At 53.6% G+C, this 43,882-nt stretch carries 37 protein-coding genes and 1 pseudogene (1 of these 38 cut by a window edge); 17 read left to right on the plus strand and 21 right to left on the minus strand.

The window, feature by feature from the left end:
- The 4 genes in view from CYQ09_RS00850 to arsB are tightly spaced (at most 24 nt apart) and all read left to right on the plus strand, a layout consistent with a single transcriptional unit that may run on beyond the window.
- Positions 1-469 carry the 3' portion of a helix-turn-helix domain-containing protein gene (locus tag CYQ09_RS00850; RefSeq protein ID WP_106743518.1) on the plus strand. The gene continues 356 nt to the left of window position 1, outside the view, so the window shows 469 of its 825 coding nt (coding positions 357-825); the start codon falls outside the window, past its left edge; it ends in the stop codon at positions 467-469.
- Positions 470-493: 24 nt separating this feature from the next.
- Entirely contained in the window at positions 494-1,492 is a 999-nt protein-coding gene (locus CYQ09_RS00855) for an ArsJ-associated glyceraldehyde-3-phosphate dehydrogenase (protein ID WP_106743519.1), read from the plus strand.
- Positions 1,489-2,754: an organoarsenical effux MFS transporter ArsJ gene (gene arsJ, locus CYQ09_RS00860; RefSeq protein ID WP_106743520.1), complete on the plus strand. Its 1,266-nt coding sequence runs from the start codon at positions 1,489-1,491 to the stop codon at positions 2,752-2,754. The genes CYQ09_RS00855 and arsJ overlap by 4 nt, the downstream gene beginning before the upstream one ends.
- The gene (arsB, locus tag CYQ09_RS00865) at positions 2,751-3,761 is read left to right on the plus strand and encodes an ACR3 family arsenite efflux transporter (protein ID WP_106743521.1); all 1,011 of its coding nucleotides are present in this window, start codon (positions 2,751-2,753) and stop codon (positions 3,759-3,761) included. Before arsJ ends, arsB begins: the two co-directional genes overlap by 4 nt.
- 12 nt (positions 3,762-3,773) lie before the next feature.
- On the opposite strand, the gene CYQ09_RS00870 is transcribed toward arsB, so the two are convergent.
- The 14 genes from CYQ09_RS00870 to CYQ09_RS00935 form a co-directional block, all read right to left on the minus strand.
- Positions 3,774-4,868: a polysaccharide biosynthesis/export family protein gene (locus CYQ09_RS00870; RefSeq protein WP_106743522.1), complete on the minus strand. Its 1,095-nt coding sequence runs from the start codon at positions 4,866-4,868 to the stop codon at positions 3,774-3,776.
- Between the two features lie 13 nt (positions 4,869-4,881).
- Positions 4,882-6,303, minus strand: coding sequence for a type VI secretion system-associated protein TagF (gene tagF / locus CYQ09_RS00875; RefSeq protein ID WP_106743523.1), 1,422 nt, complete (start codon positions 6,301-6,303; stop codon positions 4,882-4,884).
- Between the two features lie 3 nt (positions 6,304-6,306).
- Complete coding sequence (gene tssM / locus CYQ09_RS00880) at positions 6,307-9,777, minus strand: type VI secretion system membrane subunit TssM (protein WP_106743524.1); 3,471 nt, start codon at positions 9,775-9,777, stop codon at positions 6,307-6,309.
- On the minus strand, positions 9,774-11,258 hold the full coding sequence (gene tssL / locus CYQ09_RS00885) for a type VI secretion system protein TssL, long form (protein WP_106743525.1): 1,485 nt from the start codon (positions 11,256-11,258) through the stop codon (positions 9,774-9,776). The genes tssM and tssL overlap by 4 nt, the downstream gene beginning before the upstream one ends.
- Positions 11,255-12,592, minus strand: coding sequence for a type VI secretion system baseplate subunit TssK (gene tssK / locus CYQ09_RS00890; RefSeq protein ID WP_106743526.1), 1,338 nt, complete (start codon positions 12,590-12,592; stop codon positions 11,255-11,257). The genes tssL and tssK overlap by 4 nt, the downstream gene beginning before the upstream one ends.
- Positions 12,592-13,848: a hypothetical protein gene (locus tag CYQ09_RS00895; protein WP_106743527.1), complete on the minus strand. Its 1,257-nt coding sequence runs from the start codon at positions 13,846-13,848 to the stop codon at positions 12,592-12,594. Before CYQ09_RS00895 ends, tssK begins: the two co-directional genes overlap by 1 nt.
- Positions 13,845-14,858 carry a type VI secretion system baseplate subunit TssG gene (tssG, locus tag CYQ09_RS00900; protein WP_106743528.1) on the minus strand — a complete coding sequence of 338 codons (1,014 nt, stop codon included), beginning with the start codon at positions 14,856-14,858 and terminating at the stop codon, positions 13,845-13,847. The genes CYQ09_RS00895 and tssG overlap by 4 nt, the downstream gene beginning before the upstream one ends.
- Complete coding sequence (tssF, locus tag CYQ09_RS00905) at positions 14,855-16,642, minus strand: type VI secretion system baseplate subunit TssF (RefSeq protein ID WP_162617514.1); 1,788 nt, start codon at positions 16,640-16,642, stop codon at positions 14,855-14,857. Before tssF ends, tssG begins: the two co-directional genes overlap by 4 nt.
- Positions 16,635-17,138: a type VI secretion system baseplate subunit TssE gene (gene tssE / locus CYQ09_RS00910; RefSeq protein WP_106743530.1), complete on the minus strand. Its 504-nt coding sequence runs from the start codon at positions 17,136-17,138 to the stop codon at positions 16,635-16,637. Before tssE ends, tssF begins: the two co-directional genes overlap by 8 nt.
- The gene (locus CYQ09_RS00915; RefSeq protein WP_106743531.1) at positions 17,138-17,941 is read right to left on the minus strand and encodes a type VI secretion system accessory protein TagJ; all 804 of its coding nucleotides are present in this window, start codon (positions 17,939-17,941) and stop codon (positions 17,138-17,140) included. The genes tssE and CYQ09_RS00915 overlap by 1 nt, the downstream gene beginning before the upstream one ends.
- Complete coding sequence (gene tssC / locus CYQ09_RS00920) at positions 17,938-19,347, minus strand: type VI secretion system contractile sheath large subunit (RefSeq protein ID WP_239495813.1); 1,410 nt, start codon at positions 19,345-19,347, stop codon at positions 17,938-17,940. The genes CYQ09_RS00915 and tssC (CYQ09_RS00920) overlap by 4 nt, the downstream gene beginning before the upstream one ends.
- A gap of 2 nt (positions 19,348-19,349) precedes the next feature.
- Positions 19,350-20,834 (minus strand): type VI secretion system contractile sheath large subunit, encoded by a 1,485-nt coding sequence (tssC, locus tag CYQ09_RS00925; protein ID WP_106743532.1) that lies wholly within the window; start codon positions 20,832-20,834, stop codon positions 19,350-19,352.
- Positions 20,834-21,337: a type VI secretion system contractile sheath small subunit gene (gene tssB / locus CYQ09_RS00930; protein WP_106743533.1), complete on the minus strand. Its 504-nt coding sequence runs from the start codon at positions 21,335-21,337 to the stop codon at positions 20,834-20,836. Before tssB ends, tssC (CYQ09_RS00925) begins: the two co-directional genes overlap by 1 nt.
- A 100-nt stretch (positions 21,338-21,437) precedes the next feature.
- Entirely contained in the window at positions 21,438-22,508 is a 1,071-nt protein-coding gene (locus CYQ09_RS00935; RefSeq protein ID WP_106743534.1) for an ImpA family type VI secretion system protein, read from the minus strand.
- A 208-nt stretch (positions 22,509-22,716) separates the two neighbouring features.
- On the opposite strand from CYQ09_RS00935, the gene tssH reads away from it, so the two are divergent.
- The 6 genes and pseudogenes from tssH to CYQ09_RS00965 all read left to right on the plus strand — a co-directional run.
- Positions 22,717-25,332 (plus strand): type VI secretion system ATPase TssH, encoded by a 2,616-nt coding sequence (gene tssH, locus CYQ09_RS00940; protein WP_106743535.1) that lies wholly within the window; start codon positions 22,717-22,719, stop codon positions 25,330-25,332.
- Positions 25,333-25,368: 36 nt separating this feature from the next.
- Entirely contained in the window at positions 25,369-25,845 is a 477-nt protein-coding gene (locus CYQ09_RS00945; RefSeq protein ID WP_106743536.1) for an Hcp family type VI secretion system effector, read from the plus strand.
- A 115-nt stretch (positions 25,846-25,960) separates the two neighbouring features.
- Positions 25,961-26,791 (plus strand): hypothetical protein, encoded by an 831-nt coding sequence (locus tag CYQ09_RS18210; protein ID WP_162617515.1) that lies wholly within the window; start codon positions 25,961-25,963, stop codon positions 26,789-26,791.
- Positions 26,792-26,979: 188 nt separating this feature from the next.
- Positions 26,980-29,070 carry a type VI secretion system Vgr family protein gene (locus tag CYQ09_RS00955; protein WP_106743538.1) on the plus strand — a complete coding sequence of 697 codons (2,091 nt, stop codon included), beginning with the start codon at positions 26,980-26,982 and terminating at the stop codon, positions 29,068-29,070.
- Complete coding sequence (locus CYQ09_RS00960) at positions 29,070-29,327, plus strand: PAAR domain-containing protein (protein WP_106743539.1); 258 nt, start codon at positions 29,070-29,072, stop codon at positions 29,325-29,327. Before CYQ09_RS00955 ends, CYQ09_RS00960 begins: the two co-directional genes overlap by 1 nt.
- A gap of 165 nt (positions 29,328-29,492) precedes the next feature.
- Positions 29,493-29,645 (plus strand): annotated as a pseudogene (locus CYQ09_RS00965) (Tn3 family transposase); the annotation flags it as partial.
- A gap of 184 nt (positions 29,646-29,829) precedes the next feature.
- Here the strand turns inward: CYQ09_RS00965 and ribB are convergent.
- From ribB to CYQ09_RS00995, 6 genes are all read right to left on the minus strand, one after another.
- Entirely contained in the window at positions 29,830-30,465 is a 636-nt protein-coding gene (ribB, locus tag CYQ09_RS00970; RefSeq protein WP_106743563.1) for a 3,4-dihydroxy-2-butanone-4-phosphate synthase, read from the minus strand.
- 14 nt (positions 30,466-30,479) lie between these two features.
- Entirely contained in the window at positions 30,480-30,965 is a 486-nt protein-coding gene (locus tag CYQ09_RS00975) for a flavin reductase family protein (RefSeq protein ID WP_106743540.1), read from the minus strand.
- Positions 30,952-32,232 carry an amidase gene (locus CYQ09_RS00980; protein ID WP_106743541.1) on the minus strand — a complete coding sequence of 427 codons (1,281 nt, stop codon included), beginning with the start codon at positions 32,230-32,232 and terminating at the stop codon, positions 30,952-30,954. Before CYQ09_RS00980 ends, CYQ09_RS00975 begins: the two co-directional genes overlap by 14 nt.
- Positions 32,223-33,683 (minus strand): amidase, encoded by a 1,461-nt coding sequence (locus CYQ09_RS00985; RefSeq protein WP_162617516.1) that lies wholly within the window; start codon positions 33,681-33,683, stop codon positions 32,223-32,225. The genes CYQ09_RS00980 and CYQ09_RS00985 overlap by 10 nt, the downstream gene beginning before the upstream one ends.
- Positions 33,683-34,768, minus strand: a complete 1,086-nt coding sequence (gene rutA / locus CYQ09_RS00990; RefSeq protein WP_106743543.1) for a pyrimidine utilization protein A — start codon at positions 34,766-34,768, stop codon at positions 33,683-33,685. The genes CYQ09_RS00985 and rutA overlap by 1 nt, the downstream gene beginning before the upstream one ends.
- A gap of 165 nt (positions 34,769-34,933) precedes the next feature.
- Positions 34,934-35,674 (minus strand): GntR family transcriptional regulator, encoded by a 741-nt coding sequence (locus tag CYQ09_RS00995; RefSeq protein ID WP_162617517.1) that lies wholly within the window; start codon positions 35,672-35,674, stop codon positions 34,934-34,936.
- Between the two features lie 73 nt (positions 35,675-35,747).
- Here CYQ09_RS00995 and CYQ09_RS01000 point away from each other — a divergent pair, with 73 nt between their 5' ends.
- The 7 genes from CYQ09_RS01000 (at position 35,748) to CYQ09_RS01025 (ending at position 42,876) form a co-directional block, all read left to right on the plus strand.
- A complete protein-coding gene (locus tag CYQ09_RS01000; protein ID WP_162617518.1) occupies positions 35,748-36,992 on the plus strand; it encodes an MFS transporter in 1,245 nt (414 codons plus the stop codon).
- Positions 36,993-37,129: 137 nt separating this feature from the next.
- Positions 37,130-38,212, plus strand: coding sequence for a sugar ABC transporter substrate-binding protein (locus CYQ09_RS01005; protein WP_106743545.1), 1,083 nt, complete (start codon positions 37,130-37,132; stop codon positions 38,210-38,212).
- A 3-nt stretch (positions 38,213-38,215) separates the two neighbouring features.
- Complete coding sequence (locus tag CYQ09_RS01010; RefSeq protein ID WP_106743546.1) at positions 38,216-39,817, plus strand: sugar ABC transporter ATP-binding protein; 1,602 nt, start codon at positions 38,216-38,218, stop codon at positions 39,815-39,817.
- Positions 39,814-40,812, plus strand: a complete 999-nt coding sequence (locus tag CYQ09_RS01015; protein ID WP_106743547.1) for an ABC transporter permease — start codon at positions 39,814-39,816, stop codon at positions 40,810-40,812. Before CYQ09_RS01010 ends, CYQ09_RS01015 begins: the two co-directional genes overlap by 4 nt.
- Complete coding sequence (locus tag CYQ09_RS18215; protein ID WP_162617519.1) at positions 40,812-40,979, plus strand: hypothetical protein; 168 nt, start codon at positions 40,812-40,814, stop codon at positions 40,977-40,979. The genes CYQ09_RS01015 and CYQ09_RS18215 overlap by 1 nt, the downstream gene beginning before the upstream one ends.
- Positions 40,976-42,262, plus strand: a complete 1,287-nt coding sequence (locus tag CYQ09_RS01020) for an amidase (RefSeq protein ID WP_106743548.1) — start codon at positions 40,976-40,978, stop codon at positions 42,260-42,262. The genes CYQ09_RS18215 and CYQ09_RS01020 overlap by 4 nt, the downstream gene beginning before the upstream one ends.
- A gap of 14 nt (positions 42,263-42,276) precedes the next feature.
- Positions 42,277-42,876, plus strand: a complete 600-nt coding sequence (locus CYQ09_RS01025) for a malonic semialdehyde reductase (RefSeq protein WP_106743549.1) — start codon at positions 42,277-42,279, stop codon at positions 42,874-42,876.
- A gap of 53 nt (positions 42,877-42,929) precedes the next feature.
- On the opposite strand, the gene CYQ09_RS01030 is transcribed toward CYQ09_RS01025, so the two are convergent.
- Positions 42,930-43,556 carry an isochorismatase family protein gene (locus tag CYQ09_RS01030; RefSeq protein WP_106743550.1) on the minus strand — a complete coding sequence of 209 codons (627 nt, stop codon included), beginning with the start codon at positions 43,554-43,556 and terminating at the stop codon, positions 42,930-42,932.
- Positions 43,557-43,882: the final 326 nt, after the last annotated feature.

Genomic DNA, 43,882 nt, shown 5'->3' on the forward strand with positions numbered 1-43,882 from the left:
TTTATTCGTGTGTACCGGCAATTCGGCGCGTTCGATCTTTGCTGAAACCATCCTGCGGGATATGGCAGGGGATCGATTTACGGCCTACTCGGCAGGTACAATGCATCGCTCTGATCTGAACCCGCTGGCAGTTGAAATGCTGCAGTCAAAGGGGCACGATGTATCGCTTTTGCGGTCCAAAAATGTATCAGAGTTTCAGGGCGCTAATGCGCCAAACATGGATTTCGTATTTACCGTCTGCGATCATGCGGCGAACGAAGAATGTCCCACGTGGCCGGGGCAACCTGTTTCTGGGCATTGGGGTATGCCAGACCCCGTTAAGGCAGAGGGAACAGATGCAGAAAAGCGTCTTGCATTCCACCAAACCTACGGCGCGCTGCATAACCGGATTCAGGCATTTACCGCGTTGTCTTTCGCTTTGTTGGATCGTGCCACGTTACAAAAGAATGTTGATGAAATTGGCAAATAAGCCATTAGACAGGAATAATCAGTTATGACCACTTACGCCCTAAACGGCCTTGGCCGCATTGGTAAACTTGCGCTGCGCCCACTATTAGAAGCTGGCGCAGAGATCGCGTTTATCAATGACGCCGTCGGCGACCCAGAGATGCACGCGCATCTGCTGGAATTCGATTCCATCCACGGGCGCTGGCCTGCGACCTTTGAAACCCAAACGGATGCAATTTGCATCGACGGGAAGTCCATCCCTGTCACGAGCACCCGCAAGCTAGATGATTTGCCGCTGGATGGCGTAGACGTGGTGATTGATTGCACTGGTGCTTTTAAGACTGAAGCAGCGCTAGCCCCCTATTTCGCGGCGGGTGTGAAAAAGGTTGTCGTTTCAGCCCCAGTCAAAGATGGGCCAACGGCAAACATCGTGTTTGGCGTGAATGATGACATCTATGACCCCGACACCCATCAGATTGTAACTGCTGCTAGCTGCACAACGAACTGTTTGGCCCCCGTGGTAAAGGTGCTTCTTGAAGGGATCGGGATTAAGCATGGCTCAATCACGACCATCCATGACGTGACGAACACGCAAACAATTGTCGATCGCCCGGCAAAGGATTTGCGCCGTGCGCGGTCTGCGTTGACGAACCTTATCCCCACGACAACGGGGTCGGCTACCGCGATTACGCTGATCTATCCTGAACTGGCGGGTAAGCTAAATGGTCACGCCGTTCGTGTGCCGCTGCTAAATGCATCTATCACCGATTGCGTCTTTGAAATGGCCCGCGAAACAAGCGTTGAAGAAGTCAACGCATTGTTCAAAGCGGCCGCCGAGGGCGAATTGCAGGGTATTCTAGGCTATGAAGAACGTCCGTTGGTGTCGTGTGATTACACAAACGACACACGCAGCTCTATCATTGATGCACCGTCAACGATGGTCGTGAACGGTACGCAGCTAAAAGTCTATGCATGGTATGATAACGAATACGGCTATGCGCATCGGTTGGTTGATGTGGCTTTGATGGTGGGTGGAAAACTGTGACACGCCCAACTGGATTTACGGCATATATCACCGTGACCGCGGCCTATTGGGCCTTTATGTTAACTGATGGCGCATTGCGTATGTTGGTGCTGTTACATTTCCACACCTTGGGCTTTTCACCAGTTCAACTGGCCTATCTGTTTGTGCTGTATGAAATCGCTGGTGTCGTAACGAACCTGTCGGCAGGTTGGATCGCCGCGCGATTTGGTTTGACGTCTACGCTTTATGCCGGGCTTACCTTGCAGATTATCGCGTTATTGGCGCTGACCCAACTGAACCCGCTGTGGGGTGTTAGCGTCTCGGTGGTGTTTGTCATGTTGGTGCAGGGATTGTCTGGCGTGGCAAAAGACCTCGCAAAGATGAGCTCTAAAAGCGCGGTGAAGATCCTCGCCCCCAGCGAAGGCGGCGGGCTGTTTCGCTGGGTCGCTCTTTTAACCGGCTCCAAAAATGCGGTCAAAGGCTGCGGCTTTTTGCTGGGCGCGGTTTTGCTGGCAGTCTTGGGGTTCGTGCCATCTGTGCTGGCGATGGCGGCGATCCTTTTTGCCATCCTCATCGGGGTGATTGTGGGAATGCCTGCCGGGCTACCTGTTGGGCGTAAAGACGCGAAATTCTCTGAAGTGTTTTCGAAGAACCGCAACATCAATTGGCTCAGCGCGGCGCGGCTTTTTTTGTTTGGGGCGCGTGATGTTTGGTTTGTCGTTGGTATCCCAATCTATTTCTATGCGGTTCTGTCTGACGGCAGCGAAGCCGGGAATCGCACAGCGTTCTTTATGATTGGCACCTTTATGGCGGTCTGGACAATTCTTTACGGGATCGTTCAGGGCTGGGCGCCACGCATTTTGAATGCATCTGCACGGACAGAGGCGGGGATGCTCGGGCAAGCGAAACGATGGGTTGCTATGCTGATTGTTGTGCCAGCATTGCTTGCTGGGTTGGTATTGGTTTCGGCCGAACCGTCCAATATTTTGACCGCAACAATTGTGCTGGGGCTTTTGATTTTTGGCGGAATCTTCGCTGTGAATTCGGCGTTGCATTCTTTTTTGATCCTCAACTTCACAGATGCAAAGCGTGTCACAATGGATGTGGGGTTTTACTATATGGCGAACGCGGCAGGTCGTTTGGTCGGAACTGTACTATCTGGGCTGACGTATCAATTGGGCGGGCTTGCGCTGTGCCTTGCGACCGCGGCAGTGATGATTTGCTTAAGCTGGGTCGGTGTGTCCCAGCTTAGAACCCAAGAAGGACAAGAGATCCCAGAATGAATATTTTCGAAAAATACCTGTCCGTTTGGATCGCATTGGCGATGGGGGCGGGTATCCTTTTGGGGAATATCGCCCCTGGTTTGGTTAGTGCAATCGCAGCGGCCGAATTCGCCAGCGTCAATCTGGTCGTTGCGGTGCTGATCTGGGCGATGGTCTATCCGATGATGGTTGGCGTTGATCCACGATCATTGCGCGACGTGGCAAAGCAGCCCCGGGGGTTGCTGATTACGCTTATCGTGAATTGGCTGATCAAACCTTTCACAATGGCCGCTTTCGCCGTTTTATTTTTTCAATACATCTTTGCACCGTGGATCCCGCGCGAAGACGCAATGCAGTATATTGCCGGGCTAATTTTGCTAGGCGCTGCGCCTTGCACAGCGATGGTCTTCGTTTGGTCACAGCTCACACGTGGTGACGCGACTTATACGCTGTTACAGGTGTCGGTGAATGACCTGATTATGGTCATCGCATTTGCCCCAATCGTCGCCTTTTTGCTAGGCGTCACAGACATCACCGTGCCTTGGTCGACCTTGGTGCTTTCGGTTCTGTTGTTCATCGCACTGCCGCTTGCCGCTGGGATTTTAACCCGGCGACGCCTTGGGTCAGAGCCCGCAATCGAAACGTTTCAGGCCCGTGTAAAGCCCTATTCGGTCGTTGGATTGATCGTAACGGTCATGATCCTATTTGGATTACAGGGCCAAGTTATTGTTTCAAAACCTTTTATCATCGTGCTGATCGCAGTGCCCATCATCTTGCAAAGCTATGGCATCTTTGCGATCGCCTATGCCGCAGCCTTTGCAATGAAGGTGCCACACCGCATCGCGGCACCTTGCGCGCTGATCGGCACGTCGAACTTTTTCGAACTCGCCGTAGCCGTCGCGATTAGCCTGTTTGGCCTGAACTCGGGCGCAGCCCTCGCAACCGTGGTAGGGGTCTTGGTCGAAGTACCTGTTATGCTAACCCTTGTTGCATTCGCTAACCGAACACGCACAAAATTCGCACCTTAAAACGCCGCCCACTTAGGGTTGCGGTATGGCAGGAATTTCAGGCGGGCGCGAAAATATCTGAAAATACTTTGAGAAATTCGCCAGCGGCGCGTTTCCGACGTAAATTGCGTCACCGTCACGTAGCTGGAAACGGTTTGCGCGCAAACGCTCTGCGGGGTTGGAATAATCCACACGGAATATCACGTCACCGTATACGGTTCGGTGTTCCCCATTTTCAGATTTAAGCAGAAAGGATTCACCCGTCGGCTGCCTGCGAAACACAAACAATGACTTTGGGTTGGCGCGGCTGTCTTGCAAGCCACCTGCTTGGGCGACCGCGCCAGCCAACGTCAGCGCGCCTTCGACGAAATCAAACGTCCCAGTAGAGCCAAGCGCGCCATCGGCCACGAAACTTGCGTCACCACCGCCGACAATAAGCGTATCGCCCGGTAGTAACGGGATGTTTCGGCTGTCTTGGCTGATAACATTGGAAAGCATTTCTTGGCCACGGCGACCTTGACGTAATACGGTCACAACTGTGGCGTCAGGATCACTGGATGCCCCGCCAGCGTTTGCAAGGCCATCAAGGACATTTTCGCCCCGAGACGTCAACGTGAACACACCAGCAGATGCCACAGCACCTTGGACAGTATAGGTGTCGCGTTCCATCCGCGAAATACTAACTGTTGCATAGGGATCAACAGCAGTTTCGCGTAGCTTGTTGGTGATCAGGTTTTGCGCCGCGCTGACCGATTTTCCAGCGACATTGATTGTTCCCGCAAAGGGAAGCGCCACAAGACCGCTTTGGGATACAGTAAAATCGCCTAAGGGTAGTGTCGCGCTTTCACTGGCGTTGAACAGCCCAGAATTGCCGGTGCCAAAAGCAGTTACGCTGATCGTGTCACCGGGTTTGATGATACCGGGGACATAGCTTTGCGTTCCCAAAGACTGAAACCCTGTGCCTGCGTGGGGCGTTCCAAGCGCGCGTACGACGCCTTCGTTCAGTTGCAGAATTGGCGTGTCGCTTTGGCGTGCTTGGTGAATAACCTGCGACGTTTTTGGTCCATCAGCAGGCGCACAAGCGGCAAGGCCAATGCAGGCAGAGATAAAAGCAATTCTAATGGTCATATGTTTGGCCTTACTATTCTTCCTCAGACGACGCGCCAATCTGGCCACCGTCCTTCAATTTACGGTTAAGGATGACAACTAAAGCGGCAACATCAAGCGTTGCCCCCGCAATAATCGCGTCCTGTGCTAAATGATCTGCTGCTTGTTGTGCGGATGGCGCATCCTGCAAAACGCGCATAATTTCGGTTTCCGTTGTGACGGATATCAGACCCGGAGAACATAGCAGATATCTGTCCCCGGGCTTTGCTTCTCCTAGCTGGCTTTCAAGGGATAGTTGACGTGTAGCACCGACAGCGCGGGTGATTACCTGTGGTAAAAGCGGATCAATATGATCGCGTGTCAGCAATGATAGATGCCCGTCACGCAACAGGTAACAGCGTACATTTCCACACCACAGGATCGCATGACGACTGCCTTGCACCAATAACGTAGCGCAAGACGTGGCAAAAACGTCACCACTGTGCAAACCACGCGCGCAAAGCATGGCGTTAGCACGGCCTAGTTTGCCTTTTGCTTCGGCAATGAGATCGGTTAGCGAAAATGGCTCGGCAATCGTTTCAAGCGTGCTGCGGACTGTCTCTACAGTACCGCGCAGACCGGGATGCGACCCAATACCGCTGATTAGGCTGAGTGCTTGGTGGTCTTCGCCAATAGCAGCCGCATCAGTCAAAACCGCGCTACGCGTACCCTTAAGCGCGGAAGCCGCACATTCGATATCCAACAAGACATGAGACGAGCCTTGCTCTTGGGGGGGCGTTTCAGATGTCTGGCTGGTATCGGCTATCGCTTGCGGTGTTTCTTGGGTAGCCGTGTTTGGCTTGTCTTCGGTCGATGCCTCGGCGGACAAGAAAACCGTGTGAAACTCTTCTGGGGCAGGTAAATCATCAAAGCCTGCAACAGGCCGATTTTCAGCCCACCAAAGACTACGGGATGAATCCGTTTCGTGTGAACGTAGGTTAGGTTGGTACCAATGTTCCGCACTCAAGGCCGCAAGCTCAGCATCGAATGCGTCACGCTGAAAGTCTGGTGATAAGGTTGATAGCGCAAGCGCTTCGGCCTGTACAAACCATCCCTCGATTTGGCGGGGCAAATTGCTGAGCGGGCCACGATGATCGGTTAATGATACGGCTAAAATTAACGGGAAATAGCGCCCGACGCGGTCTACGCTGGGCATCATTACCATTGCAACGGCATCAGGGCACACAACATCTGCCGCGGCGACACCGCGCCATACCGGGGCCACCAAAAATGCATCTAACCAACCGCGGCCCAACGCGCGTTGGCTTTCACGCACGCTATGGCGCGTCCAGCTATCAAGCGCGTCAACGAAGGTCCGCGATAGATTACATTGCACAAAATCCCCATGCGTCGGGATTTTACCGAAATAGCCGGACCCAATCAAAGAAGGTCTATTTTCTGATGCCCCGCGTCCCAAACTCTAGTCCAACATTGTCTGGGGGCATGCAAATTCGGCAATCGCAGGAAGCCGGAACGGGTTATTCACACTTCCTGCGGTTACGCGAAACGCTACCTGACGGTTATCAACCGTGAAAGCTGCATCAAATTCGTTGTCCGAAACGGTGGAAATACGGGCCAAGTCAAACAGACGGAAGGGGGACCATTCACCCCCGGTACTCAGCGCGTCTTCGCGATTTCCAGGCAGGATGGTGATACGCGACGTTGACGCGGAATCGCCCGGCCATGCAAGCGATCGTTTTTCCGCGCGGTCTAAGCCATGTACCGAATTTCCACCGCCAATTTCTACGAGCGCAATGCGAGAATTTGGGTCAAGCGACAGCAGATCAAAGGTGACATTCACACGCGGTTTGGTTTCCCCACTTGGGAAAAATGCGGTCCGAATTGCAGCCGCGCGTTGGAACTGTTGCAACGCGACCGAACTTTCTCCAGATGTTCCCAGCCCCCCGTTCCACGTCCATGGATCTGTCGAGACATTAACAAAACTAGCAAGATTTTGATCGAAGAAAGTCTGAAATAGTCCCGCTGGGCCAAACATACGCGTAAAGTCATTCAACGTGACTTCGGCCACTCCTTGGGGATGAAAAGGATAGCGCCCTGTCACCGCACGACGACATTCAATTGCACCTTCTGCCGCCCATAGCTGAGACACCTGACGACGCGCGCGGTTCATTGCGGTGCCCGCCAAATCCGTCGCAAAGCCAACGGTCCACGCATCGACCGGTGCAGGCAAGGTCCGCCCTACGGTCACGAGTTGCTGCACCGCCACATTTAACTGACTATCTGCCGCAAACACTTCGGTTGCGCGCGCGTCTGTCGCGCTAACGCGGCCTAACTGTTGTGCAATGTCATCCAAAAGCGGGGCAATTTGATCGCCATCTTCTTCGTTTTCTGCATTTGCTAATGATCGGCGCAGTTGACGAAATGGATCAGGCGCGGCCAACGGGTCAAACGCAAGATCACTCGCGCGGACCAAAGACGTCATTGGTGCATCGCTCTGGCCAAGAGCACCTGTCAAATTGGTTGCCGTGGATATTTCGCTGGCTAATCGACCAATCGGATCAGCCTGCGACGCCAGCAACGCCACCAAGTCCGATGCATCTGCCAAACCGTTTGGAGGCGTAATTTTCAGGTCGGACACCAGCGCGCGCCACTCCCCTTCGAATTCGGTCCAGTACAGTTGAACTGCGTCGCGCGTAATATCGCTGACGCTGGTGATACGCGGGGCGTTTGGGCCACGCACCCAGTCTTCGTTCGAAGCGATTTCAGCCAGTGTTCCGACGAATGGCAAGACAACTGTGTGATAACCTTCGCGCGTATAAAGCCCTGCGATGCCATCCCCAATAGGAACACCTGATGATCGTACAAATGCCGATGACCCAGCCGGACCAAGCGCAACAGCAGGTGACCAAACACCTAAATCACGCGCGGTTTTGCGGGTCGCAAGCAGATCCAACGTACGCTGTGCGGGGCTGCGATTGGCGATAATTTCACGCGTGTCAGAAACAAGCGCATCATCGATGGCCATCACAGGCAATTCACCAATTTCGAGCATGGCACTCATGTGGCGCATCAATTCGGTGCGTGTTCTTGATCGGCCTGAACCGGGGTAAATATCTGCAAAAATTGTCTCGGCTTGGGCAAGTAACGCATCCGGGTCAATTGGCCCTAGACCCGCCAGTGACAAGTAATGTTTGAGCGTCTCAAAGGCGTCAGCTTCACTTAGGTCCGGCGTTTTCAACCGATCCTGAAGGGCAACCATATAGCGCGGCATCAGATACGCACCAAGCGCCTCGGCGTAAACTTCGCTATGGCGTGCCACGATACGGCGTTCTTGTCCTAACCCCATACCAACCCGCCAAATTGGGGCGTCATCTGCCTGCATATCGAAAGAGGCGGGAGCCTGTTTGATCAAGTTAAGCGCTGGTAGAACGCGCAAAAAATCAGGGTCTGCAACGGCAGTAACGGGGATGTTTACAGCACGATCATCGTATTGCGCCAGCACGTTTTCGGCCTGAACAAGCGCCCGAGAATTGAACATATAGGACCCAATCCATGATCCCGCGAGCAAAACGGCACCCACGCCGACAACACCATATGCAATACCCGTTGCAATACGTTTACGCCGACTAGACCGGCGATCACGTGACACCAAAGCGGCTTCGCCCAAAATCACATTGCCAAACAATCGATTTACGAAAAAGCTACGGTTCATGGAACGGGCAGGTGCGACTGCATTGCGTTGCGCATCTATTTCTTGGGTCGCAGATGCAAAATAGACGCCTCGGATCATCGGCTCGGCGACGTTTGCATTCCCCGAGGCGAGCTCTTCAATAATTTCACGTAAGCTATCGTGCAATGCGGCGACTTGGGCCGGAAAACGAAAGATTGCGCCACGCCGCGCGATGTCGGTTTCCTGTTGTAAGCGTTCCAAAAGCAAACCAGCTAGGCGATCTTGAAGCGCGCGAAACTCGCGGCTGAATATTTCAGGCAACGTTCCGGGTGTGGTCGTTTCCCAATCAAACGTCATGCCCCAAACCTGTTCGCGCGACTGACCGCCAAGCTCTTCGAAAAACTGCGAAAACCCGTTCAGTTTGTCAGCTTTTGTTAGGACAACATAAACCGGAATACGTGCACCCAGTGTTTCATCAATTTCTGACAACCGTTGACGGATAGCACGGGTTTCGCGCAACCGCTCGTCTGGGTCCTGCATCAGCAAGTCAGTTAAAGACAATGTAAGGATGATGCCATTGATCGGTTGCGCGCGACGGTGTTTGCGCAACATTGCAAGAAACCCTAAAAACCCTTTGTGGTCGCGTTCACGTTGGCTGTCTTGCGTGGTGTAGCGGCCCGCAGTGTCGATCAAAATCGCCCGATCCGTGAACCACCAATTGCAGTTGCGCGTACCGCCGACGCCCTGCACAGGTTCGGCACCCATCGCATCCCCCAAAGGAAACTTTAGCCCTGAATTGGTCAGCAGCGTGGTCTTACCAGCACCCGGCGGACCCATCATCAGGTACCATGGAAATTCGTAAGCATACCCCATGCGGCGGCGCGCGACCTTGCGCATCAATACCATCGCCGCCTGCAGGCGCGTTTGCAGCTGGGCGATATCTTCGCGGGTTTCAGATGCTGCACGTTCTTCTTCGGTTTGTACCGCATCATCTTCTAGCGCTTTGTCGGCGCGGCGGTTACGAAACCACGATACAAGCGTCCAAACCAGCCAGATGAATAAAACCACACCGATAGCGGTCAGACGTTGCCCTACTGTCGTCAGCGGGGCGAAGTCGCCAATCGCCAGCTTTGGGCCGAAAATCCAGATCACGGCACAGATTGCGCCGACCCAGATCAAGGATAGAAAACGCCGCCCCAAAACGCTGGTGTAGCTGTCCAGCGTCGAACGCAAATTGGTCCACATGCCAAGAGGATTCATGGTTGCGTCTCCGGTGTGTTGGTTTGTGGATCAGCGGAAAAATCGTCCGCGTCGCCTTGGCTGAACAAAGATGGTGGTACAGCTTGGCCAGCCCCCCGCACGATAATTTCTGTACGGCGGTTTGCTTCGCGACCTTGGGCTGTATCATTATCGCCGATTGGCCGGGTGTCTGCCTCGCCGCGGACCTCGATCCGGTCGCTTCCGATATAGCTAGCCAAAATATCGCGCACTGCGCTTGCGCGGGCGTTAGACAAATGAAAGTTCGATGGAAATGGGGCTGAACGGATTGGTTGGTTATCGGTGTGACCCAGAACAGTCACGTCAAAATTCTCGGCCGTTAGGGCTTGTCCAATCCGATCAAAAATAGGCAGCGATTCATCGTTGATCCGAGCTCCACCAACGTCAAATGTTCCATTGTTTTTCACACGTACAAGCACTGCATCGCCATTGCGAAACACCCGAACAAGGCCTTCGTCGATCTCAGGTTGAAGGAATGACAGAAAAATTTCGATAGGCGGAATTGTTGGCGCGACAGGTGTAGGGATAGGATCAGGCGTCGGCACGACAATCGCTGGTTCAACGGGCGGGGGGGCTTCTTTGACAGGTTCTGGAATGAATAATGTTGGCGTGCCATTCGGCGGCAGCGTCGCCATACGTGCCAGCGTTGTATCAGACGCGCGTCCCAACAACACCGAAAACACCAAAAACAGCAGCGCCAACGCAAGCACAAGCAAGCCAGTGATTAGCCAGAATCGCACGTCAGATCGCAAAGGCGCGTGTGCGGCTTCTTCACCACGCCAATTAGGTGACAAATCGCGGTCAACAGCGCCGAATTGACCGCGGAGCACCCGGTAAAGACTGTCACGCGTGTGGGCTAATTCCATTCCACCACGGGCGGACACCCGCGTACGTCCCTCGAACCCAAGCGACAGGCATAGGTAAATCAGCAACAAAAGATCCCGGTTCGCACCCGCGTTTGTTTGAAAATGCGCAAGCAATTCAAAAACTTTATCACCGCCGGTCACATCATGATGGAAGGTCGAAACCAATCCTTCGACAGCCCAGCCTTCGCCCCACGGGCGGTTGCGGATTACATCGTCAAGTGTGGCACACACAACGTAGTGGGCCGCGCGTGCCTGTTCAGGTGAAATTCCATCAGCGCTTAGTTTGGTTTCATAGGCTTTGACCGCGCGAATTGTATCACGCCGCAGCTCTGTCATTTCGGGGGCTGCTTCGCGTTCACGCAAGGCATGCGCAAGATTTAGCAGCGGTGACGCCTCTGCCACCATCAATGGGACATCATCCCCGTCAATGCGAAAACCGCTAAGGATATCAGGTACAGATAGCGCAGAAACCGTTTTTAGCTCGGGTACTGGCTCGAGACTGGTTTCGACAACAAACGGATCATGGCGGCGTTTCCCCGGTGTGGGCAAAACGATGCGGCCAGGTTCAGTGTTGGAAGGATCCTTAGGGGGTTTCACGCGCGAATTCCCCAAAGTTCAAGTTCAAGACCCGGAAAATCTGATGAAAAGTGCAGCGCTATCGTGCCGGATGCAACAATTTCGCGCCACATCTCGCCTGTGGTATCCAGTTCAAAATAGGTGTTGCCACTGCGAAACGGCAACTGGCGCGGGGCGACGGGCATTGGGCGCACATCAACGCCGGGCAAGGCCACATTGACCAATTCTGAAATACGTTCGACGGGCCCAACTTTGATTTGATTTGGCAACAGACGACGCAGTTTTTCGGCTGTAATGCTCGAACGGACAGCCAATACCAAACCAGCGTCTGTCTTAAGGCCAGAATCCGAAATCATCCCAACACGGACACCATGGCGGCGTTCCTCAAGCGGAATAAGAACCGCGCTTTGATCCAAGACTGCCGACAAAGCGCGCCGCAACTCTGTCATGACCGGAACAAATGTCGCCGCAGGGTCAGCATGGCGATATTCGGGTAACTCTGCAGGCAAGCGGGATGTTGCGGTAAAGGTCGCCAGCTCTCCAGCAAGCGAAATCAAGGCGCGATAGGCCGTTTCAGGATGAATTTGTGCCGCCTGCGCCGCTAAATGGGCAATTGTTGGCGTGGTCCGGTTCAATGCCTGTAGCATTAAATAGTCGCCAAGTTCTGCTGACCCCCGCAAAGACGGATCACCAGTTCGCCGTGCAATCGCTTCGGATCGGTGGCGCAGTAACCCAAGTAATTCATTCAAAAATCCGCTTAAATGTGGCGAGGCACCGACATTCATAACCGGTGGTATCATCTCATCGTCAAGAACAACCGCGAGGTCGGATCGCACTTCAATCACGTGCGCCAGCTTAATCGTTTCCAATCCGGCAAGTTCTTCGTTGCTATGACGCAACCCAAGATCCATGCGCCCGATTTCGATGGCCGCGTTGAACGACGTGTCGGCATTGGCATCATCAGCATCAAGGTCTTCGCGCGTCATGCGTACCCCCGTGGCACCGCCCGCTGGGGCGAACTCGGCGGCACCGGGGCGCAGCATCGGCAGCGTAAGGTGAATGTCTAAATCCGACATTCCTTCGGTTAGCTTTATCGGTGCGGGAAGATCACACTGATCAGGTGCGGAAAACGGTGTCCCGTCTGGTAGAATCCCTTTGATCGACGAAAGACCAAACCGCCCAATCCCCAATGCCGCTTTGTCGATAGACATTTCAAGAATGCCCCAAGGATAAGGTGCCAAGGGGCGCGTTGCGTCGCGCACCAACTGATCAGTCCAACGATCAGACTGCTGAAAGTGCTGCACCCTAAGGAACATACCTTCTGTCCAGGCAACGCGGTTCCGGATTTTTGCCATCAGATATCTTCCCGTGTGTCTTCGATGTTGGCCGCAAGTGTTTCGCGCAAAGTGCCGAGGTTCAGCGGTGAATTGTCTTCTGTCCAGCGCCGCATGTTTTCATCCCACGCGGCGGCCTTTGGGCGTAAACGTTCCGACATCGCGCTTTTGCTGGCGACGGCGGCGCGAATATTGTCTGGATCAAGCCTATCGCGTGCGTGTGTGATGGTCGCTAGTAGGGTCTCAAAAACCGCGGTTTGTCGGGCCAAAGTGGCGTCAATCCGCCGTGATAGCCCAAGGCAGATGTCGCCTTGTAAATCTGACAAGATTGCGCCCGGATCCATTGTAACTTGATCGCGCGCTTGCGCCGTTTGGGGCGTTACATCAAAATCGTTCAATATGCGATTAAGGTTGCGTTCCATCTCGGCTAGCCCGGCCAAGGTAGCGGCAAGCGCCGTACCCGCATTTGCAAGTTGAATTTCGTCAGGCGCGTCGACTTCGCCGTCATAAAGACCTGCAGCTTCGCGCAGAATACGCGCGTCAGGTTGAGATTGTACTGGATCTGGCCTGTGATCCGTTTGGTTCATGTTTACCGATTGGCGGTTGGGCGCGCCCTGTTCCGCCCGATTTGCCGTATCGCTTGCAGGCACGTTCCAGTCATCTGGAAGCATCTTATGCGATGTATCGAAAGGATCGGAAGTGTTCGCCCCAAACGGGTTTGTGAAAGCGGGATTAGGAACCAAGGGATCAGACGCAGAAGAGTCCCCACCATACGCCCCCAAACGGTCCCAATCGGGACGGCTGCGGTTCGGCGCGGCGGTAAAGCTGTCTAACCATTCCTCACCAGTACGCCCCGGCAATGGGCCAGAGGCCGCGTCGCCACCGGGACTAACGTCTGATAAGATTGCACTGATTGTTGGCTGAGTTGTATCACGATAGGCATCCGCACCCCCCGAAAGATTGGGCATTACATCTGCCTGTGCGATATGCGCCGTCAATAAATGCGGACCAATTTCGATTTCTGCACCTTGATGAAGCGGCAGTTCTGCACCTACATTGAGAGACTGACCATTGACGCTGACATGGCCAAAACCTTCGATCAAAAATTGATCGTTGTCACTGCGCACAAAGGCGTCGCCTTGCATGGCGCTAAGCTCTGCGGTCAAGCGCCAAGTGTTGCCCGCGCCGGTCCCAATTGAAAACTGGGTAGTCCCATCAATCACCCGTGATGTTCCCGCCGCATGACCCGAGCGCAACGTTAAAGTAAGCGTTTTCATACTTTGCCCCCCAGTGATGTTGTACTGTGCCGGGGTGATGACCCAATAACTGCATCACCACTGTGATCCATAACCGGCGCACTGCGCGCCCAAGAGTTCCAGCCCAAACGCGGTGCTGGTCCATCACCACCAAGCTGAGTTTCAGGTACATCCCGACGGTCGAGTATGATTTGAATGTCGTAGTCTAACACCGGTCCGACATAGAATTTGACCAAACGGCGTAATCGATCAAGCCGAGGCTGCCCTTCTTCGAGGGTGACAAAATCCGCATAGCGGACCGGGCCGATCACCAGTCGCACCTGACCTGCCCTGTCGGGCACTTGGGTGCCCGCACCGGATGTAATGCCCAATTGTGTGCTGCCATCCATGCGTGATTGTTCGGCAAGAGGCAGCATGCGCCAGCGTAAATGGAACTGCTCTATCTTCACGGGTAGTCCGGTTTCTGCGCCTACCAACGCGCTCAGGCCTTCTGCGCTTCGGGTTTGTTGGGCAAACAGCCCGGCATAACGCAATATTTCATCGCCGGGCAGGGGGGATAGGTCTGTAATCTTAGCTGTACCAAGCCCCAACATGCTTCGCATCATCGTGAGGATACGCGGCGCGGCCTGGTCGCTAAACGACCATTGCAGCTGTCTGGCAACATCGTATTTTTCGACTGTCGCAACAAACAGATGTGTCAGCCGATCCGTAAACGCATCGACAAACGCAGCAAGACCACCGGCACGCCTGCGCCGATCACGGGCAGCTATTTCATTGTAGACTGGCGGCAAAGGGGACAGCGGCCCGAATAACCCAACAATACTAGTGTCCAAAACGACAGCTTGGTCCGTCTCGGTGGCACTACTGATTGCAGCATGTGACAGGCGGCGTTCAGGGGCTGATACGATAACCAATGCACGCTCGCTTTGCTTTGCCGCGCGCTGTGCTACGCGGATACCGGTTGCGGCATCAAAGACCTTTGGGTTGGTCACAAGCGCGTGGATATCGCTGGTTGTTGTGTGTCCCGTCATACCAGCGCCCGATCCCCTGAACGCGCTGGAAAACAAGCGAGATCATCAGTGCGTCCTCTTAGCCGAAGTGTGAGACGGGTAAATGTATTTAGCGTGACGTATGCCCCCAAAAATCTGTCCAAAACCGCGCCAAACAGATGCGCCGCCCCATCGCCAATTTGATCGGGGTCAAAGGTGATCGTCACATCAACGCCGCTAACCATAACCGCCTGAATACGCGCAATACCGGGCGATGTCGTGACATCGACAATGGCGTCGATCATCTGGGATGTTTCACGGCTATCACCGGGATCATACAAACGTAGGATCGCACGCAGTGCCGCTGCACCATCTGTCTCTAGCGACAGATGATTAAGCGACATATGTGAAATCAACTGCCAAACACGATCAGGGTCCACATTACTACGTGGTGATAGCGTGATGGGGCGCAATGCAGTGACGCGGGTGACAATGTCCAGCGGCGCAGACAGCTTCAAATGTGGTTGCCCGCCTCCGAACGGAAGAGCACGGGGTAGGTCGCCATTGGTCGCAATGATATCGATGGCCGCCGTGCTTTTGGGGCGCGCCACGGGATCAGTGCGATGATCCACGAATGATATTGATGTCGCGCCGGGGCGCGTGTCGCCATTGGAACCATGACGCACAAGTTGATAGTAAATCCCACCTGCAGATTTGTTTGTTAACCGGTGAAAGAACGATTCAGCCGTTTGCGTTGCGCCGCCGTCATCTGCCAATGTAACATCGGTAATCGAATGAACTTGCCGTGTTTTGGGTCGCCTCGCATCGGCAAGCAGTGGCCACGTACTGCGTGTCCCGTCAAGCACGACAGGTTCCGTACGCGACGCAAATAAATTAACGACTGGGGTTGCGCCCAGCTTGACTGCGCCAAGATCGATCCGCCGTTCCATATCGCCGGGTGCACGGTCCAAATACACATAAACATCAAGTCTATCGCGTTGGATTGGACCCCTCTGTGATGTCCCGACATCAATATCAACAAAAAGAAACTTTTCTGGCAGGGCAAAGTATTCGGACAGTAACCGGTAACCCGGAAAAGACCGTTCTGGCGCAGGAAGTGCTGCTTCATCAGCGGTAAACCCCGTCGCACGCACTGCGGATTTGGGTAAAATACGCGGTGCGGTATCGCTGGAATGATCCGCAATAGCGACGCCCAAACAATGTTGTGTAAGCAGATGATAAAGATCATTCGCCTGCCGCCCACTGCCCAAATACAGCCGCAGTGTCGTCAGCCCAAGATCCACGATCTTTGCCTTACCCAGCGGCGCAAGTGTCAGCGCAAGACATCCCATTGGGTTACCATTGGGGAATGCGGGTGCCTCGATTGGGCGGTTCATCAAAGATACTTTGGTGATTTCTATCGGAGCAATCGCAACGTCCTGCGTTGTGCGAAACCGGCAGGTATCGCCTTCGATTGGGGCAGATTCAATTTCGGTACCACGTGGCACATATCGTATTTCCTGCGCGCCCGGGTCAGACGTGAAGTCGACAATCGTCATCGCGGGAAGCGGTGCCAGAAAATGCGGGTACAGCGTTTCAAGCAACCCTTCGCTAAGTTCCGGAAACCCATCATCCAGCTTTTGGCGAAGGCGGGCCGCGGTATAGGCGAAACTTTGGATCAGACGTTCAACGTGAGGGTCATCGCTGGTTTCCGGCGCAAGGCGCAAACGGCCTGCAATTTTAGGAAAGGCGTCAGCAAAGCGCGTGGCACGATTGCGCAACGCATCCAATTCATCCGTGTAGTGTTTCAGGAACCGATTAGCCACGCCCGCGCCCACTTACAACTTTGAAATGATGGGTTACTGGGTCAAGCCGTGTGTCAAAGACCATAGGTGGCAATCCGGGGCGTGCACGATAGCGGGCCGAAATGCGTAAACGCAGGCTCCGACGGTCGTCATCGGATTGGCTTGGCAACGACACAGATAGATCTTCAAGGCGGGGTTCGAACCGCGCGATACGATCTTGCAGCCGAGCAGCAAAGTTTTTGCGTTGCATGTCTGTGACTAAGCTCGCGTTGAAAAAATCCTCAACGCCGAAGGCAACTAAACTGTCAACAAGCGGAACCAAATCAGCAGGATGCGACGTTGGGCGACAGCGCGTATTCAGCAAAATGGACAGATCGCGGCGCAAACTTTCACGCAATCCATTGGACGTTTCGGCCTCTAAAACAGCCGGATCAGTGGCGCGTTCGGGTTCTGAATCGAGCAAGCGATCCAAAATAGAAGCGGCCTGTAGCGGCTGGTTGTGGGGCAAGCGAACCATCAGTCTTGCTGCGCCTCAAATGTGATAGTCTGCGCATCGAGACAGCCAAATACATCATCCCCGACAAGCCAACATCTTTGTCCTTGCCCCGCAGTGAGACCACCCGGAAGGTCACGAAAATCGGTGGTGCGGCCCAGTTGTTCGGCGGCCGTGATTGGCGCAGGATAAATCGCAGGAACGCGGATATCTGCCGCAGACCCGTCATGCAGCGTGACACGCGCCCGGCGTAATACGCCATCAATTGGCCGGGTGGCTGGTTGAAATTCCAGCTGCGCTATACGTTCAAAGTCGATCCACAGATAATGCCCACCGCCGGTCAAGGCCTCGATCGCATGCGGAAGCCGATCATCAAGATCACGAATGTCGTCAACAAAATCCCCATCCCATGATGCAGGCTGCGCACCTCTTGCCGTTTCCAACGCATCCAGCGCTGTTTTGGCCGCGTTGCCGTCACCGTCGCGCAAGGCAACGTTCACGCGTACAGCAAGCGTGGACAAAGACGATGGGCCATTCGGAAAAGTCGGCAGGGCACCGGTCGACCACCATTCTGTTCGCGCATGAAGCGCGCGCAGATGTTGACGAAATACACCTATCCCCAATGTTGCATCAGGTACTGCCGTCGCGGCAAGGCGGGCTTGGGTTTCTGCCCGGGATAGATCACCAAGGATCACAGATAGTTCGGCAAGGAACATTCGCGCTTCGGCATCTTGTGGGGCGATTTTCACACGAGCAAGCGCAATGTCTCTTGCTGCGGTCGGGTTATCATCGCGCAAGGCTATGGCAATATCATGGGCAAGTGTCATGCGGCGGGGCTCCGTAAACTATCGGGGGCTTCTGCCACCAAGTGAAAACTGGTTGATACGTCATCAAGCTGAAAGTGCGGTTGCAAACGAATAGTGCAGCCAAAACATCCCGGGCGGCCCGGCAGCGGGCGCACCGACACCCCCGCATCGCGCAACGGATATTGCGCCTTTAAATCTTCGCCCGCATCGTCGTTACCTAGGCAATAGCTACGCAACCAATTGTCCAACCGGTGTTCAAGAACAGAAGGGTCAGCAATGGTTCCCACCTCATCACGCATCATGACTTTCAGGTAGTGGGCAAACCGCGAGGTACAGAGCACATATTGTAACATTGCTGCCAGACGCGCATTTTGCGTCGCGATGGCGGTGTCATAGGTCCGTGGCGCGTGGACAGACGGCAGAGTGTTAAAGACCGGATCATGATCAAGATAAAGCGTAGACAGCGGAACAACACCCAACTGTACCATCCGTTCTTCTTGTGCACTGGTTAAACGGTAGCTGACTGGTGAGTACGCGGACAGACCATGCAGATCGGTGCCAAAATCCAACGGCTCAAGTCCTTCTACACGACCTCCGCCCGGCTGATCCTGATAGGCACCACGGATCGCGGCAAACCAACCGCTATCGCGATATGCGTCGACGATTGTCGCCGCCAAACCAAAGGCACCATTCAGTAAAATATGGTCAGAGAGGGCCGCATTCGGAACAAAGCCGCGGGGCATGTCGTAGCCGGGTTTGCGCGCCAGCACTAAATCGGGGGCAATAAGCCCAAAGAACCGTGTGTCTTCGGCCTGACGCAAAGCAACCCAACGCGCATAATTTGGGTCTTCTCTTAGGATCGACTGCGCATCAGACAGGTCGCTAATATCATCCAACTCGCTGATATCAGTAAGCCCTAAAATCTCGCCCCCAGCGCGTGCGATGACAGGGCAAAACGCTGCCGCGCCGACCGATGCTAGGCGACGCACGGTTTCGATCGGATCAGCAGACCCTGAATCGCATACATGCGATAACGTATAGTCGCAAAGCAGCATACCGAACGGCAGGCCACCCGGCATTCCGAATTCATTGTCGTACACCAAACGGTGCAAGTGGCTTTGGTCAAAATCAGCAGATCGTTCCAGATCACGCGCTACGACAGGCCACGTTGCATTCAGAACCCGAACGATCACCGTTTCATCAGGCCCTGTGCGTGACAACAACTGATACAAACCCCGCCATCGCGCTTCTAAGGCCATGTATTTTTGGTCACGGCAAACGGCATCAACCTGTTTGGACAATGCGTCGTCAATCAGTGCGATAATGCGATCAATCCGTGCGAAAAGAGCCCGTTGCCGCGTAGCGGAAACCCGGTCATCTGCCCCGGTCATATCTGACCGAGACAGCATGTTTGCACTTTCATGCATGTTTAGTTCTTCTCGGGAATCCGCGCGACCATCCGCAACGATGTGGTAAGCTCTTCCATCTGCAACCAAGGACGCATCCACGCCACAGCGTTATAGCTGCCGGGCTTACCTGGAATTTCCTCGACCGAAACACGTGCATCACGCAACGGATGCGAAGCGCGTGATTCTGGACCAGCTTTGTCGTTTGCGTTGACGTAGTTGTTGATCCAACGGTTCAGCCAATCTTCGCAGTCTTCGGCTTCCATGAAGGAACCAATTTTATCGCGGCCAATCACCTTGAGATAATGTGCAAACCGCGAGGTCGCCATCATGTAAGGCAAACGTGCCGAAATCGCGGCATTGGCCGTTGCTTCGGGTTGGTCGTATTTTTTGGCCTTGTGGGTTGTTTGCGCGCCAAAAAATACCGCGTAATCCGTGTTTTTGTAGTGGCACAGTGGTAAAAAGCCCATATTGCCCAGCTCAGAATCCCGGCGATCGGTGATGCCGATTTCTGTTGGGCATTTTATACCTGTATCGCCTTCGTCGGTAGAAAACAGGTGCGTTGGCAGACCTTCGACCTTACCGCCATTTTCAGTGCCACGAATTGCGGTACACCATCCGGTTTGGGTGAAGGCGTCGCTCATCCGGCCTGCCATGACGTAGGCCGCATTCATCCAGCAATAGTTGTTGTGCGGGATCTTATCGCCTTCAAAACCAAGCGCCTCGTTGTAGTCGAACTCATCAATGCGTTTGCTGTCATTACCGTAAGGCATCCGTGCCAGCACACGCGGCAATGTCAGCGTGACAAAGCGGCTGTCTTCGCTTTCGCGGAACCCACGCCATTTAGCATATTCGCTGCTGTCAAAAATTTTCGACAGATCGCGTGGCTTACTTAGCTCTGTATAGTCGTCAAAACCGAACAATTTAGGCGAAGCCGCAGAAATGAACGGCGCAAAGGAAGCAGCCGACACTTGTGACAGTCCGGTCAGCGTTTCGATATCGTCAAAGCTATTATCGAATTCATAGTCGCCAATCAGCGCACCAATAGGTTCGCCGCCGGGTGTGCCAAATTCATCTTCGTAAATAGACTTGAACAGCCGAGATTGATCAAATTCCACCGCCTTAGAAAGATCACGACCCAGTTCACGTTTGGATGCATTCAGAACACGAATTTTCAGGTTTGATCCCGTGTTGCTTCCGCGAACGAGATGCGCCAACCCGCGCCAAGACCCTTCGAGCTTTGAAAACTCGGGGGCTTGCATCACAACGGCAAGTTGGCCAGAAATTTTTGCGTCGATCGCTTCGATGGCTTTGGTCAAAGTCACCGTAAGGTTGCGGTCATAGGTGACGGTCCCAGCCAACGCGGCGTCCGTCAGGGTGCGCATCAGATCAGCGGCGCGGTCAGGTTCTGTCTGACGGGTCGCGCCAATGACTTGATCAAGAAGACCAACCTCTGCGTCTTTGGTGATCGTGGATTCAGCTTCCTGATTTTGGGTTTCGATAGCCATTATTCCGCCTCCCCAGTCTTCAGTTCTTCAACCATGCGGCGTACGGCGTCATTGTCTTGCAAGATTTCTTCGAGCAGAGTTTCCAGTTCTTCAGAGCGATCAGCCTTGGTCAGCAAATCACGTAGTTGGTTGCGGCTTTCCAGCAGCGCCTTAAGCGCAGGTACCTGTTCTACAACGCTTGCAGGGTCAAAATCGGACAACGATTTGAACTCTAGATCGACAGCCAAATCGCTGCCATCATCGCTCAGTGTATTTTCAACCTTTAAGTTAAGACCGGGCGTCATGCGCTCCATGACCTGATCAAAGTTATCTTTGTCGATTTGAACAAATTTACGTTCGCCAAACGAAGGAAGTGGCTTTGTCGGGTCACCTGAAAAGTCACCAAGAACACCGATGACAAAGGGCAATTCCTTTTCGACCATCGCACCTTCAGTTTCGACTTCATATTTGATGTGGACGCGAGGCTTGCGCACCTTATCGAGCTTGTCGTGAATACTTGCCAATGTCCGGCTCCCCTAATTTCAACTCTGAATTGTTAACAATACATGTAGTACATGAACCAGTTTCGCGACGGCTGCGCATGCGAATTCAGAATACTATTGCTTATTCGGCGGAATCTGGCGCATCGGGTGTGTCCTTGATCCCTGCGGTTGTCAGGAAAGACACTCTGGCATTTTCGTCTGGGATTAATTCCGTCAACAACGTCATGAAATCCATCCGGCCACGCCGTACCAGAGTCTCTATTGTATGTGACATTGGCGAATGCGGTTCAGTACGGCGGAAAAATCGCGCTACATCACTCAATGTTCGAAGCGCATCTTCGCGGGTTTCAATCCGACCTGCGGTTGGCGTTCCGGCGCCCGTAGCTGCGGGGTTCCCCGATTCCGTAACATCGTCGGTTGCTGGATCGTCGGCCGCTGTTGGCACATCCGAAAGGCCAGATAGGCGGCGAATCGTACGGGCGGTATCATCAAGCAAGTCGATGATTCGTGCGAATGGCGGCGCATCAGCCCCCCGTAACTCAGTCAGCACCGCGTTCAGGCCCGCAAATGCAGTACAGGTAGCAACCACATTTCCCAGATACGCTAACATCGCAGTATCACCCGCTGTCGACATCGCGGCTTGCACCGCTTCGGTCTTTCCAGCCGTTTCAACATCCCAAATTGTGTGACTGCCATATTCGAAATCTGGCACAAGCGGCAACAGCCGTAGCGGCTGAATCAAGGTCCCCTCACGCCCCAATCCATTCAATCCACCAAGCGATTCAAAGGTGTCATCCTCTACATCCTCTGGTTGGGGATGCAGATCGTTGCCCCACATTTTTACCATTTCAGAAACAGCGTTCACCGCAGCAGATAGGCCAGTGTACCCGCGCGTACGCGCCGTCGCTTCGATCAGCCAGACTGCCACTTCCACATCAAGCGCATGATCCGAGAGGATCTCTCGTGATAGATCGTGTACTTCGCCCCACTCGGCCGGCGCTGCCATAATAATGTGCCCATCTTCGCCTGGAATCTCTTGCGCGCGCTCTGCTGCGCGCGCCTTTGATCGGGCATCTCGAAGGCTGCGGTAAACCGCCTGAATCCCCGGATTTATGCGCGGATTTTCGCCAAGATTTTCGGAGAAATTGTAAGGCACTGTATTGGTTGAATTATTACTTTGCGAACTTGTCATGGTTGTGTCTCTTTAGCTGTCTATCCGGGTGTCACAACGGCATATTTAGGAGTTGAGACATGCCCTTACAGGTATTTCGGACCTCTTCAAGAAACGCAACCGGTTGCATCTTGGACCATCATTTGAAACCTAATGAAGAGTGATTTGTTATAGTCCGGTGAGTGTCATTTTAGCGCTGCACTGGGGATTTTCCTAGGCGGGTTTTGCAGTGACGACCATTGATCTCCATACATTGTTCAAGCGTCTTTCTGAAAGTGCGAGCGCCGCAATTGAAGGCGCGGCCGCATTGGCTGTTCGACACACCCACAGCACCGTAGAGCTAGAGCATTTCATCGCGAGCCTCGCGAAGAATGACGCATTTGCACAGATCATTTCGGACAGTGGTGTGAACCCAGCAGAGGTCGCAGGCGAAGCTATGACATGCGTTCAAGGCTTCATGCGCGGGTCATCCGGCGCACCATCGCTTTCACAACCACTAATTGCATTAGCGCGTGAATCTTGGCTAAGTTCGTCTTTGCGGTTCGGTCAAAATCAGGTCGGGCCAGCGTCAATTCTACTGACGATGATTTCTGAAACTGAACCACGCTCAATCTTGCGCCGCGCTGTGCCGTCATTGTTGAAAATGTCCACAAGTAACCTCGAGGCCGCGATTGAAGAAACCGCACCTGCAGCGGAATCTGGTGAGCCAAATCACCAGCGCCGCGCAGCTGGCGACGAAGATTTTTTAGCAGAGTACGCCGTTGATTTAACCCAACAGGCCCGAGACGGAAAAATCGATACGATCGTCGGACGTGATGCTGAGCTTCGGCAAATGGTCGACATTTTGGTGCGCCGCCGCCAAAATAACCCGATCCTTGTCGGGGAAGCGGGTGTTGGGAAAACAGCCATCGTCGAGGCATTTGCACTGGCCATCGTGAATGGTGACGTGCCTGCGCGGCTAACTGATGTTGCGCTTCATGTTCTAGATCTCAGCCTTCTTCAGGCTGGCGCCGGTGTGAAGGGCGAATTCGAACGCCGGTTAAAAGGCGTTGTGGATCAGGTCGCAACATCTGAAACGCCGATTATCCTGTTCATTGACGAAGCCCATTCGATGATCGGAGCAGGTGGTGCGGCAGGGCAGGGTGACGCAGCCAACATTTTGAAACCTGCGCTTGCACGCGGTGAATTGCGCACCATCGCTGCAACGACATGGTCTGAATACAAGAAATATTTTGAAAAAGACCCTGCTCTTAGCCGCCGCTTTCAGACAGTGAAAATTGACGAACCAGATATTGAACGCGCGGTACGTATGATCCGCGCCATCGCCCCCAAGTTTCAAGAACACCATGGCGTTGCGGTGCGCGACAGTGCGGTGCGGGCCGCGGTTGAATTGTCTGCACGATACCTGCCGGAACGCCAATTACCTGACAAGGCTGTCAGCCTCATTGACACGGCTGGCGCCGCTGTTTCGATGAGCCGCGAAATTGAACCCGAAGCGTTAGAACAACGCCGCCGCGAGGCGATTTACCTGCAAAGCGAGATTAACGCGCTGTCAATGGAACCCGACGCTGGCGGCTTTGCCGAACGGCTTGAAGGTTTGCAAAACGATCTTGCCGCGGCGCGTCGCGAAGAAACGCAGATCGCAACCGCCCTTGATGCACAACGCAAGTTGATGGACGAAGCAGATGCAATCGTAGCCGAAGGAGGCGACGATGCGATGGTGCGTTTGGCAGACATCGAAGCGCGGATGGCTGAGCTGGCTGGCGAAACGCCCTTGGTTCATCGCGTCGTCGACGGTGCGGCAATCGCTGCTGTCATTGCGCGCTGGACAGGTATCCCCGCAGGACGGATGCTGCGCAGTCAGATCGACGCAGTTGCTTCGCTGCCGGACCGCATGAAAGCCCGCGTTTTGGGGCAGGATAGTGCAATTGATGCGCTGTGTGAATCCGTGTCCGTGTCGCGGGCAGGTCTACGTGACCCGCGCAGGCCACAAGGTGTGTTCTTAATGTTGGGCACGTCAGGGATCGGCAAAACCGAAACGGCGATGGCGTTAGCAGATGAACTGCATGGCGGAACATCTGCGCTGACGGTTATCAACATGTCCGAATTCAAAGAAGAACATAAGGTTTCGCTGCTGATGGGGTCTCCTCCGGGCTACGTTGGATACGGCGAAGGCGGCGTATTAACCGAAGCCGTACGTCGGCGCCCGCACGGTGTTTTATTGCTGGATGAAATCGATAAAGCGCATGAGGGCGTACAAGAGATTTTTTATCAAGTGTTCGACAAGGGCACGTTGCGCGACGGCGAAGGCCGCGATGTCGATTTTCGCAACATCACAATTTTGATGACTGCTAATTCAGGCACTGAAACACTTGCCACTTTGGCCGAAGATCCTGACGCTATGCCCGAAGGTGATGGGCTTGTGGATATGCTACGTCCCGAACTGTCACGCGATTTCAAACCGGCGTTTTTAGGGCGGCTTGATATTTTGCCATTCTTGCCGCTGTCCGCAGACATTCTTGGCGGGATCGTAGATTTGCAAATTGCGCGCATCGCAGAACGGACAGAGACCACGCACGGCACAGCGTTGCAGGTCACACCCGCCGCCCGCGCCGCAATGATTGAACGTGCGGTGGCAGGTGACACTGGCGCGCGCGCAATCGAGGCAATGCTTTCGCGGCAGGTTTTGCCACGTTTGGCTGACTTTTTCCTGAACTCACTGGCGCATGGAACACCTCCGCCGTCAGTGCAGATCGATCTGGGGGCGCAGGACACATTTGTCGTGTCTGAACTCAGCTCGGCACGAGGTGAGCAGGGGCGTGAAAATGCGCGCCAACTCATTTGAACCCTAACTTAAACCAAACAATCGGAGAATTATAAGATGCCTATTTATGTACAACTTGACGGAATTCCTGGCGACGCAACACATGAGACACACAAAAAATGGATGGATATCGAATCCATGCACTGGAACGTGTCACGTAACATGACGACTTCTGCTGGCTCTACAGCCAACCGCGAAGCGTCAGAACCAACAGTTAGCGAAGTCGTTCTGACAAAAGTGTCCGATAGCTCGTCCACTAAATTGTTCGCAGAGGCCTGCACTGGTCGTACTGGCAAAAACACAACAATCCACATGGTTACCACCGGCAACCCCGGCGAAACCTACATCGAATACAAGCTGACCAACACATTGGTTGCGAACTATTCTGTGGACACGTCTGGTGATCGTCCAGTTGAAACCATTCGTCTGAACTTCACCAAGATGGAAGTGAAATACATCCCACACGACGAAAACCACAAGCCACTGTCGCCAATGATCGCAAGCTACGACCTGACGACAACACGCGCGTCCTAATTTCGGACATGACATCGCCTTTCCGGTGCGCATCATCGGAAAGGCATTTTAATTGATATCACCATCCCTTTTTTGGTCGACCGGCATTTAAAAATCAAAAAGCGAGAATAATAAAGTGAGCACATCACCGAATGAACGCAAGCTGACAAGCGGTGAGAAAAACCTGCTTAACCGGTTTTTCAACTGCACGATGTCGCTCGAAATGGTCAGGGTTTATACGACTGCCCACCCCTCAGTTAGTCAAAGCAGTACGCGTGCACATAGCGCGGGTAACAATATATATTTCCCACAAAGACACCGTTATTACGACGACTTCTCGAAACTGCCTGTGTGGAAACTCGCGGTATTCATTCACGAAATGGCCCATATCTGGCAGTATCAAACAGGTCGACGTGCGACATTACCAGTTAACCGTACCATTAGGGAATATGAGAGTTACCTTGACCAAATCAAAGTCTCGAGAACGGGGGTTTCACTTGATACATATCTGAAAAACAGAAATGCAAACGGTAGGCACCGGCAAACATTGGGAGGTGTAAGTGCAGCGCTGAACACAAACCCAATGAAGTTCGATGCAGAACCCGCAATCCGCGTGAATACTACACTTGCGGGTGGGCAACAGCGAACGGTCACTGTCGCGAGCGGGGCACCGAGTATGACATTGGCGGAATATATGGCGTCAGGTCATGATTTCACCGAGAATGAAATACGAGCAAGTTGGTCGCGGAATTCAGATTACGATTACATGCCAATTGATTGGAAAACGGCGGACTTCGATGCCTTGAACGACGAAGCGCAAGCGCAGATGATCACGGATTACTTTTTGATCAAAAACGAAGCGAGCCCACGTACAGTTAACACCCATATTTATGCTTCTGGCAAAGACCCGCTACCGCTTGTTGTGTACGAACTTATCGTTCCCTTCGCCAAGGCCGCATGTCGATAGATAGAGAGCTAACATAGGGGGTAAATTTGCAAGAAATCGCTTAGCATGTGACCTAAAATATCATGCGGCGGCGAATTGCCTATTTTCCCGTACGAACGGCGTAATCACGCGAACCTGCTACACAGGTGGCATTCGGTATGCTACGCCTTAGGTTGTAGATTTGCATTAACTTTGCGAGGCACGATTTTATGAACGTAGCGTCTGATTTTATCCAAGCCGAACGTATTCTTCGCATTGATGGGCTTCTTGGCGCGGATGATTTGCTAGCCGAAACATTGGTGTTTCGCGAAGCAATCAACGAACTGTTCACAGGCGAGATCGAGCTTCGTGCAAAATCTGATGACCTCAAGCCGGATCAGATTGTCGGTAAAACCTGCGACATTTCGCTTGAACTGGGTGATGGGCAGCGGCGCAACTGGAATGCATTAGTCACGAATATGGCGGTTGGCCCCAAGGTCGCGCGTGGTTTGCAAAGCTATCGGCTGACGCTTCGTCCCAGCATGTGGTTACTTAGCCAGCGTTCAGACTGCCGAATTTGGCAAGACATGAGCAGCATTGAAGTTTGCGAAACGCTCATGACCGAGCATGGACTACCTAGCCCTGCTGTGCGCGGCATTGTCGCCCCCCCGGAAAAGCAACACTATTCATGCCAGTTTAATGAAACAGACCTCGCCTATCTCGCGCGGCGTCTAGAGGCAGATGGAATTTTCTATTTCTTCACGCACGAGGCCGGGCAACATGTCTTGAACCTTGGGTCACATGCTGCCGCCTATACCGGTGGCGAAGATGTACGTTTTGCGCATGGCTCTACCGATCTGAACCACATTAACCGATTTGAGACTTCTTTTTCCTATACGCCAGGTCAGCGCAGTGCGCGGGATTGGAACTTTCAAACACCAAGCATGGTCCCCGAAGGCGGGACGCCAAGCCTTGTGAAACTCCCCAAAAATGGCGACTATGAGCTGTTTGAATATCCAATGGTCGGCGGTTACGGCACTGGTAACGCATCAGATGCAATCGACAATGCAAGCGTCGCACGACAATCCAAGCTACGTATGCAAGCCAGCGAAGCAGATCATCGACGTGTTGACGGTGCATCAAACACACGTACCCTTGCGGCAGGTGCAAAGTTCACGCCTTATGATGTGGCCAATCCATCCAACAGTTTCGATCAGCATGTGATCCTTGCGATTGAACATCGCGCGACCGATCAGACATATGAAACCGGCGGTGGTCAGCCAGACTATCAGAACCGGTTTTTGGCATTACCTGCCGACACACCCGCAACACCGCACCGCGCAACACCCCGCCCAAGAATTGACGGGACACAAGTTGCTATCGTTGCAGGCCCGCCGGATGAAGAAATCCACCCGGACGAATATGGCCGCATCAAACTGTGGTTCCCGTGGGACAGACGCGCAAAGAAAGATGGTTCTGACTCTTGCTGGGTGCGTGTCACCCAAAACTGGGCGGGTGCAGGCTGGGGCGGGCAGGTCATCCCCCGCATCGGAATGGAGGTCATGGTCACCTATCTTGACGGCGATCCAGACCGCCCAGTCGTTACCGGTGTCGTGCCAAACGCCAATCAAAAAGTGCCCTACGCGCTCCCTGGGAATAAAACCAAGAGCGTGTTTCGGACGAACACACATAAGGGTCAGGGCTTTAACGAACTTAGTTTTGAAGATCAGGCCAACGAAGAGTTGATTTACATGCATGGTCAAAAGGACCAGCAAATCAACATTTTAAATAACCGCGATAAATCAATCGGGCAGGATCAGACAGAAACTGTAGGCCGCGATAAATCAATTGCTGTTGGTCAGGACCATGTCGAAAGCATCGGACGCGATGCCCGTCATAACATCGGCCGTGATGTTCTATATAACGTCGCGCAAAACCAACAAGAGAGTTTTGGCAAAGACCACATTCACAACGTTGGGAATATCCACAAACAAGCGATCTATGGAGACCATCTTAGTTCAATCGGCCGCAATTTCGAAGGCACCGTAAAAGGCAGATATGCCTTGAACGTCAACCAATCGATCACGAATAATACCAAACGCCACGTTTTGATGGCATTCGAAAAATTCGAGATCAAAGGCCCGGGTGGTAAAATCACAATCGATAGTTCGGGGATCACGCTTGAAGCGGCGCAAATCAAACTCAAGGGCAATGTATCAATGGGCGGCACAGGTGGATCACAAGTGCCAACGCTATTAGGGGCCGCAAACGCCGGTCTCCCGCTTTGCGAGGAATGCCCCAAACCCAACGGCGAAAACTGATGCCCCCAATCGCCAGAGTTGGGGACGTCCACGACTGTCCAAGACACGGTAAAAACGCTATCGTTTCGGGCGGTCAAGCCACAGCCGACGGGCGTCCCATTGCCCGCGTTGGTGATAAATGCGGCTGCGGTGCGACAATCATCGACGGAGCAAGCAGCGGATCACAAGACGGCAAGCCTGTTGCGTATCAGGGTAGTAAGACCAGCTGCGGAGGCGTGATCACAACTGGATCGCCCACGCATTCGGTTAAGGTCTAAATAGTTTTCCCAAAGTTTCGCTCGCCACAGTCACCATATGCCGACACTCCGTTGCTGTGTTTATTGCTCATGGAGGGCAAAAAGCTACAGATGCTGTGGACTTGTCGTGTTTAAGTTCCGACCCTTGTCACCTAAGCGGCCTTCCTTTCGAATGCCACGGGGCTTTTGTATCTGTTTGATCCGACTGCAGCGCTGAAAGAATTGCGCGGACTGATCGGTGGCAAGATCAGAGAAAAGCTGATCGTTGAAAAGTGGCCTGGTGTACTGCGCGCTGTGGCCACGATGGCCGCAGGTATCATGCCACCAAGCCAGTTGCTGATGTCCCAACCCCCCGAGGACCAATTGAGGTGAGTATTCAAAACAGCACAGCAAAAATCAACAGCACAGTGCCCGTCGATTTTTTTGACGGAAGGAGGAAAATAACCGTCTTGCCCGCTCGCCGCACGACAATAGCATTCTAAGCCAGTCGGTTATCGTCCTATCATAACTTACCCACGACAAATTAGCCTAAGGCCTGTGCGATTTCATCAATGGTAACCAGCGGCATGCCTTGCGCAGCTTGAAGGGTTGCGATGTCTGCGTAACAGGCCATACGCCCATCGTCTGTCATCGCTTCGCACAGCACACCCGAAGCAGGCAGGCCTGCCAGTTGCATCAAAGCAAGCGTCGATTCCGTGTGGCCACGCCGCGCCCTTAGGCCTTCTTTGTGCGCCACCAACGGGAATACGTGGCCAGGGCTACGTAGATCTGAAGCCGTAGCCGTTTCCTGCGTAAGTGCCTTAATCGTTTGGGTTCGGTCACTGGCAGACACCCCAGTGGTGACGCCTTTTGCAGCCTCAATGGATACGGTAAATGGTGTTTTGAACGGCGATGCATTGTCCGCCACCATCGGCGGCAGCCCCATGCGATCAGCATGTTCTTGCGTGACAACAGCGCAGACGATCCCTGACCCATGGCGGATCATAAGGGCCATTTGCGCTTCGGTCAGGGTTTGCGCGGCAAAAATGAAATCGCATTCGTTCTCACGGTCCGCATCGTCCGCCACAATAACACCTTCGCCACGCTGCAATGCTGCAATCGCATCCACGACAGCGGCAGGCATTGCGGTTTTATAAGGTATCGTTTTTAGATGTTGCATGGTGCTTTCTCCCATTATGCAATTTTGGCGAGCGTGCTAAAGCTACCGTCGTGGTAGGCAAGCGGCTGCGTCATTTCCTGCAACCAGACATCTTGGATTTGCCCAAACAGGACCGTGTGGGTACCTTGGGTCATCTCATGTGATGTTTTGCAATCGAAGTTGACGCAAGCGCCGCTCAATACAGGCGCACCTGTTTCCAACTGCCCCCACGTTCCTAATTCGAAACGTGTTTCCCGGTTCTTAGGCGTTGCAAAACGCATTGCGATATCTGCTTGGCTGACAGACAGAACGTTGACACAGAAATGGCCCGCTTGCGTCAGGTGATCGTGGATCGATGCCGTACGGTTCACGCAAATCAAAAGGGTAGGGGGCTCTGCACAAACTGAGGTTACGGCAGTCGCGATCAAACCATAACGTTGGTTGTCCCACGTTGTCGTGATCAGACTGACACCCGCAGCAAGGCGGCGCATTCCGGCGGTAAAGGCTTCAGGTTGGGGCATGGGACTGCTCCTGTAGGTTAGGGTTTTTTAGAAGTGTAGCCGCGATCTCTAGCAACCGTCCATCGCTGCCACGCGGACCAACAAGCTGAATTCCGATTGGTAGACCGCCGTGATGTGAAATAGGTAAGGCGACACAGGGCATTTGCAGTGCGGTCCACATGGCGTTAAAAATCGGATTTCCCGGACCGCGGCCCAAAGGTGCAACGCCCGGAGCCGCTGGCACAACTAGCGCGTCGATACCGTTGGCGATCATTTGACTTTCCAACAAGGCAGCGCAACGCGCCAATTCATCACGCGCCAAAAATGCAGCGCGCATCGTATCAGCAGTGCGACTGTTGATGCGGGTGTAAAAGTCGTCGTGTAAATCGTCTGGCGACGTACGTGCCAAGGGAAGAAAGGCGGCCGCGCCTTCGGCAAACATCACAGACCGGTGTAAATCATCAAGGCGTTCAAATTCCAGCGGTAGGTCAAAGGCGCGTAGATTTTCCAGCTCTGCGACTCGGCGTAGCATTTGCGCCATAGGCGCAGTTAACTGGTCGTGAAATGGCGTGCTGCTCACTCCAAGCATAAAGGGCGCCGCATTCAAAGTATCTGGCAAGTCGAAAAGCTTGGCAGCTAGCATGAGATCCGAGATTTCACGCCCGTAAAACCCCACTGTGTCGAAACTGGGTGCATAGCATTTCATACCTTCGGTTGAAATGATCCCAAAGCTAGGTTTCATGCCAAAAATCCCGCAAAAGCTGGCCGGGCGAATGGTCGACCCGCCAGTTTGCGTCGCTAACGCCAGCGGTACATGAAAATCAGCGACAGCAGCGGCAGACCCGGCGGATGACCCACCGGGGGTGTGGGCCAAATTCGCGGGATTACCTGATGCTGCATCGCGCCCGGCGGCGGCAAATTCGGTTGTGTCAGTTTTACCAATGATAATCGCGCCTGCTGCACGAAGCATCATGACGGCGGCTGCGTCCAACGCCGGTTGGTAATCGGCAAATATTGAAGAGTTATAGGTCGTGGGCATATCCGATGTATCGAACACGTCTTTAACCCCGATAGGCAGGCCTGCCAGTGGGCGGGGATCGTCTGGTGAAATCTGGGCGGCTTCCTGTTCTGCATTTGGGTTAAGGCACAGCCATGCCTTAATCATACCGTCGCGCGCCCGAATGCGACCCAAGCAGGCGCGGGTTAGCTCAAGCGCGGTAAAGTCACCACGCCGTAAGCCTGCCAAGGCAGATGTCGCACTAAGAGTGTTGAGCGTTTCTATGGGCATGGCAGGTGGTGATCGGTGACGGATTGAAATGCCGCACCAAGAGAAAGGCAAAGAGCATCATCAAACGGTCGGCCAACGATCTGAAGCCCGATAGGCAACCCGCTGGACCCGAACCCGCTTGGCAGCATCAATGACGGAAAGCCCGTTAGGTCCCAGATCATTGTATTTTGCGAGATAGCATCGAACCCTAGCTTTTGATCGTTGACGTCAATCGTGAGGCTATCCAAATGCCCTGCTTCACCACCAAGACCGGGCGTAACAATGACATCAACGTTCCAACGTTCCGTCAGTTGGTTGATAAGTTTGGTGCGGTGCGACAGCGCGAGCAGATATTCCGCCGCGGTTATCATATCACCACGTGCGATGCGCGCTTGAAGCCCTGTATCTTGAAGGTGGCGGTTGGCGGCATTGTTGCGTTGCGACGCTGATAATTCACTCGTCAAAATTGTCCAACCGGCCTCGTGGTTTACGGCCATGTCGCCAAACATCGCGACCGTACTGAAAGGAACGCAGATTGCCCCAAGGGTTTCCATCACGCGCAAGGCGTCTTGCCAGCCCTGTAATACAGCCGTGTCGACTTTATCGGTGAACCACCCGTCAGGTACGCCGATGCGCAGATTTTTCAACGGCTGTTGGATCTGAAATGTGCTGACCTCTGTCGCGACGTTCATAATATAAGACAGATCAGCGGCCGATAACCCCATGGGACCAACGTGATCAAGCGTCCAGCTGAGCGGTGCAACACCTTCGGTCGAAAGCAGCGCCCGAGTTGGTTTCAAACCAGTTATTCCACACCAACACGACGGTACGCGAATTGATCCGCCTGTATCCGTACCCAGTGCAAACGGCAGCATCCGGCGCGCAACGGCTGCACCTGAGCCGGTCGATGAACCGCCTGTCCAGCGCGTGTCGTCAAACGGGTTGGTCACAACGCCGTGGCGCGGATTAAACGGTGAACCAGCCGCAAATTCTGTCGTAGCGAGCATCGCAACCGGAATGGCACCTGCGGCGCGAAGACGTGCAACAATAGGCGCATCTTTCGCCGCGATCCTTGTTCCCGTGGTGAAGGACCCGCAAGTTATATCTGCGCCTTCCACATCGATAATAGCTTTTACCCCAAAGGGGATGCCTTCAAGCGGTCGCGCGGTATTGGCTTTCCAGCGGTCGGCTGACGTTTGAACCGCCCGAGCGCATGCGATCTTTGACACGACGGCTTCGGCAGCAGACGGGTTCTTTGTCGCCGTAACAAATCTGGCAACTTGGGCTACGGGTGTCGTTTCGCCTGACTTATATTGTGCCAGTAGGTCACATACACCATTGGGCACGGGGGGCGCTGTTTGGTTGGTTGTATCTACTTTGGCTGCATGTCGCGACGTATTGCGCGGATTGGATGTGCCAAATGGGTTGGCAGGCAGCACGTAATGCTGCCCGCTTGTGACTTTCGTATCCATTACTCTGCAGCGACGGCCGCGAGTTTGTCTTGGCGACATTTCATCAGCGGTTGGATTTTTTGACCAAAGACATCAATGCCCTCTAGAAAATCGTCAAAGGTCATCATGATGCCTTTGACACCGTCGACGCTTGCGACTTCGTCGAGCATGCCGGCAATGGTTTCATGCGAACCAACCAAAGTCCCCATATTGAAATTAACAGCGCCTTCTGGAAGGTTGATATGCGTCGCAGTAGAGGTTTCATCTGCGGTCTTATCCTTGGATCCCTGATCAGCCATCCACGCCAGAGCGTCAGCATCAACGCCCGAACGTAGATGTTCCCAGCGTGCCATTGCTTTTTCATCGGTTTCATCGGCGATGATCATGAACAAAACATATGCCCCGACATCACGGCCTGTTTTTTCCGCCGCAGCGACAAGATTGGCTGCGCCTTCTTTAAAGGCTGTCGGCGTGTTGATACCGGCACCCATAACAAAGTTATAATCAGCGTGTTGGGCTGCAAATTCCAAACCCTTAGCAGATTGACCGGCGGCGACGATCTCTACTTTCTGCGGCTGCGGAGAAAGTTTGCAGTCGTCCATTTTGAAATGCTCGCCCTTGAAGTCAGAGCTGCCGTTTTGCCAAAGTTCGCGCATAACTTGCACATATTCAGCGCCATAGTTGTAGCGGTAACCAAAATACGCATCGCCGGGCCAAGCACCCATCTGTGTGTATTCGTTTTTGGCCCAACCTGTGACGATATTCACCCCGAAGCGGCCCGGCGCAATATTATCGATTGTGGTAGCCATACGCGCGACAAGCGCAGGCGGCAGAGTCAAGATAGCTGTGGATGCGAACAATTTAATTTTGGTTGTTACAGCCGCCAAGCCAGCCATCAACGTAAAACTTTCTAGATTGTGGTCCCAAAATTCTGTTTTGCCACCAAAGCCGCGCAGCTTGATCATGGAAAGTGCGAATTCCAAGCCATAGCCTTCGGCCTTTTGAACAACCTGTTTGTTCAGCTCAAACGTTGGCATGTACTGCGGTGCAGTTTCAGAAATTAGCCAGCCGTTATTCCCGATAGGAATGAAGACACCCATGTCCATGGTAAAATCCTTTCTCGTTGCATTTGTATGGACATATCCGACCATTCGAGAAGGGGTGCCAATGGAATTCTGGCTATTTGTACGTACAATCAATGGTGATCTTGTGGGTGCCTGTTTTTTTTGCGGTATTTCGGTAATGGCGATTGGAGTTTGTGCGCACCGCGCCTACTGCTCGTCCGCCAGCAGAATCGTCCGGTAATTAAAGCGTTCAGTGGGCAGGGTCTGGATCGCATATTCAAGCATCCGTCCACGTGAAGACAAATAGCGCCGTGTCATGCGCAAACCTAATGATCCCGGGATGACATCCAATTTCTCCGCCAGCATACCTTCGATTTGAATAGGCTTTAGTTCTTGGTGGATAGACGTGATACGTTCTCCGGTGTAGTTTTCGATCATTTGAAAAAGCGCCTTACGTAGAACATCAACACCCTGCAGCACCTCTTTTACGCTTTCATCAAGATAGGCTTCGTTCCAACAAAACGGAACGTCTTCGCCTTTAAAATAGCGCAATCCGGCGGCATGGGTGAACTTTCTGCCCGCTGTTACCTGTAGCTCTTCTGCTAAAGCACCACGCGCAATGACTTCGGTCTTGGTTTCAAAGTGCAGTTCAGATTCGTTTGAGAAGTCAAAAAGATCGTGGCGCGACTGACCACGAAAACGTGTGCTCGCATCCGAACCGCGCGATTCTACTTTTGTGCCTACGCCCTTGCGGGCAGACAAGATGCCGTTCCGTTTCAGCTGTTCAATCGCTTGGCGGACAGTGTGCCGCGAAACCTGAAAGGCTTCGACCAGTTCTGCTTCGGTAGGAAGCAAACTGCCTACGGGATATACCTCATCGCGGATACGCTGTTCGAGCCTGTGCGCAATTTGAAGGTAAAGGGGCGTATCGCGGTTTAGGTGTGCCAACTGAATTTCTGCCTCTTGTAATTTGTACGTACATATGAGCATTGTTGCGTGCACGATTGCGGAAGGTATGCTCTTGTTCCACTCTATTATGACAACAGGTACGGACTTTGGCGAGGCCAAGTCTAACCCAACCCATCTTTGGCTGACATTAGGTCGCATGACCGGAGTACAGATTGCCGCCAGCGCGAGCGTACTGGGGCTTACGGCCTTAGCGCCGATCGTTGCCGAAACCTTGGGCGTTGGCGCATATTGGATCGGCTACCAAGTAAGCTTTATCTATTTTGCGGGTCTGTTTGCATCCCTGAGCGCGGGCAGCCTTGTTCAACGATTAAGCGGCGAAGCCATTATTTTGGTTGAACTCATTTTGTTGATTGCCGGTTTACTTTTGCTAGTCACAGCGGCCCCGGCACTGATGATTTTGGGCTCTATCTTGCTTGGGATCGCTTATGGGATCAACAATCCTGCCTCATCCATCATCCTACACAAGGTGACGCCCGACTCGCGGCGTAGTCTGATCTTTTCGTTGAAACAAAGCGGTGTGCCTTTGGGGGCAGTTGTAGCCAATGTCGTTCTACCCGCTTTGGCGCTTTGGCTTGGTGGCTGGCAAGCCGCGATCCTAATGCTCGCGATTTTGCCGCTTCTTCTTTTACCTGCCACGTTTCGTCGGATGATACGCGCCAATCCGCCAAGTCGCTCTGCGAGCAAGGGGGTGTTCGCAACGGCCATCGCAGAACAACAGGCCGTGCTGCGCGATCCGTCGCTGCGCACGCTGGCGGCGCTGGGGTGTCTGTTCTCTGCGATGCAATTGACGGTTACGGCCTTCGCTGTTGTTTCGCTCGTCGATATCGGCTGGAGCATTCCTGCCGCTGGCCTTTTAGGGGCCGCCCTGCAAATCGCGGGGGCTACGGGGCGCGTAGGGTGGGGCGTAGTTGCTGATCGCTGGGGGCCGTTTCGGGTGCTTTCGATGCTTGGGTTTGTTGGTGGCACCCTTTCATGTGCGCTTTATTTCCAGCCCGCCCTGCCAGTTCCGGTCTTGTCGCTGATTATGATCTGCCTTGGCGCCTGCGCATCAGGTTGGAACGGCGTGTTTTTGGCCGCGATCGCCCGCACCGCCGAGCCCGGCCGTGTCGGTGCGGCAACCGGTGCGATCCTATCTTACACGTTTGTGGGGGTCATCGTGGGTCCGTCGGTATTCGCTTTGATCTTTCATATCTTGGGCAGCTATCAGCTTTGCTTTGCCGTATTTTCGATTCCTGGGTTCCTCGGCGGCATACTTGGTGTGCGCCGGCATTTAAAAAATAAGATTGTACGGACATAAAAATATCACATCAAACACTATTATTAGCTCAAAAAGGCGGCATAAAAGAAATATTGGCGCAAAAGTTGGATTCTGCATTCGGAATATATTATAATGTACGTACATAATGAAGTTGCACCAACAGAGGGAACTTCAGGATGACGATTCGTAACACTATATGGCTAATTCCAATGCTCTTGCCCGGCGCTGTGCAGGCTGACACGATGGCCGACGCTGAGGCGCTTATTGCGACCCACAGCGAAATACCTGTGTTTACCCCACCGGGGGAACCGTTTGATGCCCGCGCCTGCATGGCCGACAAATCTGTATTTTCGATCCCTGTCACGATGACAATTCCATTTGCCGTGGCGCTCGAAGATGGAATGGCGCGCGCAGCAGCTGAGGTCGGATTTGAATACACTGTATGGGAAACACAGGGCGGGATGGATTCCTATATTCAAGGCGTAGATCAGGCAGTGACGCAGGGCTATGACCTGATTGATCTTGCTGGCGGTTTGAACCCTGTTTGGATCGGGCCGCAGTTGATGCAAGCCAAAGAGGCTGGCGCGACCATCACCACCACCCACCTTTATGACGAAACCCAAGAACAGGCAGATTTTGTCGATGCCTCTGCCAAGGTGCCCTTTTCGACGGTTGGCGAAATTATGGCCGCATGGGCCTTTGTTGAGACAGACGGCAAACCGAACGTGTTGATTATCGGTTCAGACGATGTTCTGCCAACCGGACCGTTTGTCGAAAGCATTCAAAGCCAACTAAGTGCGTATTGCCCAGAGTGCGAGCAGCAGTATTTGAATGTGCCACTGGCTGAATGGGGCACACGCATTCAATCGGGTGTGCAGTCGGCACTGCTGGCGAACCCAGATATTAACTACATCCTGCCAATCTATGACAGCATGTCCCAGTTCGTGACGCCTGCGTTGCGGATTGCGGGCGCGGATGTACCAATCGCAAGCTTCAATGGCACACCGTTTGTACTGGATATGGTGCGCGATGGAATCGTCAAAATGGACATCGGCGAAAGCCTTGGCTGGGCCGGATACGCGGCTGTTGATGCGCAGATGCGCCAATTATGTGGTCTTGAGGTGCCCGAAGACTTGGGCATTCCGTTGATGATTTTCGACAGTTCAAATGTGGAAACTGCCGGTATTCCAGCCAACTTTGATGATGGATATGGGGATGCGCACATCGAAGGGTATCGCAAGCTCTGGATGTTGGATTAACCCATGACAGTGCAGCCTCTTGATGCCCTTAACGTGGCACACCATGACGCGGATATTTTGCGCATGTCCAACATCCGCATGAAATTCGGGTCTGTCGAAATCCTAAAGGATGTGAACCTAACCTTGCGCCGCAAGGAAATTGTGGGGTTGCTTGGCGCAAATGGCTCTGGGAAATCCACCTTAATCAAGGTTTTGGCGGGTTTTAACTCGCCAGAGCCAAATAGCGTTGTTCGGCTGTGGGGGGAAACATTACCCCTGCCGCTGGACGCAAACCGCATTCGGCAAATGGGGGTGGCATTCGTCCACCAACACCTTGCTCTTGTTCCGAGCCTATCCGTGATCGACAACATGCTGATATCGGACACGTCACGCAGACCTTACGGCATCCGCTGGCGCGCAGAGAAGCGTAAAATCCAAACGTTGCTGGATGAATTTGGACTTGCGATTGATCCCACCGCAACGATCGAAACACTATCACCCGTTGAACGCGCATTCGTCGCAATCGTGCGTGCCTTCGCTGAATTACGCCGGTCCGATGCCGGACGCGCGGGCGAGGGCATTCTTGTTCTTGATGAACCGACGCCGTTCCTGTCGGTAGAGGACGTTGAAAAGCTGTTTGGCGTGTTGCGCAACATCAAAGAAACGGGCGCGTCAGTCATTATCGTTACGCACGACATTGACGAAGTCCTAAGCCTGACCGACCGCGTCGCCGTAATGCGCGACGGCCGGCTTGCCGCAATGATGAAGACTAACGAAACAACGCGCCAAGAAATTCTTGATACCATTGTTGGACGCGCGACGTCTGCCTATGTTCGGGCGCCGCGCACAACACCCGGCGCGCCCAACGTGTCCATTCAGGGGTTGTCAGGCGGGCGTTGCACCAGCTTTGACGCCGAGATCAAAACAGGCGAAATCCTTGGCGTTTCCGGCCTTATTGGGTCAGGGTTTGCCGATGTGCCTTACCTGTTGTTTGGCGCTGGTGACGGTGCGGGTCAGATTACCGTCGGTGACAGTGATCTCGACGCTGCACGCCTGCCACCCGCCAAGGCGCACGCAGCAGGGGTTGCGTTATTGCCCGGAGACCGCATGGGGCAGGGTGGTATCGCGACGTTATCCGTGGCGGAAAACGCGACCTTTCTTGCATTGCCCCGCATGAAAGGTGGCTTTGGTATAAGCCAAGCCAAAATGACCACAGCGACACAGGCCTTGATCGCAACGCATGATGTGCGGCCCGCCAATGCACGGGCGGATCTTGGTAATTTATCGGGTGGAAATCAGCAAAAGGTACTGCTTGGTAAATGGCTTGCCGAAAAACCCAAACTGTTATGTCTGGATGAACCGACGCAGGGTGTGGATTACGGTGCAAGACAGCAAATTTTCAAAGCCCTCGATGACGCGGCAGCGGACGGTATGTCGATCATCGTCGCGTCTACAGACCATGAACAATTGGCGCAGCTTTGCGACCGCGTCGTGGTGTTCAGACGTGGCGAACCCGTTCTCACCCTTTCTGGCCCGGACGTTACGAAAGACAAAATCGCGCGCGCCTGTTTGGCCAGCGATGTTCCTCAATCTCAAAATTCCCAACTGACGGAGGTTTCCGCATGACCGCGCAAACAACAACGCCACCCGCCACTTTTTCTCGGCGTAACTGGGCAAAAGATGCTGAACGTTTCGCCCTGTTAGGAGCCTGGGCCGTCTTAATTACCATCTTCGCCTTTGCCGTGCCTGATACATTTTTCACGTGGCGCACGTTTAGTTCGATGTTCGGATCTCAGGCTGTCCTTGTGGTGCTAAGCTTGGCAATACTTGTGCCGCTCACGGCAGGGGACTTTGACCTATCTGCGGCGAATGTACTTGTCTTTTCTGCGATGCTTGTCGCGGTGACGAACGTGCAGCTGGGGTTGCCGGTTGGCCTTTCGATGATCTTAGCCATTGGCGTTGGTGCCTTGGTGGGCGCTATAAATGCTGTGTTTATCCTCTACTTTCGGATTCATTCGTTGATCATTACGCTTGGCGTCGGGACATTTCTTCAAGGGCTTACGCTTTGGATGTCGCAAAGCCGCACGATATCAGGCATTTCGATGAACCTTGTCGAAATGGTTGTCATTAAACGCCTATTCGGAATTCCGCTCGCGTTTTACTATGGGCTCGCGCTGGCGCTGATTATGTGGTGGGTGCTGGAATACACCATTGCGGGCCGCAAGCTGTTGTTCGTCGGCCGAGGCCGCGAGGTCGCGCGATTGAATGGGGTCAAGGTTGATCGGGTCCGGATGTTGTCGCTGGTCGCATCCTCTACCTTGGCCGCCATTGCAGGCGTGCTCTATGCAGGAATGACAGGATCGGCCGATCCAAACTCTGGTTCAACCTTGCTGTTGCCTGCCTTTGCGGCGGCGTTTCTTGGGGCAACTACGCTTTATCCGGGGCGGTTTAACCCTTTGGGGACATTGCTGTCGGTCTATTTCTTGATCACTGGGATTACAGGCCTCACAATGCTTGGCGCTGACGCCTTTGTTCAAAGCCTGTTTTACGGTGGGGCACTGGTTGTTGCGGTTTCATTGTCGCAATTGGTTCGTGGCCGCCAACCGCAGAGCTTTGGCTGATGTCAGATGCTCAACTGACAACTTTTTTAGGTCGTGCGCCCACAGATGCCGACCGTGCTATCTATGCTGACCAAGCCAAGCGGCTTGCTGCAATATACGACACACCGCTTTTGCCTTTGACAGAAGGGCTGCAAGCGCTTTCCCCGTTTAGCGGTGCAAAGCCATGACGTTGCCCGCACTCGAAACAATCGCGTCAATGCGAGCAGCGCTGGATCAAGGTGTGATTTCAGCACAGGAATTACAAAACAGCGCAATCGCCAAGGCCAACAATAGTTCCGCCTTTGCCCTCGTGCGTTCATTACCCGCAAAAAATGGACCGCTGGCGGGGATACCGCTAGCACATAAGGACATGTTCGACCGCAAGTCCGAACAAACCGGTATGGGCGCACACCCAAGCGCGGCGCGTATGGCAGTAAGTAATGCGACCGTGGTGGCGCGGCTGGATAGGGCAGGGCAAGCGGACATTGGTCGTCTTAGAATGAGCGAATTTGCAATGGGGCCATCAGGACATAATGCGCACCATCCGATGCCTGAAAATCCACTGGTTGCTGGCGGTATTTCTGGGGGGTCATCGTCAGGGTCAGGTGTGGCGGTCGGGGCAGGGATCGTACCTGCAGCGCTGGGGTCAGATACGGGCGGTTCTATCCGCATTCCCGCAGCCTGCAACGGTGTGGTTGGGTTCAAACCAACCCAAGGCTTAGTTCCCATTGATGGGGCGATGCCTTTGTCATGGACACAAGACTGCATTGGTCCGCTTGCCGCCTCTGTTTCATGTGCTGCCAAAGTGATGCAGATTATCGCCGCGCGTTCGTTCGACACAGCGGCGCATAGCTTACGGATAGGACTACTATCGGGCGATATGCAATCAAGTGCATCCGATCGCATGCAGGGCGCAATGGGCGATGTTGGCCGGGTTTTGGAACGCAACGGCCACAATATTTTTGACACGGCACTCGCGTTTTTCGACGATATCACTGAACCTGCCAACGTCATCGCGATCAGCGAAGCCGCGACAGTCCACGCGGATCGCCTTGTGCAGCATAGCGATACCTATGGTGAACAAGTTCTAGCGCGTTTGGCCCAAGCCGCCGCCATACCAGCGCAGGCCTATTTGCGCGCGATGCAGATACGCGCCGCGGCCCAATCGAAAATGACAGAGCTCTTTGAAACCTGTGACCTTATCTTGATGCCGACGCTCGCTGATGCGCCGCCGCAAGGGGCGACGGTTGATGTTGGCAATGACCCAAATCTGGCACAAGTGATTGCAGGGCTTACACGCTTCACGCGCCCTGCGTCAGTCTTGGGCTTGCCTGCGATCAGCCTGCCAATCGCCATGACGCCCGAAGGCCCTTTATCCCTTCAAATTATAGCCAAACCCTTTGCGGAACATCGCATAATTGCATTGGCGACAGAAATCGAAACCTCAATGGCTTTACGGCCTGCATCCTAACCAAAGAGAGACATATGCTCGATACTGACTTTTCGCCCAACGACGAAACCGTCGCCCGCCTGTTCACCGACGCGCGCAGCCAAAACGGCTGGTTAGATCGTGATGTATCTAATGATACTTTGCGCGCATTGTGGGACATCCTAAAATACGGCCCGACATCGGCCAATTGTTCGCCCGGCCGTTTTGTGTTTGTCGCGACAGATGAGGGGCGTGAAAAGCTGCGCCCGGCGCTATCGGGCGGAAATTTGGACAAAACAATGGCGGCGCCAGTCTGCGCAATTATTGCTTGGGACCCTGCATTTTATGACCAGTTGCCTCAGCTATTCCCGCATGCTGATGCGCGCCCTTGGTTCACGGGCTCAGAAGAAATTGCACATGAAACGGCATTTAGAAACGGCACCCTGATGGGTGGTTATTTGATGCTGGCAGCCCGCGCACTTGGCTTAGATGTGGGGCCGATGTCAGGCTTTGACCCCAAATTAGTCGAGGATACATTCTTGGCTGAACGTGGCTGGAAGGCCAACTTTTTGTGCAATATTGGCTATGGTGACCCAAGCAAGGTGTTCGACCGATTGCCGCGCCTCGATTTCGATGAAGCCTGCGTTATTGTTTAACGCTCAATAAAGCCTAAAAGAGGGATTGGCCGATGTGGCTTCACCCCTCTGTTTTAGACTGCGAGGGTCGCCAAGTAGTCCAGCGTCGTCTTTTCAGAGACGACATCGGCATATTTTGCGTTCATATCGAATAGATTAGCGTTGTGGGGATCATCATGCCGATCCCCACAGGCATCGGCGACAACAATTGTGCGAAAGCCATGGCTCATGGAATCGACGCAACTCGCACGTACGCAGCCAGACGTCGAAAGCCCCGTCAGTATCACGCTATCACACCCCAAAAAATTCAAGGTAGACGCCAACGAGGTGGCAAAGAACGCGCTTGGGTATTGCTTTGGTAGAATGATTTCGTTCTCACGGGGCACCAGACCGTCCGCAAATTCACCTGTTTTCGCACCTGGCAGAAACGCCTTAAGTGGCGTGGCCTTTTCAAAAAAGCGCCCTGCGGTAATGCCGTTAGAATCCAATACCATCTTTGTTAGGACAATTGGAATTTCAGCCTGAGTTGCAGCCTCGCGAATTCTTAGTGCTGACATTAGCGCATCATCCACCTCAGCATAGAGAGGACAGTCTGGATCAAAGTAGGCATGTGCAAAATCAATAAGAATTAAGCATGGCTTCGTGCCGAACCCGATTTGCGTATTATAAACATCTGCATAGTTTTGGCTTAAGTCGACCATGTATCCCTCACCTTAAATCTTGCCATCTAATTTGTACGTACATTTAGTTAATCGTCAATGGGCAGTATACGTAAATTTGACTTGAAGCAGCAGGATGCCCAGCTCTTGTCGGGCGCTGATGATTGTTAGGGACTTTAGAAATAACCGGACAGGTTGATTTTCAAAGGGTGGCTCCGCTTTTTAAGGTTAAGTTCGTTCAGCCAGACAATCGGGCTTCGTGTTCCTCGACTCGTTCATGATGATCCAAACATCGCGAACAAGTATCATATCAGGCTCATTAATTATATTTAACATAACTAACCTTATCAGGCTTCGACTTGTGTGGG

It is taken from the genome of Yoonia maritima (assembly GCF_002933395.1).
GTDB lineage: Bacteria > Pseudomonadota > Alphaproteobacteria > Rhodobacterales > Rhodobacteraceae > Yoonia > Yoonia maritima_A.

Bases quoted from the DNA above. Each gene is read 5' to 3' on its own strand.
- tssC (WP_106743532.1), bottom strand. From the start codon at position 20,834: ATGGCTATCGAAACCCAAAATCAGGAAGCTGAATCCACGATCACCAAA.
- CYQ09_RS00985 (WP_162617516.1), bottom strand. From the start codon at position 33,683: ATGGATACGAAAGTCACAAGCGGGCAGCATTACGTGCTGCCTGCCAAC.
- tssM (WP_106743524.1), bottom strand. From the start codon at position 9,777: ATGAATCCTCTTGGCATGTGGACCAATTTGCGTTCGACGCTGGACAGC.
- tssG (WP_106743528.1), bottom strand. From the start codon at position 14,858: ATGACGGGACACACAACAACCAGCGATATCCACGCGCTTGTGACCAAC.
- tssK (WP_106743526.1), bottom strand. From the start codon at position 12,592: ATGGCAAAAATCCGGAACCGCGTTGCCTGGACAGAAGGTATGTTCCTT.
- CYQ09_RS01005 (WP_106743545.1), top strand. From the start codon at position 37,130: ATGACGATTCGTAACACTATATGGCTAATTCCAATGCTCTTGCCCGGC.
- tssC (WP_239495813.1), bottom strand. From the start codon at position 19,347: ATGCATGAAAGTGCAAACATGCTGTCTCGGTCAGATATGACCGGGGCA.
- CYQ09_RS01015 (WP_106743547.1), top strand. From the start codon at position 39,814: ATGACCGCGCAAACAACAACGCCACCCGCCACTTTTTCTCGGCGTAAC.
- CYQ09_RS01025 (WP_106743549.1), top strand. From the start codon at position 42,277: ATGCTCGATACTGACTTTTCGCCCAACGACGAAACCGTCGCCCGCCTG.
- CYQ09_RS18215 (WP_162617519.1), top strand. From the start codon at position 40,812: ATGTCAGATGCTCAACTGACAACTTTTTTAGGTCGTGCGCCCACAGAT.
- CYQ09_RS00895 (WP_106743527.1), bottom strand. From the start codon at position 13,848: ATGAAAACGCTTACTTTAACGTTGCGCTCGGGTCATGCGGCGGGAACA.
- arsB (WP_106743521.1), top strand. From the start codon at position 2,751: ATGAATATTTTCGAAAAATACCTGTCCGTTTGGATCGCATTGGCGATG.
- CYQ09_RS00975 (WP_106743540.1), bottom strand. From the start codon at position 30,965: ATGCCCCAACCTGAAGCCTTTACCGCCGGAATGCGCCGCCTTGCTGCG.
- CYQ09_RS00855 (WP_106743519.1), top strand. From the start codon at position 494: ATGACCACTTACGCCCTAAACGGCCTTGGCCGCATTGGTAAACTTGCG.
- CYQ09_RS00915 (WP_106743531.1), bottom strand. From the start codon at position 17,941: ATGACACTTGCCCATGATATTGCCATAGCCTTGCGCGATGATAACCCG.
- CYQ09_RS00955 (WP_106743538.1), top strand. From the start codon at position 26,980: ATGAACGTAGCGTCTGATTTTATCCAAGCCGAACGTATTCTTCGCATT.
- CYQ09_RS00935 (WP_106743534.1), bottom strand. From the start codon at position 22,508: ATGACAAGTTCGCAAAGTAATAATTCAACCAATACAGTGCCTTACAAT.
- CYQ09_RS01030 (WP_106743550.1), bottom strand. From the start codon at position 43,556: ATGGTCGACTTAAGCCAAAACTATGCAGATGTTTATAATACGCAAATC.
- CYQ09_RS01020 (WP_106743548.1), top strand. From the start codon at position 40,976: ATGACGTTGCCCGCACTCGAAACAATCGCGTCAATGCGAGCAGCGCTG.
- tssE (WP_106743530.1), bottom strand. From the start codon at position 17,138: ATGGTTCGCTTGCCCCACAACCAGCCGCTACAGGCCGCTTCTATTTTG.
- CYQ09_RS00945 (WP_106743536.1), top strand. From the start codon at position 25,369: ATGCCTATTTATGTACAACTTGACGGAATTCCTGGCGACGCAACACAT.
- CYQ09_RS00870 (WP_106743522.1), bottom strand. From the start codon at position 4,868: ATGACCATTAGAATTGCTTTTATCTCTGCCTGCATTGGCCTTGCCGCT.
- ribB (WP_106743563.1), bottom strand. From the start codon at position 30,465: ATGCAACATCTAAAAACGATACCTTATAAAACCGCAATGCCTGCCGCT.
- CYQ09_RS00980 (WP_106743541.1), bottom strand. From the start codon at position 32,232: ATGCCCATAGAAACGCTCAACACTCTTAGTGCGACATCTGCCTTGGCA.
- CYQ09_RS00960 (WP_106743539.1), top strand. From the start codon at position 29,070: ATGCCCCCAATCGCCAGAGTTGGGGACGTCCACGACTGTCCAAGACAC.
- rutA (WP_106743543.1), bottom strand. From the start codon at position 34,768: ATGGACATGGGTGTCTTCATTCCTATCGGGAATAACGGCTGGCTAATT.
- CYQ09_RS01010 (WP_106743546.1), top strand. From the start codon at position 38,216: ATGACAGTGCAGCCTCTTGATGCCCTTAACGTGGCACACCATGACGCG.